The following is a 54,507-nucleotide window of genomic DNA, read 5'->3' on the forward strand; positions in this document are numbered from 1 at the left end:
CCCGAACAGGCCGTCGCGCGCTACCGGGACCTGTACGAGGCGAAGGTGCGGCAGTCCTTCCGGCCGCACCTGGAGGGGCGGGCGGGCTACAACACGCCGTTCCGCACCATCGAGGAAGCGATCGCGGACGGACCGCAGCTCATCGGGTCGCCGCAGCAGATCATCGACAAGATCCTCGGCTACCACGAGGTGTACCGGCACGACCTGCAGTCCGTCACCGTGGACGCCTTCGGGCAGTCGACGGCCGAGCAGACCGAGACCCTCCAGCGGTTCCAGGAGGAGATCGCTCCGGTGGTGCGGCGGGAGGCCCCGAGCAGCCTGTGGGAGGAGGACCAGGAGAACACGGCACCCCTCATACTGTCGTGAGACATCGGATGTCTGAGCGACCGGGGGCCCGCCATGACCGTCACCGACGAGGCGATCTGGAAGATCAAGGAGATGATCGTCTCCGGTGCCCTGCGCCCCGGTGACCGGCTTCCCAGGGAGAGCGAACTCGCCGCCGGACTCGGCTTGTCCCGCAACTCCCTGCGCGAGGCGGTGCGGGCGCTCTCGCTCATCCGGATCCTCGACGTGCGCCAGGGAGACGGGACCTACGTCACCAGCCTGGACCCCCAACTCCTGCTGGAGGCGCTGAGTTTCGTCGTCGACTTCCACCGCGACGACACCGTCCTGGAGTTCCTGGCGGTGCGCCGCATCCTGGAACCGGCGGCGACCGCGCTCGCCGCCCCGCGCGTCACCGACGAGGAGCTGGGCACCCTCGCCGCCGGGCTGGACGCGCTCGGCCCGGCCCCCTCGGTGGAGCAACTGGTCGCCGCCGACCTGGAGTTCCACCGCGCCATCGTGCGGAGCTCCGGCAACGCGGTCCTGTGCTCCCTGCTCGAAGGGCTCTCCGGACCCACCACCCGGGCCCGGATCTGGCGCGGACTGACCCAGGAGGACGCCGTCAGCCGCACGCTGCACGAGCACCGGGCGATCCTCGGTGCGCTGCGCGACCGGGACGCGGAGGCCGCCCGGTCGTGGGCCACGGTGCACATCGCGAGCGTCGAGCAGTGGCTGCGGTCGGCCCTGTGACCCCGCGGGCCCACCGCTGACGTCGGACTCGCCGGAGCGCTGCCGGGTGGGGCGGACACAGCTCGGATGACTGACGGGTGTTCCGGGGCGGTGTTCGGGGCAGTGATCCGTTCACTCCCCCGTGCAAGGGGGCTGCGGAGGCGCCCCGCGCACGCCGTAAGGTTGGGACGTACGCGAGGGCACGTCGGAAGGAGGCGCTGGGTGATCGAGCTCGAGGGGGTTCCCGAGCTGGTCGACCCGGTCATGGTGGCCGCGTTCGAGGGCTGGAACGACGCCGGCGACGCCGCCTCCGCCGCGGTCGCTCATCTCGACCGGGAGTGGAAGGGCGAGGTCTTCGCGGCGCTCGACGCCGAGGACTACTACGACTTCCAGGTCAACCGTCCCACCGTGTGGCTGGACGGCGGCGTCCGCAAGATCACCTGGCCGACGACACGGCTGTCCGTGGTCCGGGTCGGCGGCGAGAAGCCGCGCGACCTGGTGCTGGTCCGGGGCATCGAGCCGTCGATGCGCTGGCGCTCGTTCTGCAACGAGCTGCTGGGCTTCGCGCACGAGCTGGGTGTCGAGCTCGTGGTGATCCTGGGCGCGCTGCTCGGCGACACCCCGCACACGCGTCCGGTCCCGGTCAGCGGCGTCACCTCCGACGCGGACCTGGCCCGCACGATGGACCTGGAGGAGACCAAGTACGAGGGCCCCACGGGCATCGTCGGCATCCTCCAGGAGGCGTGCACGCACGCGGGCGTACCGGCCGTGTCGCTGTGGGCCGCGGTCCCGCACTACGTGTCGCAGCCGCCCAACCCCAAGGCGACGCTGGCCCTCCTGAACCGTCTGGAGGACCTCATCGACCTGCGCATCCCGCTGGGCGATCTGGCCGAGGACGCGCGGGCCTGGCAGCTGGGCGTGGACCAGCTGGCCGCCGAGGACAGCGAGGTCGCCGAGTACGTGCAGACGCTGGAGGAGGCCCGGGACACCGCCGAGCTGCCCGAGGCGTCGGGTGAGGCGATCGCCCGCGAGTTCGAGCGCTATCTGCGGCGCCGGGACGGCGGCGGTCCCGCGCCGGGGGTAGGCGGGCACGCGACGGAGAGCGGCGAGTCCGCGACGTACCTGCGCGACACCCCGGGCGGCCGGGGCCGGCCCAAGCCGCAGCGGCCCGACGCCGGACCCGAGACCGGGCCGGAGCCCGGCTCCGGAGGCGAGACGGCCGGTACGGAGAAGGGTGGCGCCGGCGGCGATGCCGGGAGCACGGGTCCCGCGGGTGCCCCGGGCGCACCGGACTTCTCCGACTCGCCCGGCTCCACGGACGCACCGGGCTCCTCCGGACCCTCCGGTCCGGCCCGGCCTTCCGGTTCCCCGGACTCCCCGGACTCCTCCGAGGACTGAGCCGGCGGGGGCGGTGCGCACGACGCGCACCGCCCCTCGGCCGTCGTCGGGGCCGTCAGACCTGGTCGACCGCCACCACGTCGTACTCCGTGTCCGGCGTCGGCTCGACGTCGAAGCGGGCGTTCGGCAGGTGCGGCCGCCCACCCCAGGCCGCTGCCGTGGTCGGGATGCGGAAGCGTGGGCCGGTGATGTGGGCGATCGCCGTGCCTCTGGTGCCGGCCGCGTCCAGCCGGAGGACGTCGATGCGGTCCCGCGCCCGGTGGCGAGGCTCGCCCGGTACACGTCGCCGTGGGCCAGCGAGCCGAAGTACGCGAAGACGGCGGCGCCGATCGTGATGCCCTCCGGCTGGAAGCCCGGGGGCAGCGGGAATCGGTCGGGCGGTCGCCGCCCGGCCGCGTGGGCGGTGCCGCCGGCCGTGCCGCCCAGAAGCGCCACGCCACCGGTCGCCGCGGCTGCCGTGAGAGGTCTTCGACGTGCGAAAGAACGGTCCGTGAAGCGTCCTTGCGCAAGGGGCCGGCGCGAGGCCGACCAGGTGGTCAACAGACCCCGCAACCCCAGCACATGACACCCGCCGCCGCAGCCTTTGGCCGGTTTGCGGCGTGACCTCTCTTTCCGGACGGATTGCCCAGGGTTCCCCATTCAACTTGTTTTCAAACCGAGTTGGCGAAAGAAGGGTGGACGACTCGCTCCGGCCGTGCCAGGTTGTGCCCCGAAGACGCGGCCGGGAGACGGGACTTGGCACCGCGTCGTTCCGCGACAGGCACCCGCAGGGACCGAAGGGAGCGGTACGCGATGACGGATCAGGTACAGCCGACGCAGGGCCCGGGAGCGTCCGGGCCGGGGCCCGACGGAGCGGGATTCACCTACGGGGGATCCGAGGAGGAACTGATCGTCGTCGCACGCCCCGAGGCCCGGCTGCGGGCCGGCACCGAGGGCGTCCGCTCGGCGGCCGGTGCCGACGTCTCGGCCCTCGACATGTTCCTCAGCGACGAACAGCTCACCCTGGAGCCGCTGTTCGGCAGCGAGGAGCGACTGCGGCAGTCCGCGGCCACGGGCGCCGGTGACACGCCCGGACTCGCGCTGTTCTACCGGGTCCGCGGCGTCGAGAGCCGGGCACAGGAGCTGCGATCCCGGATCGCCGCGCTGCCGGAGATCGACACGGCCTACGTGAAGCCCGGCGCCGTACCCGCCTCGGTGGGTTCGGTCGGGCAGAGCGCGGACGAGAGCCGGCGGGTGAAGGAGGGCGCTCCGGTGACGCCCGACTTCAGCAGCCGCCAGGGCTATCTGCGCCCGGCGCCCGAGGGCATCGACGCCCAGTGGGCCTGGCAGCGGCCCGGCGGCACGGGGCGGGGCGTGACGGTGATCGACGTGGAGGGCGCCTGGCAGCTCGGCCACGAGGACCTCGCGGCGAAGCTCGCCGGTGTCGTCGTCGGCACCCCGCTGACCGACCTCGCCTGGCGCAACCACGGCACCGCCGTGATCGGCGTGATCGGCGGCGACCGCAACGAGTACGGCATCACCGGGATCGCCCCGGACACGGTGACCGCGGCCGCCTCCTTCCAGGGCGTCGGCACCGCCGCCGCGATCCACGCGGCCGCCGAGCGGCTGGGCCCGGGTGACATCGTCCTGGTCGAACTCCACCGGCCGGGGCCCCGGTTCGACTACGAGCAGCGCGCCGACCAGCAGGGGTACATCCCGGTCGAGTGGTGGCCCGACGACTGCGCGGCGATCCGCCACGCGACCGCGAGGGGCGTCATCGTGGTGGAGGCCGCGGGCAACGGCGGCGAGTCGCTCGACGACGCGGTGTACGAGCGCCGGCCCGACGAGTTCCCTCAGGCGTGGCGCAACCCGTTCAACCCCTCCCACCCGTCCTCAGGAGCGGTGCTGGTCGGCGCGGGGACGCCGCCGCCCGGCACCCACGGCCGCGACCACGGTCCGGACCGCTCGCGCCTCGCGTTCTCCAACTACGGTGCCCGCGTGGACGCGCAGGGCTGGGGGCGCGAGGTCACGACCACCGGCGGCTCCTGGGACCGGCCGGGCGATCTCCAGGGCGGCGCCGAGGAGATCGGCTGGTACACGGACACGTTCTCCGGGACCTCCGCCGCCTCCCCGGTGGTGGTCGGCGCGCTGGCCTCGCTGCAGGGCATGCTCAAGGCGGCGGGGCACCGTCCGATGTCGCCCGAGCGCGCCCGCTCGGTGCTGCGGGCCACGGGTTCTCCGCAGCAGGACGCGCCGGGACGGCCCGCGTCCCAGCGGATCGGCAACCGGCCGGACATCAGGGCCGCGGTCACCCGGCTGCTGCCGGAGGCGGTCGGTTCGGGCCGGGCCGAGCGGTACTGGGACGAGTTGCTGCCGTATCCGCGTGAACTCCCGCCCAGACTCAGGCTGTTCGTGGCCGGCGGCTGGCGCAGCCTCGACAAGCCGTCCCCCGAGACGCGCCAGGCGGTGCACGCCGCCTTCGCGGGGGGACATCCGGACGTCCGCGTCTGGTTCTCGGACGACGAGATCGTCGGCCTGGTGATCACGGGCTGAGGACCCGGTCGTCGCGTACGACCGCCGGACGCCGTCATGGTCCGGCGGAATCCGACCATCGCCTTGTCAGTGAGGGAAGGTGGCACCCGCATGAGCACCACCCCGCAGATCGACCAGACCAACCAGATGGGCCAGATCGGCCAGATGGGCCAGCAGCAGCCCCAGCAGCAGTTCGGCGGGCAGCAGGGTCAGCCGCAGTACGGACGGCAGCCCCAGTTCGGGCAGCAGCAGGAGCAGTTCGGCCAACAGGGCGGCCAAGGGCAGTTCGGCGGGCAGGGCCAGATCGCCCATCAGGGACAGCAAGGCCAACCGGGACAGCAAGGCCAGATGAGCCAGATCGGCCAGCAGGGCCAGATCGGGCAGCAAGGTCAGCAGAGCGAGCAGCAGGGGCCGAGCACCGCTCCCCCGCAGCCCTTCGGTCCGCAGCAGAGCCCGCAGTCCGGGCAGACCGGCCAACCTTTCGGGCAGCAGTACGGCGGGCAGCAGCTTCCGCAGCAACTCCAGCAGCAGTTGCAGCAGCTCGCCCAGCAACAGCCCTACCAGCAGCTGCTCCAGCAGATCGGCCAGGCCGCGGGCCGCGCCATCCGCAACAACACCGCGACGCAGTACTGGGACGTCGTCCAGCCGCTGCCCGGCCAGCCGCCGATCCTGTACCTGCTGGTGGACGACGTCTGGCGCCGGCTGCTCGACCCGAGCCAGGCCGTCCACGACGAGGTGCAGCGCGCGTTCGCCTTCGGACACCGCGTCCTGGGCTTCTACGACGACCAGAACCCGGGGTTCCTGCAGGCGATCGTCGTCACCAAGTGAGTCCGGTCACCGCGTGACCCACGGGACCCGGACGTGCCCGGTGCCGGGCGGAGACCTCTCCGCCCGGCACCGGTTCGTGTGCGTACGCCGCCCCCGGGGCACCGCGTGCCGGGGCGTCGGCTACAGCGCGACGCCCAGCAGCGCGTCCACGGCGCGCGAGACGACACCGGGAGCGCCCTCGTCCGTACCGCCACGCTCCTGCTGGGCCACGGCCCAGCGGTCGACGGCGGCGAGCGCGGTGGGCGCGTCCAGGTCGTCGGTGAGGGCGGCGCGGATCTCCTCGACGAGGGCGTCGGCGGAGGGGCCGTCGGGCCGCGACACCGCCGCGCGCCAGCGGTCAAGCCGGGCGACCGCCTCTTCGAGCACGCCGTCCGTCCACTCCCAGTCGGCCCGGTAGTGGTGCGCGAGCAGGGCGAGCCTGATGGCCGCCGGGTCGACGCCGTCACGGCGCAGCTTCGAGACGAAGACCAGGTTCCCCTTGGACTTCGACATCTTCTCGCCGTTCAGCGCGACCATGCCGGCGTGGACGTACGCCTTGGCCATGGGGAACTGCCCGGTCAGCACCTGGGCGTGGGAGGCGCCCATCTCGTGGTGCGGGAAGGCGAGGTCGGAGCCGCCGCCCTGGACGTCGAAGCCCATCCCGAGGTGGTCGAGGGCGATGGCGACGCACTCGATGTGCCAGCCGGGTCGGCCCCGTCCCAGCGAGCCGCCGTCCCAGCTCGGCTCGCCCTCGCGGGCGGCCATCCAGAGCATCGGGTCGAGCGGATTCTTCTTGCCCGGCCGGTCGGGGTCGCCGCCCCGTTCCGCGGAGAGCAGCCGCATCGCGGCGGCGTCCAGGTTGGACACCTTCCCGAAGTGCGGGTCGGAGCCGACGGAGAAGTAGACGTCGCCCTCCAGCTCGTAGGCGGCACCGGCGTCGCGCAGCCGCTCGACGAGCGGGACGATGCCCGGTATCGCCTCGACGGCGCCGATGTAGTGCCGCGGCGGGAGCATCCGCAGGGCGGTCATGTCCTCGCGGAAGAGGGCGGTCTCCTTCTCGGCGAGGCCCACCCAGTCGACTCCGTCGCGCTGCGCCCGCTCCAGGAGCGGGTCGTCGACGTCGGTCACGTTCTGGACGTAGTGAACCTGCCGCTTGGTGTCGAGCCACACGCGCTGCACGAGGTCGAACGCGTTGTAGGTCGCCGCGTGTCCCATGTGGGTGGCGTCGTACGGCGTGATGCCGCAGACGTAGATTCGGGCGACGGGACCGGGGTCGAGGGTGACGAGCCCACCGGTCGCGGTGTCGTGGATCCGGAGGTCGCGGCCCTCACCGGGCAGGGCGGGGACCTCAGAAGCGGGCCAGGCATACATGCCTTGAGCCTAACCGGACGGATGTTCCGTATACGAACCGGACCGGGTCCCGGCGCCGGGCGGACGATCTCGCGGGACTCGGCCGCCCGCGTGCCGGGCGGGCCGCGGGACGTCGTACGCCGACCGCGGCCCACGGGAGGGGCCGCCGCCTCCAGGCCCGTCGGCCCGCCGTTCGCGGCCTGCTCAGACCGGCGGCCACGGGATCGCGGGCCATTCCCCGCTCGGCTCGGGGTGCTTTCCCGAGGCGAGGAGGGCGTCGACCCGTGCCCGGGTGGCGTCGGTCTCGGCGGGTGTGACGAGTTCCGCCAGCCGGGTGGCCAGCGGGGCGCCGGGCGCCAGGGAAGCGCGCAGCGAGGTGAGCGCCTCGACGGCCTCGGGGGTGAGGGGCTCCCCCGCCCAGCCCCAGAGCAGCGTCCGCAGTTTGTTCTCGGCGTTGAAGGTGACGCCGTGGTCGATGCCGTACAGCCGGTCCCCGCCCGCGGGCAGCAGGTGGCCGCCCTTGCGGTCGGCGTTGTTGATCACCGCGTCGAGCACGGCGAGCCGCCGCAGCCGCTCGTCGTCGGCGTGCACGAGCAGGGCCGTGCGCCCCTCGCCGACGTCGGCGAACCCGATGGCCTTCCAGCCCTCGTCGGGCTCCTCGCCCTCCACCAGGGCGAGCAGTTCGGAGTCCGGTTCGGCCTCGATCCACAGCTGGCACATGCCCTCGCCGTACGGGCCGTCCCGCAGCACGGTGGGCGGCACCAGCCCCCAGCCGGTCGCCTCGGAGACCTCGTACGCCGCCACCTCGCGCTGCGCCAGGGTCCCGTCGGGGAAGTCCCACAGCGGCCGCTCCCCGGCGACCGGTTTGTACACGCAGGACGCCTCCTGCCCGTCGAGGGAGACGGAGCAGTACAGCACCGCGTTGGAGGCCTCACGGATCTGTCCGCGCACCGTCAGCTCGCCCCGGGCGAGCAGTTCGGTCGTGGTCACGCTCCGCGGCGGTATCCGTTCTGGCGCGGACATACGTGTCCTTCCGGGTCGAGCGGGAGGCTGCACAGCGGGCAGGGCGGGCGGCCCGCGTTGACGACGTCGAGGGCGCGCTTGGCGAACGCCCGGGCCTGCGCGCCGGTGAGCCGGACGCGGAGCATCGGCGGGCCGTTCTCCTCGTCCTGCAGGAGCCGCTCCTCGGCCTCCGCGAGGTCCTCCTCGGAGTCGGCGTCCAGCTCCACCAGGGCCTGCGCCTCGACGATCATGCGCTGCTCGTCGCCGTCCCAGGCGAGCGCCATGGTGCCGACCCGGAACTCCTCCTCCACGGGGGTGTCCAGCGGGGCGGTGTCGGAGACCTCGGTGGGGGCGACGGCGGGTACGGGAGCGCTGCCCCCGGTCCGCCGTACGACCTCGTCGAGCAGCTCTTCCATGCGCTCGGCGAGTGCGGCCACCTGCGTCTTCTCCAGGGCCACGCTGGTCACCCGGGGGCCTGACGTGGCCTGCAGGAAGAAGGTACGGCGTCCGGGCAGCCCGACCGTGCCGGCCACGAAGCGGTCCGGTGGGTCGTAGAGGAACACCTGACGGGACACGTCCTGTCTCCATTGGAATCGGCGTCGGGACCGGCACCGGGCGACCGGATCAGCCGTCGGTCCGCGTCGGTCGCTGACAACTACTGCGCTGCTTCGAACGCTTCACCCTACTGCGGCCGACGATCACGGTGCGCCCGCACCGCCCCCGACCGTGGCGTCGCCGCCCGCGGCCTCCTCGCGCGGCGCCAGCGAGGTGAGGTCACCGGTGTCGCCGAGCCGGACGAGAAAGGGCCGCAACCGGGTGTAACGGATCGCGGTGATGGAACAAGGTTCGACAGAGATCCGCTGGAAGAGGTCGAGATGAAGTCCGAGTGCGTCCGCGACAAGGGATTTGATGATGTCTCCGTGCGAGCACATGACGTAGACGGCGTCGCCGCCGTGATCGCGCTCCACGCGCGCGTTCCACTCGCGTACCGCCTCGGCGGCACGCGTCTGCATCGCGCGCATGGACTCCCCGCCGGGGAACGCCGCCGCGGAGGGGTGCGCCTGCACGACCTCCATGAGCGGTTCGTCGTTGAGCTCGGCGAGCTTGCGGCCGGACCAGTCGCCGTAGTGGCACTCCCCGATCCGGTCGTCGCTGTGCAGCCGCAGTCCGGGGCGGGCGTCGAGCAGCGGGCGCACGGTCTCCTGGCAGCGCTGGAGCGGGCTGGCCACGACTTCGGAGATCGGCAGGCCCGCGAGCCGGCCGGGCAGCTCGGCGGCCTGTGCGGTGCCGCGCTCGTCGAGGGCGACGCCGGGCGTCCAGCCGGCGAGCAGTCCCGCTGTGTTGGCGGTGGAACGTCCGTGCCGGACGAGGATGAGGGTGGGCATGCCGCCCAGCCTAGGCGGTGTCCGCTAAGTCCCTCCGTCCGCTCGGAGGGCAAGGGCGGGGCGGGAAGGACGTCGCGGACACGGCCCGGGCCGGGGCCCGTGTGTCGCCGGATCCGCGGGGCGGGAGAATACGTCCTGTGATCGTCGACTGCGCCATCTACCGGGAGGGCCGCCGGACCCAGGGCCCCGACGACCTCTCCGACGCCCTGGACCAGGCACGTGCCCGGGACGACACGTTCCTGTGGATCGGTCTGCACGAGCCGACCGCGAAGGAGTTCGACCACGTCACCAGCGAGTTCGGGCTCCATCCGCTGGCGGTCGAGGACGCCCTCAAGGCACACCAGCGCCCGAAGCTGGAGGTGTACGACGACTCGGTCTTCATGGTGCTGAAGCCGGTGATCTACGAGACGGACAGCGACGCGGTCTCCTCGGGCGAGCTCATGATCTTCCTGGGCGACTCGTTCATCGTCACCGTGCGGCACGGCGAGGGCGCGCCCCTGAAGGAGGTGCGGCAGCGCCTGGAGCAGGACCCGGAGATGCTCCGGCACGGTCCCACGACGGTGCTCTACGCGATCGCGGACGCCACGGTGGACCACTACCTGGACGTGGCGACGGAGCTGCAGACCGACCTGGAGGAGCTGGAGACGGAGGTGTTCTCGCCGGCCGGCGGGGGCTCGCGCCACACGGCGTCCCGCATCTACACCTTCAAGCGGCAGATCCTGGAGTTCCGCCGGGCCACCGGTCCGCTGGCGGTCCCGATGACCCGCCTCGCGGGCACCGGCGCCTTCAGCACCGGGCTGCCGTTCGTCGCGACCGAGACGCAGCCCTTCTTCCGGGATGTCAGCGACCACCTGACCCGGGTGAACGAGTCGGTGGAGGGCCTGGACCGGCTGGTGTCGGACATCCTCTCCGCGCATCTCGCGCAGATGAGCGTCCGGCAGAACGACGACATGCGGAAGATCTCCGCCTGGGCCGCCATGGCGGCGATCCCGACGATGATCGCGGGGATCTACGGCATGAATTTCGACCACATGCCCGAGCTGCACTGGGTGTGGTCGTATCCCGCCGTGATCCTGCTGATGGCGGTCCTGGAGGTCGGGCTGTATCGGATGTTCAAGCGGCGGGGCTGGCTGTAGCGGCCCGTGTCCGTGCGGGCCGGGGTCGTGGCCGCGGCCCGCACGGACGTGCTCCGGCGGCTCAGGCGAACTCGGGTGCCGTGGTGGGGGGCCCGTTCAGCGCGCCCCGCCGCTCGGGCATCGTCAGGGACACCATCCGCCGCCAGCCCACCAGCCGCTCGTAGGCGTACAGGGCGTGGATGCCCGCCGCGAGGGCCGCCGACTTGGCCTTCGGCCAGTCCAGGATGCGTCCCATGTGGTTCATCACGGCGAGGCTGACGTCACGGTAGACGCGGATCTCGGCGAGCGCGCACTCGCGCAGCGTCCGCTGGATGGCGCGGCCGTGTCCGGCGTACGCGAAGCGCAGCAGCTCCTCGTGGCAGTACGCGAGGTGGTTGTCCTCGTCGGCCGAGATCATCCGCACGGCACGGCCGATGTCGGGGTCGTCGGCGAAGTGCCTGCGCAGCAGTTCCATCTGCTCGGAGGCGCGCTGCTCGGTGACCCTGCTGTGCGCGAGGTAGGTGACGATGTCCTGGACGGTCAGGGGCCTGTCGTCCTTGAGCCTGTCGTGCGCGAGCCCGATGCCGTGCCGCTCCAGCAGCATCGTGTAGTCGGTGTCGGGCGGGACCTCGACGGGCTCCAGGCCGCGCTTTTTCATGAGGGCGTTGAAGATGCGCCCGTGCTTGTCCTCGTCGGCGCCGTGCCGGGCGATCCTGGGGGCGAGCTCCCGCTCGCCCGGGGGCACGAGGGCGGCGATCCGGGCGTTCTCCCAGCCCCCCTGCGCCTCGCCGCCGGCAGCGATGGAGCAGAAGAGCCGGAACGACTCGTCGTGGTCGAGAATTTCCTGGAACAGACTCCTGGCCGAAAGCATCACTGCCCACCTCTCTGCGGGACTCCGCAAAGAACGAGTCAAGTGCCGTCGGCGGCGGGCGGCAACACGTGCGCCGGACGACTCGGCCGAACGTAGGACCATGCGGACGGTCCGGGGGCGTAACCGAAGGGGCGGGTGGCGCGTTGTCCCGGTGACGGCCGTGGCGGGGAAGACCCCCGAGCCCCCACCACGGCCGTAGAACTTCTCGCTCCGCCGGTGTCCCGCCGGATTCGCCGGTGTCACGCGAGTCCGGCGCGCTCCAGGGCGTCGCAGCCGGCCCGCAGCGAGGCGATCCGCTCGTCCAGCGTGAAGCCCGCGGGGGCCAGCGTCAGCGTGGTGACACCGGCGGCCGCGTATGCCCGCATCCGGTCCGCGATGCGGTCCACGGAACCGAGCAGGGTCGTCCGGTCGATCAGCTCGTGCGGTACGGCGGCGGCCGCGCCCTCCTTGTCGCCGGACAGGTACTTGTCCTGGATCTCGGCGGCCTCCTTCTCGTACCCCATGCGCTGGGCGAGCTGGTTGTAGAAGTTCTGCTTGCGGCTGCCCATGCCGCCGACGTACAGGGCGGTGTACGGGCGGAACATGTCCGCGAGAGCGGTCACGTCCTTGTCGTCGCCGAGCGCGAGGGGCAGCGTCGGGCAGACGTCGAAGCCCTCCATCGTCTTCCCGGCCTTCTCCCGTCCGGCGCGCAGATGCGCGATGGCGGTGTCCTCCAGGTTCTCGGCCGACGGGAAGATCAGCAGGGCGCCGTCGGCGATCTCGCCGGTCTGCTCCAGGTTCTTGGGGCCGATGGCGGCGATGTAGAGCGGGATGTGCTCGCGCTCCGGGTGCACCGTCAGCTTGATCGGCTTGCCCGGCCCACCGGGCAGTGGCAGCGTCCAGTGCTCACCCTCGTAGGAGAGGCGCTCGCGGGTCATCGCCCTGCGCACGATCTCGACGTACTCCCGGGTGCGCGCCAGCGGCTTGTCGAACTTGACGCCGTACCAGCCCTCGGAGACCTGCGGTCCGGAGACGCCGAGTCCGAGGCGGAAGCGGCCGCCGGACAGCGAGTCGAGGGTGGCCGCGGTCATCGCCGTCATCGCCGGCTGGCGGGCGGGGATCTGGAAGATGGCCGAGCCCACGTCGATGCGCTCGGTCTGGGCGGCGACCCAGCTGAGCACGGTGGCCGCGTCGGAGCCGTAGGCCTCGGCGGCCCAGCACACGGCGTATCCGAGTCGGTCGGCCTCCTGGGCGACGGCGAGATTGTCCGCGTCCATTCCGGCGCCCCAGTAGCCGAGGTTGATCCCGAGCTGCATGGCCGATTCCCCTTACCGATCAGTAACGTCCCTTGTCCGGGAGACACTAGCGCGCTGGTGGGCGCGGCGGCAGGGACGGGCGCGGGCCCGTCCGAGGCCGGTTGTCCACAGGGCCCCACACACCGAGTTCCGGCCAGTAATCTCGGCGTCCATGGAGCAGAGGCATCTCGGCCGTACCGGCCTTCGCGTGTCCCGGATCGGACTCGGCACCCTGACCTGGGGCCGGGACACCGACGAGCACGACGCCGCGGACCTGTTGAAGGTGTTCTGGGAAGCGGGCGGGAATCTCGTGGACACCGCCGACGTGTACGGGGACGGCGAGTCCGAGTACCTGCTCGGACGTCTCATAGAAGGCCTGGTGCCGCGCCGGGACCTGGTCATCTCGACCAAGGCGGGAAGCGTTCCGGATCCGGACCGGCGCTTCGACGGCTCGCGCGGGCACCTGCTCTCCGCGCTGGACGCCTCCCTCAAGCGGCTCGGCACCGAGTACGTCGACGTGTGGCACGTGCACGCCTACGACCCCGTGACCCCGCTGGACGAGACGCTCCAGGCCCTGGACCTCGCGGTCAGCAGCGGCCGCGCCCGGTACGCCGGGGTGTCGAACTTCTGCGGCTGGCAACTGGCCAAGGCGGCGACCTGGCAGCTCGCGGTGCCCGGCACCCGGACCCGGCTGGCCAGTACGCAGATGGAGTACTCGCTGCTCCAGCGCGGCGTCGAGCGCGAGGTGCTGCCCGCCGCTCTCGACCTCGGCGTCGGCCTGCTGCCCTCCTCGCCTCTCGGCCGGGGCGTGCTCACGGGCAAGTACCGCCACGGGACCCCGTCCGACTCCCGGGGCGGCACGGAGCATCTCGCCCCGTTCGTCGCGCCGTACCTCGACGACGCCGCCGGCCACATCGTCGACGCCGTGGCCACCGCCGCCGACGGGCTCGCGGTGACCCCGCTCCAGGTGGCGCTCGCCTGGGTCCGCGACCGGCCGGGCGTCACCGCCCCGATCGTCGGCGCGCGCAACGCGCAGCAGCTCACTGCCGCGTTGTCAGTGGAGACCCTTAGTCTTCCTGACGAGATCTGCCGGGCGCTCGACGACGTGTCGGCACCGGTGCACCACTATCCCGATCACGACTGGAGCACGCTGTGAGCACGGAGCCCGAGACCACGGAGGAAGCGGAGCCGGGGGCCCCGGGCACGGGCGCGGGCGCGGAGGAAGGCGCCGCGACGTCCTCGTCCGGCAGCGCGGACGGCCGTGAGGCCACGGAGCCGGCTGCCGAGGCCGACGATTCCGGTGCGGAGGCCGCTGCCGATGCCGACGCCCGGGAGGCCGGGGCGGGGAGCGGTGACGACGCCGAGCCGTCCGCCGCCGGCAGCGGTGACGGCGTGAGCCCGGCCGCCGCGGCGGACGACGACGGAGAGGACGGCCCCGCCCCGTCGGAGGACTCCGCGGGTGACGGCGCGGCGACGGATGCCGAGGGCGGGGAGAACGCGGAGGGCACCGAGGCCAAGACCGGCGAGGACGCCGCCGCCGCGTTGTCCGAGGCGGAGGCCGAGCTGGCGGCGCAGCGCGAGCTGCGGGAGCGGATCGAGCGGCGCAAGGCCGAGAAGCAAGGGCCGATCCCCGCAGGCACCAAGCTCAGCGGGACGGCGGCCGACCTCCTCGCGGCAATCCGCGCCGTGGAGAGCGGCGAGAAGCCGGTGGCCACCGCGTTCCGCGAGCCGGAGCCGACGCCCCGCAGGTCCGCGCCCGAGCCGGTGCGGCGCCCGCAGCCGGCCGCCCCCGTCGCCGGGGCGCCCGCCGCCGAGACGGTGGACGCCGTACGGGCCGTGCTGACCGAGGGCGGGGCTCCCGACGCGCTCGCGCCGCAGGTCGCCGCCGCCCTCGGGGAGGGCGCGGACGACCGGCTGCGCGAGGACCCCTGGCAGTTGCTGCGGGTCGCGGGTGTGCGGCCGGAGCAGGCCGACGGCTTCGCGCGGGCGCTGCTCGGCGCGGAGTGCGGCCCGGACGACGAGCGGCGCGGCCGGGCGGTGACGGTGTGGCTGCTGGAGCAGGCCGCCCTCGCCGGGCACACCGCCCTGGAGGCCGCCGCCCTGACCGCCGCGCTCGCACAGCGCGCGGTGCCCGATCCGGACGCCGCCGTGCAGAGCAGCATCGCGGAGGGCGAGGCCCTGGTCTTCCAGGACGCCCTGGAGACGACCGCTCCCGCCCCGGAGCCGGACGCGGGCGAGGAGGAGGCCGAGGAGCGCCCGGTCCGCGTCCTCATCGGCCTGGAGCGGTACGCGCTCGCCGAGGAGAGCCTGGCCGACGGTCTCGCGCGCGTGGTCAACGCCGTGCCCAAGGAGTCCGCGCAGGACTGGGAGCCGGCAGCCGCGGCCGCGTCCCGTTCCGCGGCGGAGCTGATCCGCGCCGTCGCCGGCCACGGGCTGGTGCTGCACACGGGCGGCGAGGCCTCCCGCGCGGAGGCGGCGGAGCTGGTCACCGCCGCCGTGGCGACGGGGCTGCGCGCCGTCGCGGCCGCGCACACGGCGGACGGCCGCGACCGCTTCGCGTCGTCGCTCGACGCCGGGCGCGGTGACATCGCGGCCGCCGCCGTCACCGTCGCCGGGCTGCTCTCCGGCGCGGAGGGTCCCGGCCGGGACGCGGAGGGCGCTCTCGCGCTCGACCTGCTGGTGCTGCTCGACGCCCCCCAGCTGGACGTCGAGGCCGCCGCCGTGCTCGTCGAGTCGCTGCCCGACGGTGCCCGCCTGGTACTGAGCGGCGACCCGGGCGTGCTGTGGTCGGCCGGACCCGGACGCGTCTTCGCGGATCTGCTGGCCGCCCGGGTCTGCCCCCAGGTCGCCTCGCGGACCCCCGACCCCGGCCCCCTCGGGGAGCTGGTCTCCGGGATCGGCATCGGTGAGCTGAACCAGGTCGAGGCGCCCGGCAAGGAGGTCGTGATCGTGCCGGTGCGGGACGCCGGGGAGGCGGTGCACCGGACCGTGCAGCTCGTCGCGGACTCGGTGCCCCGGGCCATCGGCGTCCCGGCCGAGCAGACGCAGGTGATCACCCCTGGCCACGGCGGCGCTGCCGGGACGCGCGCGTTGAACACCGTGCTCAAGGAGCGGCTCAACCCGGGTCCGGGCCGCTTCGGCGGCTTCGACCCCGGTGACCGGATCGTCCACTCCCCCGCCCCGGGGCGTACGGTGCCCGGGCACGTCGTGAAGGCCGACGCGGAGGGGCTGCACCTGGAGTGCGCCGGCGCCCCCGTCGTCGTACCGAAGGAGCGGGTGGAGCAGTCCGTACGGCACGCCTGGGCGCTGACCGCGCACCAGGCGGTGGGGCACCGCTGGCCGGCCGCGGTCGTGGTGCTGCCGGGTGACGCCGCGGGATCGCTGACCCGCCCGTGGGTCTACACGGCCTTCGGCCGGGCGGCCCGGCACCTGTCCGTCGTGCACGGCGTCGAGGGGGCCCTGCCGCGGGCGGTGGCCGAGGTCCCGCAGAAGCCGCGCACCACGCGCCTGCCGGCGCTGCTCAAGGCGCAGGTGCCGACCGCCGGCTGAGCCGGGGGCGGACACGCGAGGTGGCGGCCACCGGAGTCCGGTGACCGCCACCTCGTGCGTGGGCGAGGCCTGGAGGCCGGGAGGCCGCGGGGGCCGTCCCGCTCCGCTCAGCGGTCCGCGTCGAGCGGCTCCAGGTCCTCGTCGTCGTCCAGGACCACGCCCGCGACGGGACCCAGGTCGTCGTCGAGGTCGTCGTCCGTCTCGTCGTCGAAGACGGCGCTGACGTCGAAGCGGCAGACGATGCGCTGGGCGTCGGCCTGCTCGAACGGCGTGTCCAGCCATTCGCCCGCCTCGGCCGGCTCGTCCGCGGCGGTCACCCAGAGCGTGGAGTCGCCCTCCTCCAGCCCGAACTCCTTGTGCCGGGATGCGATCTCGTCCGGCTCGAACTCGCCGAACAGCAGGCCGAGGGCGCCGTGGACCGTGCCGGAGGCCGTGGTCTCCACGCCCGCGTCGTCCTCGACGGCCTCGATGCGCTGGGCCTGGGCCAGCAGGCGCTGCGGCTCCACTACCGAGTAGTCCCGGCGGATCAGCACGCTCAGTGCGTTGGGCTCCTCGGGGCCCGTGTACGGCGGCAGGGTGTCGTCCGTACCGGGGATCTCGAAGGGCGTGACCTCGTCGTACCGGTCGTACAGCAGTTCGTCGTATTCCTCGGCCGCAGCGGCCAGCTCGTTGAACGCCTCGTACACGGCCGGGTCGTCCTCACCCGTCCTGCGCTCGACCGCGGCCAGGTGGCGGTCGAGTGCGGTCTTGACCGCCTCGGCGGCGGCACGTACCTCGGCAGCGGTGGGCTGCGCAGCATCAGACATAGTGCAGACGCTATCCGTACCGGGCCTGTGCCCGCACAATAGATGCGATGCCGGAATACGAATTTGTCGACGTGTACGTACCGCGCGGGGTCTCCCGCAAGGAAGCCACACGTCTGCTGACGGACCATGCGGAGTACGGACACTGGGAGTTGGACCGCCTGAGCCTGCACCCCGACGGCAGCCGCAGAGTGCGGCTGCGCCGCCGGATCATCCGCCAGGTACGCGCCACGTGGTGAGCGAAGGCGGCTGAGACGGAGCGGGTCCGCCGTGCGGCCCCGCTCCGTTCTCCCCCTCTCCGGGGCATGTCGTCATGCCCTGACCCGGGTGGTCCGGGCCTTCACGCCGCCGAGCGCGCCCTGCGGTAGAGGAGCGCGCCCCCGAGCAGCGCGCCCGCACCCGCGGGGACCAGCAGGCCCATCGGCAGCTCACTGCCGGTGTGGGCGAGCTGTCCGCCCCCCTGCGGCTGCCCGGCGGCCCGCGCTCCGGCCCGGTCCACCTGCGAGGCACCGACGACGTCGCCGCGTCCGGACTGCGCGCCAGGGTGGCCGTTCTGTCCCGGCCTGCCGTGCTCTCCCGGCTGTCCGAGGTGCCCGGACCCGCCCGGCTTCCCCGGGATGTTCCGGTCGCCCGGGTGCCCGGGGTGGTGCGGGTGCCCGGGGTGGTGCGGGTGGCCCGAGGGCGGGGTGCCGTGGCCGCCCGGACCGCCGGTGGAGTGGCCGCCGTCGTTGCCGCAGGCGTTGCCCGCCGCCGGGTTGCCGACGCCGCCCACGTTCACGCTGTTGCCGCAGACGTTGACCGGCACGTCCACCGGCACCTGGACGTGGTTGCCCGAGCCGACGCCCGGCGAGTCTCCGGCGTGCCCTCCGGCGTGCGAGCCGCCGTGGTGCGAGCCGCCGCCCTGGTGCGAGCCGCCGTGTCCGCCGGTGGAGCGCCCGCCTTGATCGGCGCACTTGTTGCCCATCGCCGGGTTGAGCAGACCGACGACGTTGACGGTGTTGCCGCAGACGTTGACCGGCGCGTGCACCGGGGCCTGCACCGTGTTGCCCGACAGCACGCCGGGCGAGTTCGAACCGGAGCCGTGCGCCCCCGAGTCGGCCTGCGCGTAGCCGCCCGCGGCGGCGAGTACGCCGGTCGCGGCCGCCATCGTCATCAGGCCCTTGCGGGTGACCTGTCGCATTGCTGTTACCTGCCTTCGACCTTGCCTGGGACCTTGCGGAACGTGTCCGCGCGGTGGGCGCGCGGACACCGAAAGCCCGGTCGGCCCCGGAGCGCGTGGCACGCGCTGCGGGGCCGACGAGGGCTCAGAGCCTCATGGGACGAGGCGCAACGTCACTTGTTGATGCAGGTGTTGCCGAAGGCGGGGTTCAGCAGCCCGATCACGGAGACCGTGTTGCCGCAGACGTTCACCGGGATGTGAACGGGCACCTGGACAACGTTGCCGGACAGGACACCGGGGGAGTTCACGGCGGCACCCTGGGCACCGGAGTCCGCGGCGGCCATGCCCGCACCGGCGAGAACCAGACCACTGGTGGCAACGGCGGCGGCGACGATCTTCTTGATCATTATTCCTCCTCGTAGGCAAATGCGACCCCAGCTTCGGGTCACACCACCTGTAACGAGGAGGGAGTAATCGAGCTACGAGCTTATGGTCGCATTCACTCTTCTCAGTAGGCCCCGCACGCGCTGGCGATTATTGGAGTGTCGTTTTACCTGCGCAATCCCGGACGCGCCGTACGCGGGCCGTGGCGCGAGGCCCTTCAGGACGCGTCGATGAAGCGGTCCAGCACCCGTACGCCGAACCGCAGGGCGTCCACGGGCACCCGCTCGTCGACCCCGTGGAACATGCCGGCGAAGTCCAGCTCCGGCGGCAGCTTCAGGGGGGCGAAACCGAAGCAGCGGATGCCCAGGTCGGCGAAGGACTTGGCGTCGGTGCCCGCCGAGAGCATGTAGGGGACGGCGCGGGCGATCGGGTCCTCGGCGGACAGGGCGGTCTGCATGGCGTCGACCAGCGCGCCGTCGAAGGTCGTCTCCAGCGCCTTGTCCGCGTGCACGTCCTCGCGCTTCACCCGCGGGCCGAGGATGCGGTCCAGGTCGGCGAGGAACTCGTCCTCGTACCCCGGCAGGTAGCGCCCGTCGACGTGCGCGGTGGCCTGCCCCGGGATCACGTTCACCTTGTAACCGGCGCCCAGCTGGGTCGGGTTGGCGGTGTTCTGCAGGGAGGCGCCGATCAGCTTGGCGATGCCGCCGAGCTTGGCGAGCGTCGCGTCCATGTCCTCGGGGTCCAGCTCGGTGCCGAGCGCGTCGCCGAGTTCGTCCAGGAAGTGCCGCAGGGTCTTGGTCACCCGCACCGGGAACTTGTGCCGGCCCAGCCGCCCGACCGCCTCCGACAGCTCGGTGATCGCGTTGTCCCGGTGGATCATCGAACCGTGGCCGGCGGTGCCGTCCACGGTCAGCTTCATCCAGTGCATGCCCTTCTGGGCCGTCTCGACGAGGTAGAGGCGCAGGTTCTCGTTGACCGTGAAGGAGAAGCCGCCGACCTCGCCGATCGCCTCTGTGACGCCCTCGAAGAGGCCCGGGTGCTTGTCCACCAGGTGGCGCGCGCCCCAGGTGCCGCCGGCCTCCTCGTCCGCGAGGAAGGCAAGGACGATGTCGCGCGGGGGCTTGCGTCCGCTGCGCATCCGGTCGCGGACGACCGCGAGGGTCATCGCGTCCATGTCCTTCATGTCGACCGCGCCCCGGCCCCAGACGCAGCCGTCCGCGATCTCGCCGGAGAACGGGTGGTGGGTCCAGTCCGCGGCGTTGGCCGGGACGACGTCGGTGTGGCCGTGGATGAGCAGCGCGGGCCGCGAGGGGTCCTCGCCCTCGATGCGGGCCACGGTGGAGGCCCGGCCCTGGTGCGACTCGAAGATCTGCGGTTCGAGCCCCACCTCCGCGAGCTGCTCGGCGATGTACTCCGCGGCCTTGCGCTCGCCCGGCCCCGAGTGGTCTCCGTAGTTGCTGGTGTCCATCCGGATCAGCTCGCGACAGAGGTCGACGACCTCGTCCTCGCCAGAGACACCCCTGGCCGTGTTCGACTCGCTCACGCTGCTTCCTCCCACTGTCACTGCTGGTGGTCCCCCTCATCCTCTCTCCGGCACCCCGCGCACCCCAAGGGCGGGCCCGGCCCGTCACACGCAGTTCACGCGCGAACGGGGTGTGACCGGGCGCCCTCGGAAGCCTGGTAATGTTTCCTCTGTCGCCGCGAGGGAAACCACGCGCGACAGACACCTTGTCCGGGTGGCGGAATGGCAGACGCGCTAGCTTGAGGTGCTAGTGCCCTTTATCGGGCGTGGGGGTTCAAGTCCCCCCTCGGACACACGAAGAAGCGAGGCCGTGACCGCGAGGTCACGGCCTCGCTCGTTGTGCGCCGGGTGCGGCGTGGGGGACGCCCCGGGCGCGGGAGAATGGCCCGCATGATCACGCGTTCCTGCCCCTGCGGGCTCCCGAAGGACTACGCCGCGTGCTGCGGCCGCTTCCACCGCGGCGAGGCGGCCGCACCCACCGCCGAGGCGCTCATGCGCTCGCGGTACAGCGCCTTCGTGAAGCGTGACGAGGGCTACCTGCTGCGGACCTGGCATCCGGGGACGCGGCCGGCGCGGGTGGAGTTCGAGCCCGGGACGCGCTGGACCGGCCTGGAGATCCTGGGGACGACCGAGGGGTCCGCGTTCCACTCCGCGGGGACCGTGACGTTCCGGGCGAGCCACTCCGGGGGCGTACTGCACGAGCGCAGCCGGTTCACGCGCGTCGACGGGGCCTGGGTGTACGTGGACGGCGACTTCACGGAGTGACGCCGCTCGCCGGCCTCCGGCGGCAAGGAGACCGTTCAGGGGGCCAGGATGTCCAGTTCCTGGAGGGCGCCGACCGTGATCTCGCGGGTGAGCGCCTCGGCGCGGACGGCGTCGCCGCCGCGGACCGCCTCGGCGACCTGGACGTGCAGGGTGACGGCGGCCGGGTCGGGGTCCTCGAACATGACCTCGTGGTGGGTGCGCCCCGCGAGGACCTCGGCGACCACGTCGCCGAGCCGGGCGAACATCTCGTTGCCCGACGCGTCGAGGATCACGCGGTGGAAGGCGACGTCGTGGATGAGGTACTTCTCCAGCTGCCGGCCGCGTGAGGTGGCGACCATGCCGAGGGCGCACTCAGTGAGCTCGGCGCACTGGCCGGCCGTGGCGTGCCGTGCGGCCAGGCCCGCGGCCACGGGTTCGACGGCGGAGCGCAGCACGGTGAGCGAGCGGAGCTGGGCCGGGCGGTCGGCGCCGGCCAGCCGCCACCGGATGACCTGCGGGTCGTAGACGTTCCACTCGGCCCGGGGGCGGACCGTCACGCCGACGCGGCGGCGGGACTCGACGAGGTACATGGACTCCAGGACCCGGACCGCCTCGCGCATCACGGAGCGTGAGACCTCGAAGCGCTGTGCGAGCTCGTCCGTACGCAGCACGCTGCCCGGCGGGTACTCCCCCGCCGTGATGGCCGGCCCGAGGGTGTCCAGTACATGTCCGTGCAGCCCCCGGCCCCGTGTGCTCATGACGTCAGCGTACGAGGATCGAGGCCGCAAGAAAAAGTCAGACTTATATGTCACAGACTCTTGAATTAGTCGTACCTAATGGGTTTCAGTGGCGTCGACATCAGGTGTCGACGAAGACAGCGAGAGCATGATGCAGCAGACGCGTACCCCCCGCGTGTTCGTGGTGATGGGCGTGGCAGGGACCGGCAAGACCACGATCGGTCCTCTGCTCGCTGCCCGGCTCGGCGTTCCTTATGCCGAGGGCGACGACTTCCATCCCCCGGCCAACATCGCCAAGATGACGGCCGGGACGCCGCTGACCGACGACGACCGCCGGCCGTGGCTGGACTCGATCGGCGCCTGGGCGCAGGAGCGGGCCGGACTCGGCGGGGTCGTCAGCTGTTCGGCGCTCAAGCGGAGCTACCGCGACCGGCTGCGGGCTGCCGCGCCCGACGTGGTCTTCGTGCACCTCTCCGGCGATCGCGAGCTCATCGAGGGCCGGATGTCGCAGCGGCAGGGGCACTTCATGCCGACCGCGCTGCTGGACTCCCAGTTCGCCACCCTCCAGCCGCTCGCGGCGGACGAGGCGGGTGTCGAGGTGGACGTCTCCGGCAGCCCCGGCGACATCACCGAACGGGCCGTGGCCGCTCTGCGCGGCCTGTCCGAACCCCCGCAGTAAGTCCCCCGGGGGCTTCGCGGAGCCCCGGGGTCTCCCCGACAGACACGTACACGCAAGGGAAGCACCCGTGACCAGACTCAGCGTCGAGATGCTGGCAGCGGACGCCGTGGAGCCGATCACCTCGGCGGGTCATGCCCAGTTGGGCATAGCCGTCCTGGCCGGCATCGCCGTCATCGTCCTGCTCATCACGAAGTTCAAGCTGCACGCATTTCTCGCCCTGACGATCGGCTCGCTCGCGCTGGGCGCCTTCGCCGGGGCGCCGCTCGACAAGGCCATCCTCAGCTTCACCGGAGGACTCGGCTCGACCGTCGCCGGTGTGGGCGTCCTCATCGCGCTCGGTGCGATCCTCGGCAAGCTGCTGGCCGACTCCGGCGGCGCCGACCAGATCGTCGACACGATCCTCGCCAAGGCGGGCGGCCGTGCCATGCCGTGGGCGATGGTGCTGATCGCCTCGGTGATCGGCCTGCCGCTGTTCTTCGAGGTCGGCATCGTCCTGCTCATCCCCGTGGTGCTGATGGTCGCCAAGCGGGGCAACTACTCGCTGATGCGCATCGGCATCCCGGCCCTCGCCGGTCTGTCCGTGATGCACGGCCTGATCCCGCCGCACCCCGGCCCGCTGGTCGCGATCGACGCGGTGAAGGCCAACCTCGGTGTCACCCTGGCCCTCGGTGTCCTGGTCGCCATCCCCACGGTGATCATCGCGGGTCCCGTCTTCTCCAAGTACGCGGCCCGCTGGGTGGACGTCCAGGCGCCGGACCGCATGATCCCGGCCCGTGCCTCCGAGGACCTGGACAGGCGTCCCGGCTTCGGCGCCACGCTCTTCACCATGCTGCTGCCGGTCGTGCTGATGCTGGCCAAGGCGCTCGTGGACATCGTCGTGGACGACCCCGCGCACATGGTCCAGCGCGTCTTCGACGTCATCGGCTCGCCGCTGATCGCGCTGCTCGCGGCCGTCATCGTCGGCATGTTCACGCTCGGCCGGGCCGCCGGGTTCACCCGGGAACGGCTGTCGACGACCGTCGAGAAGTCCCTCGCCCCGATCGCCGGCATCCTGCTGATCGTCGGTGCGGGCGGCGGCTTCAAGCAGACGCTGATCGACTGCGGGGTGGGCCAGATGATCCTGGACATCTCGAAGGACTGGTCGATCCCGGCGCTGCTGCTGGCGTGGCTGATCGCGGTGGCGATCCGGCTCGCGACCGGTTCGGCGACCGTGGCCACCATCTCGGCGGCCGGTCTCGTCGCCCCCCTCGCCGCCGACATGTCGACCACGCACGCCTCGCTCCTGGTGCTGGCGATCGGCGCGGGCTCGCTGTTCTTCAGCCATGTCAACGACGCCGGGTTCTGGCTGGTCAAGGAGTACTTCGGCCTGAACGTCGGACAGACGATCAAGACCTGGTCGGTCATGGAGACGATCATCTCCGTGGTCGCCGGTGGACTGGTCCTGCTGCTGTCCCTCGTGATCTAGGGCCTGTCGACCCTGACGCCACCCGCACGTACGCCGCCGCGCCGCCCGGGATCCGGGCGGCGCGGCGGTGCGTCACGGCCGCCAGAGCGAGTGCTCGCGCTCGGCCCACTCCCGGCTCACCGAGCCTGTACGCAGCCCGCGGCGGGCCTCCGGGTCCGCGAGGGCCATCCCGATGTGGCCGGCGAGGACGACGCCGATCGTCAGGGCGAGCCAGTCGTGCACGAAGGTGGCCGAGGTGCGCCACATCAGGGGGGTGAGGTGGGTGAACCACATCAGCAGTCCCGTGCCGAGCATCACCAGGCTCGCGCCGGCGATCCAGGCGGCGTAGGTCTTCTGGCCGGCGTTGAACTTGCCGGCGGGGCGTTCGCCGTGGCGGGTCGCCCGGCGCAGCGCAGAGCGCAGCCACTCCCGGTCGTGCGGGCCCCAGCGGTTGAGCCGCCCCAGGTCCGCCCGGAAGGCGCGCGAGGCCAGGCCCGCCAGGACCGGGACGGGCAGCGCGAGCCCCGCCCACTCGTGGACCCGCACGACGAGTTCGCGGCGGCCGACGAGTTCGGCGAACGTCGGCAGGTACAGACAGGCGGCGGTCGCGACGCACACGCCCATGAGCGCGGCCGTCGTGCGGTGGATCCAGCGCTCGGCGGGAGTGAAGCGCCGTACACGGGTGGTGCGGGCCGGGGCCTCAGCCGGTGGGTTCATCGTCGCGTCCGTTCGAGCGGCCGACCCAGGCGTCGACGTCGTAGCCGCGCTTCTCCCAGTAGCCGGGGCGGACCTCGTCGGTCACGGTGATGCCGGAGAGCCACTTGGCCGACTTGTAGAAGTACATGGGGGCCACGTACAGGCGGACCGGGCCGCCGTGCGCGTGGCCGAGGTCCTTGTCCTGCATGCGCAGCGCCACCATGACGTCCCGGCGGCGTGCCTGGTCGAGGGTGAGGCTCTCGCTGTAGGCGCCGTCGAAGCAGGTGAAGCGGACCGCGCGGGCCGTCGGCCGCACCCCGGCGGCGTCCAGCAGCCGGGTCAGGCGCACCCCTTCGAAGGGGGTGCCGGGCACCCGCCAGCCGGTGACGCACTGGACGTCGTGGACGAGCCGGGTCTGCGGCAGGGCGCGCAGCTCGCCGAGCGTGTAGGCGCCGGGGCGGTCGACGAGGCCGTCGACCGTGAGCCGGTAGTCGCTCGCGTCCTTGTGCGGCACCGACGAGGTCACCGAGTAGTAGCGGAAGCCGCCGCCGTTGGGCAGGAGCCCGGTCAGGCCGGTGGGGTCCTTGTCGGCGGCGCCGCCGAGGAAGCCCTCCAGACCGCGCTGGAGCCCTGGGGCGGTCACGACGCCGAGCGCGCCGAGGCCGAGGGTGCCGAGCAGGACCCGCCGCCCGATGGGCGTGCCCCGTTCTTCGGGCCGTTCTGAGTTCACGTATCGATTCGAACACCCGCGACCCCCTCGGGGCCAGGGGCCACGGGTGCCCGTCAGAAATACGTAACCACTTCCCGGGGCGGGCTCAGGTGGCCGACTCCGCCGCCTTGTCCAGCTGGAACGCCTCGTTGCCGAGTCCGATCCTGGCGTGCGCCTCGGGCTTGCGGGAGCGCAGGACGAGGCCCTGGGCGAGCCCGATGACCAGGGCGAGGCCGATGACGCCGGGCAGCACCCAGTTCAGCGCGGAGTCCGGGCCGGTGCCGACGAGGACGTCGAAGTCCTTGACCGTGTAGCCCGCGATGACGAGCAGGGCGAGGCCGGCCAGCACGGAGGTGACCAGACGCCAGGCCTGGGCGCGGGCGGCGCCGCGGCGGGCGAAGAAGACGACCACGGAGAAGGACGCGGCGGCCATCAGCAGGATGACGCCGAGGGCGCCGACGTTGCCGCCCCAGGTGAACAGGTGCAGGACGGGCGCGGTCGGGTCGCCGTGCGGCTTGTCGTCGGCGACCGCGAAGGCGCCCACGATCAGCACGGACACGGCGGTCTGCAGGAGCGAGCCCGTGCCGGGGGCGCCGCTCGCGCCCGTGGTGCGTCCGAAGGCGGCCGGCAGCAGTCCCTCGCGGCCCATGGCGAAGGCGTAGCGCGCCACGACGTTGTGGAAGCTGAGCATCGCCGCGAACATGCCCGTCACGAAGAGGACGTGCATGACGTCCGTGAAGGTGCCGCCCAGGCGTGGTTCGGTGAGGAAGAACAGCAGCCCGGCGCTCTGCTTCTGGGCGGCCGGCACGATCGCGGAGGGGCCGGCCGCGACGGTGAGCGCCCAGGAGCTGATCGCGAAGAACACGGCGACGAAGGCGATCGCGAGGAACATCACCCGGGGTACGAGGATGTGCGGACGGCTGGTCTCCTCGGCGTACACCGGGGCCTGCTCGAAGCCGGTGAAGGCGGCGATGCAGAAGCACAGGGCGGTGCCGACGCCCGCTCCGGTGAGGGTGTCCGGGTTGAAGGCGTGCAGCGACAGGCCCTCCCGGGCCGGGTCGGCGACGGCCGCGATGTCGAAGACGACGACCAGGGCGACCTCGATCAGCAGCAGCACGCCGAGCACGCGGGCGTTCACGTCGATCTTCAGCCAGCCGAGCGCGCCGACGAGGAGCACGGAGAGCAGCGCCGGTATCCACCACGCGATGTCGAGGTCGAGGTAGGTGGCGCAGAGGCCGGAGACCTCGAAGCCGAAAATGCCGTAGATGCCGACCTGGAGCGCGCTGTAGGCGACCAGTGCGACGAGGGCGGCGCCCGCGCCGGCGGTGCCGCCGAGGCCGCGGGAGATGTACGCGTAGAAGGCGCCCGCGTTGTGGACGTGGCGGCTCATCTCGGCGTAGCCGAGGGAGAAGAGGGCGAGCACCACACCGAGGATGACGAAGAGCAGCGGCTGCCCGACGATCCCCATCACCCCGAATGTGGTGGGCATGACACCCGCGACGACCATGAGGGGCCCGGTCGCGGCCAGCACGGAGAGCAGGAGGCCCGCCGTGCCGAGGCGGTCGGCGCGCAGGGCGCGGTCCTGTCCCTTGAAGGTGCTGATGCCGGACCCGGCGGTGGGTCTGCTGCTCTTGCTCGTGCTCGAACTGCCCGTCGTCATGGCGGGTTGTCCTCTCGGGTGGTGGGATCAGGCCGTGCCCAGCGCGCTGTCGCGGGCGGCACGGAAGGCTTGGTGCGGGTCGCGGTCCGGGTACGACCAGGGCGCCGGGGTGGCGTGCGGTCCGATGCGGTGGAAGAGGGCGGCGGCCTCGGCGCCCCGGCCCTCGCAGAACTTCGCGTGGGCCAGGAAGTTGAGGTCGACGTGGCGGCGCGGATGGTCGTCGCGCTCCCACTCCAGCCACCAGTCGAAGGCGGCCTTCATCACCTGCCGGGCCCGGCGGCCCACCCAGTGGCCGGAGGCGACCGGGTCGGCCGGTTCGAGGCCGGCGGCGGCCAGTACGCGGAAGCGCTCGGCGTGCGCGACCACCGGAAGGATGGCCAGGGGCGAGTCGGCGGGCGCCTGTTCGGCGGCCCAGTTGGCGAAGTCGTAGACCTCGTGCAGCGGGTCCTGGCCGGCGTCGGCGCGGCGCTCGGCGAGGCGCGCGACCATCAGGTGGTGCGCGTGGTGGTGGTCGGGGTAGCGGTGGCGGACCTCGTCGAAGAGCCGCACGACGTCCTCCTCGCTGCCGATCGAGCGCTCCAGCATGAGCAGGCCGAGCCACGGGGTGGGATCGGCGGGCGCGAGGGCGGCCGCGTCGCGGCAGGCCTCCCGGGCGCGCTCCGGCCGCTCCTTGCCGTCGAGGGCGCGCTGCACGGTGGCGACCGCGAGGAGTACGGAGGCACAGCCCGACTCGGGTTCGGCGAGCAGCCAGTCGCGGGCCCAGGTGAGGGCGGTCGGCTCCAGGGCGAGGACGGTGACCCGGTGTCCGCGGCGGTCCCAGTCGTCCCCCGTCGCGGCGAGCAGGGAGCGGACCCCGGCCCAGCGGCCCTGGGCCAACGCGGCGCGTGCGGTGACCAGTTCGACGTCGTCGAGGGCGGCGTCGAAGGCCTGGGCCGCGCGCTTGCGGCCGCGGCCGAGAGGGGGCGGGGGTGGGGGCACCGCGGGCGGTCCTTACGCGGGTGGTCCGTACAGAGCGGGGCCCGTCCGGGCCTGATCACGCAAAGCAAACCCTCAGCCAATGGTTGGCGTCAAGGGCCGCCCGGACTGCTACACGTGTCAACTGTCGCCGCGGGCAGCGGGGTTGACCCCGCTGCCTGCGGATACGGGCCGAAAGGCGCCGGTCCGGACGGGGTTCGCCGCCCGGAGCGCGCTCCGCCGGGGGTGGTTCAGCCGACGGCCTTCGCCGCCGCCCGGCCCGCGGTGCGGCCGGAGAACAGGCAGCCACCGAGGAAGGTGCCCTCCAGCGAGCGGTAGCCGTGCACCCCGCCGCCGCCGAACCCGGCGGCCTCCCCCGCCGCGTACACCCCGGCCAGCGGGTCACCGCCCTCGGTCAGCACCCGGGAGGAGAGGTCCGTCTCCAGGCCGCCGAGGGTCTTGCGGGTGAGGATGTTCAGGCGCACGGCGATCAGCGGGCCGGCCGCGGGGTCGAGGATGCGGTGCGGTGTCGCCGTACGGATCAGCTTGTCCCCGAGGTACCTGCGGGCGCCGTGGATCGCGGTCACCTGGAGGTCCTTGGTGAACGGGTTGGCGATCTCCCGGTCCCGCGCGACGATCTCGCGGCGCAGCGCCGCCTCGTCGATGAGCGGCTCCTTGGTGAGGGCGTTCATGCCCCGCACCAGCGCGCTCAGGTCCTTCTCCACGACGAAGTCGGCGCCGTTGTCCATGAACGCCCTGACCGGGCCGGGCACGTCGGCGCGGGCCCGCTGGAAGACGCCCTTGACGGACTTGCCGGTGAGGTCGGGGTTCTGCTCCGAGCCCGAGAGCGCGAACTCCTTGCCGATGATCTTCTGGTCGAGGACGAACCAGGTGTAGTCGTACCCGGTCCGCATGATGTGTTCCAGCGTGCCGAGGGTGTCGAAGCCGGGGAAGAGCGGCACCGGCAGCCGGTTGCCGCGGGCGTCCAGCCAGAGCGAGGACGGGCCGGGCAGGATGCGGATGCCGTGGTTCTCCCACACCGGGTTCCAGTTCCGGATGCCCTCCGTGTAGTGCCACATGCGGTCGCGGTTGATGAGGTGCGCGCCCGCCTCCTCCGCGATCGCGAGCATCTTGCCGTCGACGTGCGCCGGCACCCCCGCGACCATCGTCTCGGGCGGGCTGCCCAGCCGCTCCGGCCAGTTGGCGCGCACCAGGTCGTGGTCGCCGCCGATGCCTCCGGAGGTGACGATCACCGCCTGGGCCCGCAGCTCGAAGGAGCCGGTGACCGCGCGGCTGCTGGCCTGCCCGCGCTCGGCGCCGGACGGCTCCAGGATCTCGCCGGTGACCGTGTCGACGGCGCCGGCGCTGCGGGAGAGGCCGGTGACGCGGTGGCGGAACCTCAGCTGCACGAGGCCGCGCTCGACGCCGGCGCGGACCCGGCGCTCGAAGGGGGCGACCAGACCCGGGCCGGTCCCCCAGGTGATGTGGAAGCGCGGTACGGAGTTGCCGTGGCCGCCCGCGTCGTAACCGCCGCGCTCGGCCCAGCCGACGACCGGGAAGAAGCGGACGCCCTGCCGGTGCAGCCAGGGCCGCTTCTCGCCGGCCGCGAAGTCCACGTACGCCTCGGCCCAGCGGCGCGGCCAGTGGTCCTCGGGGCGGTCGAAACCGGCGGTGCCCATCCAGTCCTGGAGCGCGAGGGCGTGACTGTCCTTGATCCGCATCCGCCGCTGCTCGGGCGAGTTCACGAAGAACAGCCCGCCGAAGGACCAGTGCGCCTGGCCGCCGATCGACTGCTCGGGCTCCTGGTCGAGGAGGATCACCCTGCGGCCGGCGTCGACGAGCTCCGCGGTCGCCGCGAGCCCCGCGAGGCCGGCTCCGATCACGATCACGTCTGCGTCGTGGGCCATGTACGCGTCCTCTCGGCATTCCGACCGGTCGGCTCGGCGCCGGCGAAAACGGCGGCTCGTCGCCGGTTGGTGAGACAGTGGTAACAGTCGACCAGGAGCCCCGGGGCATCGTTACTGGTCGGTCAGATCCTTCGGCAGATGGCTGACCGAGTCAACTGCCCGTTCCGGGTTCTCTCATGGGCGGGTCACAGCCCGGGGCGCTACAGTCGGCCAGATACGCACCCCGTGGCCCGCCCGAGTTATCGAGGTACACAGCGTGTCGGTTCTGGTTCTGGTCCTCGCCGTGAGTGCGGCCTGCTGTCTGGGCTTCGGCTTCGTCCTCCAGCAGAAGGCCGCCTCGCACGCTCCGCTGAGCGACTTCCTCTCCCCCCGCCTGCTGATCGACCTCATCCGCGTACCCACCTGGCTGGGCGGCATCGGGCTCATGGTCGTCGGCCAGGTGCTCGGCGCGATCGCGCTGAGCCGCGGCGAGCTGTCCCTGGTGGAACCGCTGCTCGCGACGAACCTGCTGTTCGCGATGGCGCTCTCCCGCCACCAGACGAAGCAGCCGCTGGGACGGCAGGGCTGGGCCGGCCTCGCGCTGCTCGCCGGCGGCGTCACCGCGTTCATCGTGGCCGGTCAGCCGAAGGGCGGCGACGCGGTCACCGACCCGCTGCGGCACTGGCTGATCATCGGCGTCATGATCGGCCTCGCGCTGCTGCTCACCGCGTACGCGAAGCGGACCCGGCTGAGCGCGGCGCCGCTGCTGCTGGCTGTCGCGGCGGGGCTGCTGTACGGCGTGCAGGACGCGCTGACCCGGGTCACCGGGCAGCGGTTCGCCTCGGGCGGCTGGTCCGAGGTGGTCACCAGCTGGCAGCCGTACGGCGTCCTGGTGCTCGGCGTCACCGGGCTCGTGCTGGTGCAGAGCGCCTTCGAGACGGCGCCGCTGCGGATGTCGCTGCCGGCGCTGACCGCCACCCAGCCGCTCGCCGGAATCGTCTGCGGCGTGGGTTTCCTCGGCGACCGGCTGCGCACGGACACCGGCGCCCTCGCCTGGCAGGCGGCCGGACTCGCCGCAGTCGTGGCCGGGATCGTCCTGCTGGGCCTGCATCCGGCGATGCCGCGCGGGTCCGAGTACGCCCGGCGGGCCAAGGACCTCCAGCGGCACTGAGCCGACGGCCGTCACCGCACCGGCGGACCGGGCCGCGCGGGGAACTGCTTGGATGGGGCCATGAGCGCCGCCGACGAGATCCTCGACATCGTGGACGAGAACGACCGGGTCATCGGGCAGTCGCCGCGCGGGGAGGCCTACGCGCGCGGTCTGCGCCACCGCTGCGTGTTCATCCAGGCGCGGGACGCCGAAGGCCGGATCTTCGTCCACCGCCGCACCCCGACCAAGCTGGTCTTCCCCTCGCTGTACGACATGTTCGTGGGCGGGGTCGTCGGTGCCGGGGAGTCCTACGACGACGCGGCCCTGCGGGAGGCCGAGGAGGAGCTGGGCGTGCGGGGGCTGCCGCGGCCGCGCCCGCTCTTCACGTTCCTGTACGACGACGGGGCCCAGCGCAGCTGGTGGTCCGCCGTGTACGAGGTGCGCTGCGACCTGCCCGTACGTCCCCAGGCCGAGGAGGTCGCCTGGCACGACTTCCTTCCCGAGGACGAGGTGGAGCGGCGCCTGACGGACTGGACGTGGGTCCCGGACGGCCTGGCGGCGTACGAGCGCCTCAAGGCCTACCGGTCGATGGGCTGACCCCTGCCGCGGACCGCGGGGAGAGGGGCCCCGCGGCCTGACCCACGGTGCCCGGGCGGCACCCCGGTAGGGTCCCTCGCGTGATCGAATTCGTACGGAACGTCCGCCTGTGGTTCGCGCCCGAGGAGATCCGCCAGGAGGGCGGGACTCCCGACTACCGGTTCTCGCTGGCGAACGAGCGGACCTTCCTCGCCTGGCTGCGGACCGCGCTGGCGCTGATCGGCGGCGGCTTCGCCGTGGACCAGTTCCTGCCGGACCTGCGGTGGGGCTGGCGCGTCGGGCTCGCCCTCGCGCTGCTCGCCGCGGGCGTGCTGTGCTCCCTGCGCGCGGTCAATCACTGGGTGCGCTGCGAGCGCGCCATGCGGCGGGGCGAGGACCTGCCGGTGTCCCGCTTCCCCGCGCTGCTCGGCATCGCCGTCGCGATCGTCGCCGTCGCGATGGTGCTCGTCGTGCTCGTCGGCTGGGAAGGGTGAGCGCGCCCGCCCGGGACCGTGACCCGGGTCTGCAGCCGGAGCGGACGCGGCTGGCCTGGCGGCGTACGACGCTGTCGAGCACCGTGGCCGCCGTGCTCGCCGTGAAGACGGCCCTGCACGGCGGGGCCTCGCCCCTCGGGCTCGTGGCCTGCGCCCTGTGCTGCGCGCTCTGGCTGGGCTTCCTGGCGGTGGCCCACCGCCGCATCACCGCCCTGGCCTCCGCCGCCGGCCGCACGACGGCCCTCACGCCCAGGGACGCGACGGCGGCCACCCTGTGCACGGTGGCGCTCGCGGTGTGCGCGGTGGCGCTGGCGTTCTGAGGGCGGGCCCTGCCGGGCACCGGCCTGTTCCGGTGAACCCGTACGGCACGCGGACCGAACGGGGCGTGGGCCGCGTACAGGCGATTAGGGCGTTTTGTACCGATAGCCTGAACCGTCATTCCACGCCACTTCGAAGGTGAGCACCATGACCACCCTTCACCAGGAGCACCCCGCTCACGAGCACGTCCACGGTCCCGCCTGCGGGCACGCGGAGGTGCCGCACGGCGACCATGTCGACTACCTGCACGACGGGCATCTGCACCGCGAGCACGGCGGGCACTGGGACGAGTGTGAGCCGGGCGGACACACGGCGCACGAGGGCCACGAGCACCGGCACGGCGAGGACTGCGGGCACCAGCGGGTCCAGCACGGCGACCACGTCGACTACCTGCACGACGGGCACCGGCACGCCGAGCACGACGGACACTGGGACGACCACTAGGGGGGGTCCGGTCGGCGTCTTCGCGGCTCCTTCGGGAGCGGGAGACGCCGATCACGTTTTGCGCGGGCACTGGACGACATACCGACCGGTCGGCATCATGTGTGACGTCCTGTTTTCCGTGTGCGTAGGAGCAATGATGAGCCCAGACCACCCCCCGGGTCTCGATCTCGACCGGTTGCGTGACCTGCTCGACGGCGAGCGGCCCGGACTGGTGAACGGCCCGCTGTCCGGCCGGCTCATCGAGGGGGGACGGTCGAACCTCACGTACGCGGTCACGGACGGCGCCACGAAATGGGTCGTCCGCAGGCCCCCGCTGGGCCACGTCCTGGCCACCGCGCACGACATGAAGCGCGAGCACCGGGTGATCAGCGCCCTGCATCCGACCGCCGTGCCGGTGCCGCGGCCCGTGCTGCTGTGCGAGGACGACTCCGTGCTCGGCGCGCCCTTCTACGTCATGGAGTTCGTGGAGGGCACCCCGTACCGCACCGCCGGGCAGCTGGCCCCGCTCGGCGCGGAGCGCACCCGGGGCGCGGTCCTCGGCCTGGTCGACACCCTGGTCGAGCTGCACGCCGTGGACCCCGCCGAGGTCGGCCTCGCGGACTTCGGCCGGCCCGAGGGCTTCCTCGACCGGCAGCTGCGCCGCTGGGGCAAGCAGCTGGACGCGTCCAGGAACCGCGACCTGGCGGGGATCGACGAACTGCACGCCGCTCTGGGCCGCGAGCTGCCCGTCTCCCCCGCCCCGGCCGTCGTGCACGGCGACTACCGGCTGGACAACGTGCTGATCGGCACGGACGACCGGATCAAGGCGATCCTGGACTGGGAGATGTCCACGCTCGGTGACCCGCTCACCGACCTGGGGCTGCTGGTGATGTACAGCGCGCCGCTGGACCTGCCCGACTCCCCCATCAGCACGACGGCCTCGGCCCCCGGGCACCCGGACGCGGCCGAGATCGTCGAGCGGTACGCCGCGCGCTCGGGGCGCGACGTGTCCGCCGTCTCCTGGTACACGGCGTTCGCGTGGTTCAAGCTCGCCGTGATCCTGGAGGGCATCCACTACCGCTACACCCTCGGCCAGACGGTCGGCGCGGGCTTCGACCGCATCGGCGAGCTGGTCCCCTTCTTCATCGAGCACGGCCTGACCACCCTTCAGGAAGGCTGATCCGCCATGGACTTCGCATTCGACGCCCGCACCGAGGAGCTCCGCCACAAGCTGCTCGCCTTCATGGACGAGTACGTCTATCCGGCGGAGGCCGTCGCCGAGGAGCAGCGCGCGCGACTGGACTCGCCGTGGGACACCCCGGCGGTCGTCGGGGAGCTGAAGGCCGAGGCGCGCCGCCAGGGGCTGTGGAACCTCTTCCTGCCGGACTCCGAGTACGGTGCCGGGCTCACCAACCTCCAGTACGCGCCGCTCGCCGAGATCACCGGCCGCAGCCCGCACCTGGCGCCCACCGCGCTGAACTGCGCGGCGCCGGACACCGGCAACATGGAGGTGCTGACGCAGTTCGGCGACGAGCAGCAGAAGAAGCAGTGGCTGGAGCCGCTGCTCGCGGGCGAGATCCGCTCGGCGTTCGCGATGACCGAGCCCGAGGTGGCCTCCTCCGACGCCACGAACATCACCACGCTGATCGAGCGGGACGCCGACGACTACGTCGTCACCGGGCGCAAGTGGTACATCTCCGGGGCGATGAACCCGGACTGCAAGATCTTCATCGTGATGGGCAAGACCGACCCGGACGGTGCCGACATCCGGCGCCAGCAGTCCATGGTGCTCGTCCCCCGCGACACCCCGGGCGTCGAGATCCGGCGCGCCATGCAGGTCTACGGCTACGAGGACCACTCGCACGGCGGGCACGCGGAGGTCGTCTTCGACCACGCGCGCGTGCCGGTGTCGAACCTGGTGGGCGAGGAGGGCGGCGGCTTCGCCATCGCCCAGGCGCGGCTCGGCCCGGGGCGGATCCACCACTGCATGCGGCTGATCGGCATGGCCGAGCGGGCGATCGAGCTGATGTGCCGCCGCGCGGTGAGCCGCGACGCCTTCGGCAAGCCGCTCGCGCAGCAGGGCGTGGTGCAGAACTGGATCGCCGACGCCCGCGTGGCCGTCGAGCAGCTGCGGCTGCTGGTCCTGAAGACGGCCTGGATGATGGACACCGTGGGCAACAAGGGGGCGCACACGGAGATCCAGGCCATCAAGATCGCCACTCCGCGTACGGTCGTGGACATCCTCGACAAGGCGGTGCAGCTGCACGGCGCCGGCGGTGTGAGCCAGGACTTCCCCCTGGCGGAGCTGTGGGCGAGCGCCCGGACGCTGAAGCTCGCGGACGGGCCGGACGAGGTGCACCAGCGGTCGCTGGCGCGCCGGGAGATCAAGAAGTACGTGTGACGGGCCGGGGGCCCCGGCGGCGGTCCGCCCGCCGCCGGGGCCCCCGCGCGTCCTCAGGGGCGCAGGGCGCGCAGCAGCAGGTCGGCGAGCTGGTCGGCGAGCTGCTGGGGGGTGAGGGGGCCGTCGGGGCGGTACCACGTCGACAGGTGGTGGATCGACCCGAAGTGGTAGTCGACGACCAGGTCGGCGGGGGTGGCCGTGGAGAAGACTCCCTGCTTCTGGCCCTCCTCGATGAGCGCGCGGAAGCGTTCGTGGTAGCGGCGGCGCTCGGCGCGCACCTGCTTGTTCTTCTCGGGGCTCAGGTGGTGCATCGAGCGGAAGAAGATCGACGCGTCGTCCAGGTTGTCGATCGTGGTCACCACGACGTCGGCCGCGGCTCCGCGCAGCCGCTCCTCGACGGGGGCGTCGGCGCCCGCGAAGGCGTCCAGGCGCTCCTGCTGGACGCGCAGCACACGCGCGTAGACCTCGTGCAGCAGGTCGTCCTTGGAGCCGAAGTAGTGGTAGAGGGCGCCTTTGGTGACGCCCGCCGCCTCGACGATCTCCTGCACCGAGGTCCGGTCGTAGCCCTGCTCCGCGAAGAGCCGGGTGGCGGCGGCGAGCAGCCGCTGTGGAACAGGAGGCCCGTCTCCGTCCGTCGTCCTGGGCACTGAGGCCACCTGCCTTCCGAGTCGCTGTACCGTCGTCACGCGTTGCGCGCTTGTGGCGCGTCGTCCCTGCGGGAACGCAGTTCCCGCCGGAGGATCTTCCCACTCGCCGTCTTCGGCAGCTCCGGCAGGATCTCCACCTGGCGCGGATATTTGTACGCGGCCAGCCTCTCCTTGCAGTACGCGGCGAGCCCGTCGGGGTCCGCCTCGCTGCCGGGGCGCAGGCTGATGTAGGCCTTGACGGTCTCCCCGCGGTAGCCGTCGGGGATGCCGACGACGGCCGCCTCGCGCACCGCGGGGTGCGTGTAGAGGACGTCCTCCACCTCGCGCGGCCACACCTTGAAGCCGGACGCGTTGATCATGTCCTTCTTGCGGTCGACCACGTAGAGCCAGCCGTCGATGTCCATGAAGCCGATGTCGCCGGTGCGCAGCTCGCCGTCGGGGAAGGTCTCGGCGGTGGCCTCGGGGCGGCGCCAGTAGCCGGGGACGACCTGGGGGCCGCGGACGAGGATCTCGCCCTGCTCGCCGAACGGCACCTCCCGGCCGAGGTCGTCCACGATGCGTACGACCGTGTCGGGGCCGGGCACGCCCACGGCGAGGGTCCCGGACACCGGGTCGACCGGGGCCTCCTTGCCGGGCGGCACGGAGGCGCAGGGCGCGCTGCACTCGGTGAGCCCGTAGCCGTTGTGGATGTAGGGCCCGAAGCCGGCGCGGAACTTCTCCACCAGGGCGGGCGGCAGCGGGGCCCCGCCCGAGGAGATCATCCGGAACGAGGAGAAGTGGTCGCGGGTGACGGCGGGGTGCGCGGCCAGCGCCATGAACGCGGTCGAGGGTCCCACCGTGTAGACGGGGCGGTGCTCCAGGAACGCGTCGAGGACCACGCCCGCCTCGAAGCGGTACGCGAGGACGAGCGTCCCCGCGCTGTTCAGGCAGCCGGCGAGCTGCGCCACCATGCCGGTGATGTGGAACAGGGGCGCCATCGCGAAGTACACGGGCGTCCCGGGCAGGTCGAGCCCGGTGCGCTGGCGCTCGGCGTTGTGCATCAGGTTGCCGTGGGTGTTGGTGGCGCCCTTGGGCGCGCCGCTGGTGCCCGAGGTGTAGCTGATCAGCGCGATGTCGGACGGGGCCGCGTCGCGGTCCCCGGGCGCCCGGTGGCCCGCGCGGGCCACGGCCAGGAGGTCGTCGGCGTCCGGGGCGACGGGCAGGCGCTCGAAGTTCAGCACGCGCGCGTCGTCGCGGGTCTGCAGGTCCAGCTCGCAGGCGGTGAGCACGACGCGCACGGGGGAGTCGGCCGCGGTCTCGCGCAGGTAGGACTCCCAGGCCCGGTCGGCGCAGACGAGCGCGCTCACCTCGGCGTCCTGGAGCACGTGGCGGACTTCGCCGGACTTGTACATCGGGTTGACCGGCACGACGATCGCGCCCGCCTTCCACGCGCCGAGCAGCGCGAGCACGAAGTGCGGGGAGTTCTGCAGCAGGATCGCCACCCGGTCGCCGCGCCCGATGCCGCGGGCGGCGAGGTGCCCGGCGACGGAGTCGCTCAGCTCGTCGACCTCGCGGTAGCCGAGGCGCCCGTCGAAGTAGGCGAGGGCGGTCCGGTCCGGGGTGCGCGCCACGACCTCGCGCAGGGCGTGCACGAGGGAGTCGAGGGGGTGGACCGGGGCGCGCTGGGCGTCGTTGAGCTGGGACAGCCAGGGCCTGGCCGCGTAGCGGGAGGCGGTCACTCGGCGGCCTCCCACCTCTGCTGGATGTGGTTCATGCCGGCCAGCCAGCGGTCGGGAGTGGCGGCCCGCGCCTGGTAGTACTCGGCGACCTCGGGGTGCGGGAGGATCAGGAAGCGGTCCTCCTTCATCCCCGCGAAGAGGGCGGAGGCGACGTCCTCCGGCTCGATGGCGGTCGGCTTGAGCACCAGGTCGCCCGCGCTGCCGGTGGCCGCGAGCATGTCGGTGCGCACGCCCTGGGGACAGATCGCGTGGACCTTCACGCCGCGGTGGCGGTAGGTCAGCGAGAGCCACTCGGCGAAGGCGTACGCCCCGTGCTTGGTGACGCTGTACGGCGCGGCGCCCACCATGGTGAGCAGTCCGGCGGCGGAGACGGTGGAGACGAAACGGCCGCCGCCGCGCTCCAGCCAGCCCGGGATCAGCTCCTGGGCCGCGCGGACGTGGGCCATCACGTTGACGTCCCAGGCGAGCGCCCAGACCTTCTCGTCGGCCGCCTCGGAGCCGCCGGAGCCGACGCCCGCGTTGGCGCAGTAGACGTCGATGGTGCCGCCGAGGGCGTCCCGCGCCTCGGCGACGATCGTGGACGCGTCGCCCGGGACGGCGGTCCCGCCGATCTCGTCGGCCACGGCCTTCGCCTTGCCGGCGTCGAGGTCGTTGACCACGACCCGGGCGCCCTCGGCGGCGAAGCGGCGGGCCAGCGCGGCTCCGATGCCGCCCCCCGCTCCGGTGACGACCACTCCCGCATCCTGCACGGCTTCCACCATCGGTCTCCTTCGACGCGACGCGAATCGGCTCCTGCTCGCGTCAGACTAACCAGTCGGTATGTAGTGACGGAAGGGGTGGCCCCGACGAGGCCGGTCCGCTTCGTTCCGTGGCGCCCCGGTGACCGCTAGCGTGCGTGACCATGACAGTTCCGTCGATCACGGAGGTCACCGCATGAAGCTGTCCAGACGAGGTCTGCTCGCCGCCACCACGGCCACGGTCGCGGCGTCCGCCGCGCCGGCCGGCGCCGCCACCGGGGGCCGACGGCTCCGCACCGGCTTCGAGCGCCTGGCCGCGGACGGTTACGCGCCGCTCGACGGCCGGCGGGTCGGTGTCGTCACCAACCCGACGGGCATCACCCGGGACGTGCGGCATATCGTGGACGTGATGCACGCCGACGGCCGTGTGGACCTGACCGCCGTCTTCGGCCCCGAACACGGCTTCCGCGGCACCGCCCAGGCGGGCGGCTCCGAGGGCCGCTACGACGATCCGGCGACCGGACTGCCCGTCTACGACACGTACTTGAAGAGCGGCCGGGCGCTGGCCGACGTCTTCACCGCCTCCGGTGTCGACACCGTCGTCTTCGACATCCAGGACGTGGGCGCGCGTTTCTACACGTACATCTGGACGCTCTACGACTGCATGGAGGCCGCGCAGCTCGCGGGCAAGCGCTTCGTGGTGCTCGACCGGCCGAACCCGCTGACCGGACGCGCGGCCCAAGGACCCGTCCTGCACAAGGAGTTCGCGACCTTCGTGGGACGGCAGCCCATCGCGCAGGCGCACGGGATGACGGTGGCCGAGCTGGCGCGGCTGTTCAACGGCGAGTTCCTGGCGGCGCCGGTGCCGCTGGAGACCGTGCCCATGACGGGGTGGAAGCGGTCGGAGTTCTACGACGCCTCGGGGCTGCCCTGGGTGCCGCCGAGCCCGAACATGCCCACTCCCGACACCGCGCTGGTCTACCCCGGCACCTGCCTCTTCGAGGGGACGAACCTGTCCGAGGGGCGGGGCACCACCCGGCCGTTCGAACTGCTCGGGGCGGAGGGCGTGGACGGCCGGTGGGCCGCCGCCGTCGAGCAACTCGGCCTGCCCGGCGTGCACTTCAGGGAGGCGTACTTCGCGCCGACCTTCTCCAAGTTCCAGGGGAAGACCATCGGCGGGGTACAGGTCCACGTGCACGACCGGGCCGCCTTCGACCCCGTACGCACCGGTGTCGCCCTCCTGGTGACCGCGAAGAAGGTCTGGAGCGGCTTCGCCTGGCGCCCGGACAACTGGATCGACAAGCTGACGGGTTCCACTCAGGTGCGCACGATGATCGACGCGGGCGCGACCGCCGACGAGGTCGTCGCCGCCTGGCAGGACGAACTGGCGGCGTTCCGGCGGGTACGCGCGGAGTACCTCCTCTACCGGTAGCCGACGGGACCGGCGCGACACCGCCGTGCCGGAGAGCCGGGTAGGGCACCGCCCCGGCCGGGGTCCACCGGCCCGGGGCACCGGGCCCGTACGTGGCGTACGGCCAACTCCCGCGGCCCGCAGGACGATGCGCGCATCGCACCGTCCACGGGGGACGAAGGGGCTCGTCATGACGGACCGGGACATGAGCGTGACTCCGTACTGGGACTGCGGTTCGACGCTCAGGGTGATCCCGACGGCGCGGCCGGGGACCGGCTCACGGCGGAGGTGGTGCGGCGCGGGGTCCGCGACGTGGTCGTCTTCTCGCACGGCTGGAACAGCGACCGCTCCGGCGCGACCCGGCTCTGCAGCCGCTTCTTCGCGCCGTTCCCTCGGCCACGACGGGGTGCGGGCGGTCGAGGGCGCCCCGGCGCTCGCCCTCGCCGACGCGCTCCGCACCGGGCTGCAGGCCTCGGGGTACGTCAACGTGGACGCCTCCACGGTGGTGCGGCGCGGCGGGCCGCCGGCCGGCGCCCACAACGACATCCGCCACCGGGAACTGGCCCGGCTGGTGCCGGCGGCGGGCCGGGTCCCGTGACCCGCCGCCGCCACCGGGAACTGGCCCGGCTGGTGCCGGCGGCGGGCCGGGTCCCGTGACCCGCCGCCGGCACCCGCGTCACCGGGTCACCGGTGCGACGTGAACTCCACCACCTGCTGGTACGTCGGCCGGTTCTGCCAGGTGACGGGACCGTGCTTGATGCCGCCGAGCGTGCGGTGGACGATCGAGTCGGCGCACCACTGGTCGCCCGCCGAGCACTGGTCGTCCCCGGGGTAGACCTGGGACGCCGTCCTTCCCGCCGCCTCCTTCAGCGTGCTGATGAGGATGTCCCGGCAGGCGCCGAGGCTGCCGCCGCCGCAGTACTTCTTCGGCAGTGCGCCGCGCACGGGCTCGCCGAGCACCGCGCGGATGTCCTTGTGGACGTAGCTCCACCAGCCGTACTGGAAGGAGCTGCCGGCGTGGGCCCCGGTCGGCCCGTGCGCCGCGGACGGTGACTCGTCGACGGGCAGGTTGCCGGTGAAGGCGGTGTACAGGTCGCTGCCGAGCCCCGGTTCGAACTCGGCCTTGACGAGAAGCGGCCACCAGGCGTCCATGATGCGGATCGCCTCGGCGTTCGCGTACGTCTTCGAGCCGGCCGAGGTCTCGGTGCGCCGCGCGCCCGCGGCCGCCCAGGCGGACAGCTTCCCGGCGGCGGCGGAGGCCGTGGCGTCCGTCACCGGCGAGCTCTCGACCACCTTCAGCAGGTCGGGCAGCACGTCCTCGGCCCGCAGGTCGGCCAGGGCCGCGTCGGCCATCGCCTTCACCAGCGCGGACCGGGTGACCCCGCCGGCGGACACCAGCTTCTTCACCCGGTCCTCCAGGAGGTTGCCCCGGTGCACGGAGCCGTCGCCCCAGGACGCCGTGGAGTAGTCCTTGGCCTGTTTGTTGTTCCAGGAGACGTAGTAGTCCTGGTCGACGGAGTTGGGGTGGGCGGACGCCGGGGTGTAGTCGGCGGTGTTGGGGCCCGGGTTCCAGTTCCGCCACTCGTACGCCGCCTCGGCCCGCACGGGGTAGTCGGGGTCGACTCCGGCGGCGCGCACCGGGTTGTCGCCGCTGTTGTAGTAGGCGGTGTGCCCGGAGTCGGCGTAGAACCAGTTGAAGGTGTAGTTGATGTGCTGGACCGCGCTCTGGAAGCTGCCGGCGTCCTTCACGAAGTCCGGGTCGTTGAGCATCTGGAAGCCGATGATCGAGTCGGCCTCGTGCAGGTACGAGGAACGCAGCGTGGTGTAGGCGACCTTCTTGCCGTCCACCGTCGCGCGGTACTCCACCGGCCCGTACTTGGTGCGGTAGACCTGCATGCGGTACGAGCCGGCCCGGGTCGAGTCGGCGACGGTCGGCTTCCAGGCGTTGGTCCGCTCGACCTTCTCCATGGCGGTGCAGGTGCCGTGGTACAGGTAGTGGTAGTCGTCCTGGCACAGCTCGACCGCGTACGTGTCGATGATGTCCTGGCCCGAGGTCGTGGCGCTCCAGGCGTAGTCCTGGCCGCGCCCCAGCTCGACGTACATGCTCAGGCCCGCGAAGGAAGCGCCGCGGGCGCTCAGGCCGGGCCCCTGGATCTCCTGGAGCATGAGCAGCTGGGGGGCGAAGTAGCCGGTCTGGGGGCCGAAGACGGCGACCGGATGGCCGCTCGCGGTGTGCTCGCCGCTCACCACGAGGGCGTTGGACATGCCGCGCCGGGCCGCGGAGAGCGCGGTGGCGGTGGTCCTGGCCGTGGCGGCGGTGGCGGCTGAGGCGGTGGCGCCGCCGGTGCGGTCGTAGACGAGGGGTTCCCGGGTCACCGAGCCGGCGTCGGGCAGGGCCCGGCCCTTCGGGTCGTCGGGTTTGGTGGCGTAGGGGAAGCTCTGTCCGTCGTGGACGGTGAGCACGGCCTCCGGGTCGTTGCGCTCGCGGAAGGACTCCCAGACCTCGGTGCCCTCGGCCACGCCGTAGCGGGACTGGGCGGCGAGCAGGGAGAGGGCGTTGCCGACCTCGCCGCCGCCTCCCGAGCCGAAGAGCGCGCCGATGACGGAGGCCAGCGCGACCAGGTCGGTGAGCTTGAAGTGCTCGATGGTGCCGGCGTTGGTGATCGAGTCCTTGTGGCCGGTGAGGACGTACTCGCCGGGGAAGTAGCGGCCCTTGTCGGAGGCGTCGATGTAGGCGTTGACGCCCTCGAGGTAGGCCTTGGCGTCGGCTAGGGCCTGCTGTCCGCGGGCGCCGTTGCCCGCGGTGGCGTCGTCGATCTGGGCCTGGAGGTCGGCCTCGGTGTACGGGGCGTTGCGCCAGAACTCCTGTTCCAGGCCCTGGTTGGACGGGGCGCCGCCCGCGAAGGAGGTCAGCTGGCCGCGTCCGACGTGCCGGAAGACGTCCATCAGCCACAGCCGGTCCTGGGCGGCGGCGTACCCGGCGCCGAACTCGGTGCCGTAGCGGGTGGTGCCCGTGATGTGCGGTACGCCAGTCCTCTTGTCCCGGACGATCGTCACGTCGCTGCGGCCGGCGGGCCTCGTGGTCGAGGCGACCTGGTCCGAGGGGACGCCGAACGACGCGTTGTTGAAGAAGTCGTTGATCTTCGCGTCGGTGAGCGCGGAGTACCCCGAGGGCAGTTTGCCGTAGGGCGCGAGCTGGTCCTCGGCGTGGCTCGGCTGGGTGCCGAACGCCTGGTTGAGCAGGATCTCCGCGAGGGTGGCGTTGCCGTTCTCACCGGGCGGAAGGATGTCCGAACACCGGCCTCCGCAGTGGTCCTCGGCTGCGGTGACGGCTGCCGGCGCGGCGGCCGCTTGGGTAATGGGGGACAAAAGACCGGCAATGAGGACGCATACGGATGCGCTCTTGAGGAACTTGGGGAATCTGCGAGGAGTTCTCAGTCTGTCGAGGATGGTGCGTGGGGTACGCCGTGGCATGGCAGCTCCTCCCGACGGGGGTGTGCCGGAGGTTACCGCCGGTATCCCCGCGGTGGAAGGTGAACATGCGTCACTTTTCCGGGAGGTGCGTCGCGCGGGCGGTGTCCGGCCAAGTGACCTTGTCCGCACCGGACTTCGGCAGGCGACTGACAGCGGCGGGAGACGGGCCGTGAAGGGATCGGTGGACGGCTTATGGCAGTCATCGGAAATCGGATGGAGCCGAATCGCTTGTCGATACGTCTACTCGGCGACGTCCGCAGGACGACGACGCCGAAGTGACCGAAGTACAGGTGCAGATGTGACGGAGGTGCAGGGCGATGGCCGGTTTCCGGAGTCTGGCGAGACAGGTGCGCGATCCGCGGTGCGATCTGGCACTGCGGCGCTACTCACTGCGCAAGTGCCTGGAGAGGTTCGCCCCGTACGGGCACCGGGCGACCTGGGACCATCTGTGCTCCAGGGCCGGTTTCGGCCCCGAGGACCGGTCCCCCGACCCGGCGCGGCTCGTGGCCGCGCTGGACGAACTCGAAGAGGCCCGCAAGGTCTGGCTCGCCTACGAGGTCGCGTTCGCGCAGCGCCGCAAGAAGGAGAAGCACGACGGGCTGCGCCGGCCGGGCACCGTGGACGACTGGCACCGGCTGACCTGGGGCGGTTTCGGCGTCGCGTGGTGCGACGACCCGGGTGTCCACCCTCATGAGCCGCTCGCCGAGGTGCTGCGGCGCCTGATCGCCGCCCTGGAGCGCGAACCGGGCACGGTCTGCCCGGTGTGCACCGGGGAGAGCCTCGTCTGGAGGTACGACCTGGCCCACGAACCGTCCTCCGGTCCGGTGTGCACGCACTGCGGCATCGTCGTGCCGCGGCCGGTCCTGACTCCCGAGGCCCTGGCGGAGACCAGGCGCGGACGGCTGCTGCTCATGTCGGCCTGAGGCGGCGGGGGTGCGGCGCTCGGGGACGCACCCCCGTGCTGATGCCTACGGCGTCAGCACGTCCGTGTGGATGGCGAGCTTGAACTCGGCGAGCGTGATCCGGGTGGCGATTCTCGCGTCGCCCGCTCCGCGCGCCGAGATCTTCAGGCCGACCGGCGTCCCGGGCGTGACGAACATCTGCCACAGGTAGGTGCGGAACTGCCCGCCCCGGGTGAGCATCGTGTCGTTCGTGGCGGTCGAGTCGTACCCCGTGGCGGCGTTCAGCGGGTCGCGGACGAAGCGTGCCCGGTACTCCAGCGCGCGGGTGTCCGCCTCCCAGAAGACCATCGCCGAGAGCATGCCCCAGCCGTCGTGGCTCGGCCAGATCAGCCCGGAGCGCGCGTCGGGGTACACGGACTCGGCGGGGCCGCCGTTCGCCGGGTCGTGCATCTTCCACGGGTCGTAGGACTCCTCGGTCGTCTCGTACGGGAAGCGGACGAGGTGGTAGCCGTCCTGGTCGTACGTGATCCGCTGGGTCCCCGAGCGCGCGGCGTCCCATTTCAGCGAGCTGATGACGACACTCATCCGTGTTCCTCCTCGCGGCGCCGGATTCCGCGCGGGGACCGGCGGTTGTCGGTGGCGTCCGGCACCATCGGGGGCATGGTGCAGGTGTGTGTGAACGGGACCCGCGGGGCGGCCGACGGCGCGGTCGTGCCCATGTCACCGGGGGCACTGGCCGACTCCGCCGCCGGGGCCGTCGCGGCCGGGGCGTCGGACGTCCATGTTCACCCCAAATCCCCGTGTGGTCAGGACACATTGTCGGCGAAGGCGGTCGCGGCCGTGCTCGAAGCGATACGTTCCCGGGTCGGCGTCCCGGTCGGCGTGACCACCGGGGCGTGGTCCGAGCCGGATCCGGCGGCCCGGGTGGCCCGGATCCGCGCGTGGACGGTGCTGCCGGACCACGCCTCGGTCAACTGGCACGAGCCGGGCGCAGAGGAGGTCGCCGCCGCGCTGCTCGACCGGGGCGTGGGTGTGGAGGCGGGCATCTGGTCCGGCACGGAGGGGGCCGCGCGGTGCGCCGCGTCGCCCCTGGCCGGGCGGGTGCTGCGCGTCCTGGCCGAGGTGACCGACCCCTCCCCCGCGACGGCTCCGGAGACGGCCCGGTCCCTGCTCCGCGACCTGGGCGACGCCCACGGCCGGCCCGTGCTGCTGCACGGCGAGGAGGGCGGCGCCTGGCCGGTCCTGCGCCTCGCCGGGCGGCTGGGTCTCGCGACGCGGATCGGCCTGGAGGACACGCTCACCCTGCCGGACGGACAACGGGCCGTGTCGAACGCCCAGTTGGTGGCGTGGGCACTGCGGCTCCACGGGCAGGACCGGCGGACGGCGCCGGGCACGGCGTGCGGGGGGACGGACCGACGACGCTAGCAGCCGCGAAATGGCTCGCTCCACCCTTTATGCGCAAGGACAGTTGGGGGCGATGAGACACGGCTGAGAGACCGGGGAGCCCACGATGTCGACGCTGCGCGTCACCGCCGAGGTCCTGACCGTCCACGAGCACCCGAACGCGGACGCGCTCGAACTGGCCCAGGTGGGCCTGTACCGGGCCGTCGTCGCCAAGGGCGCCTTCCGCACCGGTGAGACCGCCGTCTACATCCCGGAGCAGTCCGTACTCCCGGCCGGGCTGATCGACGAGCTGGGGCTGACGGGGCGGCTGGCGGGCAGCGGCGCGGACCGGGTCAAGGCGGTCCGGCTGCGCGGCGAGCTGTCCCAGGGCATCGTGTGCCGCCCGAAGGCGCTCGACGGCGTCGACCTGGCGCGGGCCGCCGCGGAGGGCACCGACTTCGCCGGGCTGCTCGGCATCGTGAAGTGGGTGCCGCCGATCCCGCCCACGATGAGCGGTGACGTCGAGTCGGCGCCCGGCCTGCTGCCCTGGGTCGACATCGAGAACATCCAGCGCCACCCGGACATCTTCGCGCCGGGCGAGCCGGTCGTCCTGACCGAGAAGCTGCACGGCTCGGCGTGCCTGCTGACGTACACCGCCGCCGACGGGCGGGTCCAGGTGTCCTCCAAGGGCTTCGGCGCCAAGTCGCTGGCGCTGACCGAGGATCCGCGCAACCTGTACTGGCGCGCGGTCCGCGGCCACGGGGTCGCCGAGGCGGCGGCGCGGCTCGCCGGGCGGCTGGGTGCGGCCCGCGTCGGGATCTTCGGGGAGGTGTACGGCGCGGGCGTGCAGGACCTGACGTACGGCGCCGACGGCCGCCGCGAGTCGCTGGGTTACGCCGCCTTCGACGTCTGCGCGGAGATCGACGGCCAGGTCCGCTGGCTGGACGCGGGGGCGCTGCTGGAGGGCGAACTGCCGCTGGTACCGCGGCTATACGCGGGGCCGTACGACATCGAGCGCGTCCTGGAGTACGCCTCGGGCCGGGAGACCGTGTCCGGCCGCGCCCTGCACCTGCGCGAGGGCGTCGTGATCCGCCCGGCCACCGAGCGCTACAGCCCCGTGACGGGCGGCCGTGCCATAGCGAAGGCGGTCAGCCCGGCGTACCTGACCCGCAAGGGCGGCACGGAATACGAGTGACCACCGGGCCGGCCCCGGGTGCGCGACCCCTGTGTCCAGGGGTTGCGCATCAGGGTCGCCGCCTCGATGGTGCAGCCCTGGTCGGTCAGGTCTTGGCGGCCGGGGCGTCGGAGTCGCAGGAGAGGCGGGCCGCTGCCAGGGCCGGCTCCCCCTCCTTCACGTTTTTGATCGGTGTGGAGCACTCCAGAAGGCCCGAGCCGTCGTTGACCCAGCCGGTTGCCCGGCCGGTCAATGGCTTGCCGTCCCCGCAGGTGTACCGGAAGTCGGCAGTGACCTGCTTCGTCCAGGCGTACTGCACGAAGGTTCCGGTGCCGTCGATGGTGGCGCTGCCATTGTTGAGGTCCGGTGCAGACCTGTGGACGTTGGTGAACTCGGTGCTCACACCGTCGTCATCGGCGTTCGTTTCTCCGGTGAAAACCGCCAGCGAGCGAAGGGCGGCCTTCGCGTCGCCCGCCCGCGATCCTTTCTCGAAGGTGACAGCGGTGCGCGGTGTGTGAAGCGGCGTCAGCTTGTGCGTGAGCCTGGCGCCTTTCCTGTCGATCCTCTCCTTCTCGGCGACACCGGTCAGGACGTCCTGCTTGTCCACGTTGAACCATGAGTAGGTGCCGTCCTTGCAGACGGTGTCGGCCGTGGCCTTGGCGGTCGGCTTGTCGCCGTCCGAGGTACAGGCAGCCGCGCTCGCCAGCACCGCGGCAACAGCGCACGCTGACAGAAACGTCTCTTTGATCTTCATGTTCTTGTCCCCCGCAACCACTGGTCAGATGGTGCGGTCGATCCTGCCCGGCGAGCCACCAACCGAGCAAGCGACTTGAGCTCTCTCTGAGTTCGGGCTCGGGCTCGGGCTCGGGGCAGGCAACGCCGGTGTCACCCCAGAATCTGTTGAATGACAGGGGCCGCGCGGGTTCACCCGGTTACCACCCAACGTCCACTGTCGGGCACGCGGGGGCCGGGGAGACACCAGTGCGGCGCTACGCGCTCAGCAGCAGTCCTCGGGGTCCTCCCCGCGCGGCTTCCGGGGCTCCGGTGTGCGGGGGCGTTCCACCATGAGGCGGGAGCCGGCCCGGCGTTCGCCGAAGACGTCGTCGGGGTTGGAGAGCACGCAGTTCTCCAGCGACAGGCAGCCGCACCCGATGCAGTCCGTCAGATGGTCGCGGAGCCGGCTCAGCTGCGTGATGCGGTCGTCCAGTTCCGACCGCCAGGCCTCGGAGAGCCGGGCCCAGTCCTCCCGCGTCGGCGTACGCTCCTCGGGCAGCTCGGCCAGCGCCTCGCGGATCGTGGCGAGCGGGATGCCGACGCGCTGGGCGGCCCGCACGAAGGCGACGCGGCGCAGGGCGTCGCGGTGGTACCGGCGTTGGTTGCCCGAGGTGCGGCGACTGCTGATCAGGCCCTTGGACTCGTAGAAGTGCAGGGCCGAGACGGCGGCGCCGCTACGGGCCGACAGCTGGCCGACCGTGAGTTCGTGGATCTTCTCGGAAATCTGGGGCACCCCTCGAACCCTACCGACCCGCTCACCCGGCCGGTCCGTTGACATGAGGCCCGAGCCCGACCATGCTAAGCAGTCGCTTAGACATTGACGCGCGGGAGGCCAGGGACATGGCAGAGCCGAGGATCTTCACATCCGCCGACGAGCTGAAGGCGGCCGTGGGCGAGCAGTTGGGACACAGCGACTGGCTGGAGATCGACCAGAAGCGGATCGATCTGTTCGCGGACGCCACGGGCGACCACCAGTGGATCCACGTGGACCCCGAGAAGGCGGCCGCGGGCCCCTTCGGCACCACCATCGCGCACGGCTATCTGACACTGTCCCTGCTGCCCGCCCTGGTACCCCAGGTGATGCGCGTCGAGGGCATGAAGATGGGCGTCAACTACGGCGCGAACAAGGTGCGTTTCCCCGCGCCGGTGCCGGTCGGGTCGCGACTGCGCGCCACCGCGGTCCTCAAGGAGGTCACCGAGGCGGGCGGCGGCGTCCAGGTCACGGCCGTGGTGACCGTCGAGCGCGAGGACGGCGACAAGCCGGTGTGCGTCGCGGAGTCGGTCTCCCGCTACTACTTCTGACCCGGAGCGGGCCGGGACCACTCCCGACCGGAAGCGGACCGGCCCCACCTTCGGCCCGGGAACGGACAGGCCCTGATTCCGACCCGGGAGCGGACCGCCGGGAATTGCAGAACGACCCAGGAGCGGGCCGACCCTGTTCCCAGCCCAGGAGGGGACCGGCCCTGATTCCGACCCGGGAGCGGACCGGCCCGGAAGCAGAACGACTCCGGAGCGGACCGGCCCTACTTCCGACTCGGGAGCGGGCCGGGCGCCCAGCGGGCGTCAGTCACTTCTTCGCGCCGACCATCCGCAGCACGAGGTCGGCGTAGAGCGCGCCGACCTCGTCGGGCGTCCTCGGGCCGTTCACATTGAACCAGCGGGCCACGTCGATGCAGAGGGACAGCACCGCCAGCGACGTGCCGGGCACGTCCGGCACGTCGAAGGTGCCCGCCGCCACCCCGTCCTGGATGATCCCGCGGACCTGGGCGTCGACCTGACGGCGCAGGGCGACGATCTCGGCGCGGGCGTCGGGACCGAGGGCGTCGAGCTCGTACTGCACGACCCGCGCGGTGGTGTGCTGGGCGGCGTGCCAGCGGACGAAGGAGGAGACGGCCACCTCCAGGCGCTCGGCCGCGCCGCCCTCGCCGTCGGCGGCGGCCCGCAGGATGGCGAGCGCCTTCTCGTGCCCGATCCGGCTGATCCGGTGGAGCAGCTCTTCCTTGGTCTTGTAGTGGATGTAGAGCGCGGCGGGACTCATGCCCGCGCGGCCGGCGATGTCCCGGGTGGTCGTCGCGTGGTAGCCGCGCTCGGCGAAGGCCTCCACGGCGGCCACGAGCAGCCGCCGGGCCGCGTCCGGGGTGACCTCGCCCCACGGCTGCATCTCGCCGCCGGCCGTCTCCTCCGCCGTACTCATCGCTCGCGCCCCTTCCAGTGGCAGGACGAACACCATACCCCCGAAGCTGAGCGGGCGCTTAGAGTGCCCGCTCAGCGGTGCGCGAAAGTGGTCAGCGCTGCTCGAAGGGGTCGTGGTCGGCGAGGAGCTTCTCCAGCCGGGCCTGGTCGACGCGGCTGACGATCTGCCCGGCCTCCTGGCGGTCGCGGATCACCTTGGCCAGGGTGAAGGACGAGGTCACGAGGTACAGGACGGCGATCCCGAGGAAGCCGCGCACCCAGGCGTTGGCGTCCAGCCGGTAGATCCCGAGGGCGGTCGCCGCGATGGCGACCGCGAAAGAGGCCACGGCCTGGCCGTAGAAGGCCGCGGTGGACTGCTGCTTGACCGGTGTCTCACTCATGGGAACAGCTTCGGCGGATGCGGCCCGGGCCACATCCGCCGAGATACTCACGGGATCCGCGAGGGCGTACTCAGAAGGCGGAGACGCCGGTGAGCGCGCGGCCGATGAGCAGCTTCTGGATCTGGCTGGTGCCCTCGTAGAGGGTCATCACGCGGGCGTCGCGCAGCAGTTTGCCCGCCGGGTACTCGTCGATGTAGCCGTAGCCGCCGAAGACCTGGAGGGCGTTGTTGGCGGCCCGCACCGCCGCCTCCGAGGCGAAGAGCTTGGCCTTGGACGCCTCGGGTGCGAAGGGCTGCCCCCGGTCGACGAGGTCGGCGACCCGCCAGGTCAGCAGGCGCGCGGCGTCCACGTCCACGGCGATGTCGCTGATCAGCTCCTGGACGAGCTGGTGCCGGGCGATCGGCTTCCCGAACTGCTCGCGCTCGGTGGCGTACTTCACCGCCACGTCGAGAGCGGCCTGGGCGATGCCGACGCAGCCCGCGGCGACCGACATGCGGCCCTTGGCGAGCGCGGACATGGCGACCGAGAAGCCCTTGCCCTCCGGCGCGAGCATGGCGGTGGCGGGGACGCGTACGTCCTCCAGGACCAGCTCCGCGGTGGCCTGGCCGCGCAGGCCGAGCTTGCCGTGGATGGCGCGCCGGGTCAGGCCGGGGGTGTCGGCGGGCACGAGGAAGGCGGAGACGCCCTTGTGGCCGGGGGCGTCGGTGGAACGGGCGAAGAGCAGCACCACGTCGGCCCAGGTGCCGTTCGTGATGAACATCTTGGAGCCGTTGATCACGTAGCCGTCGCCGTCGCGTACGGCCCTCGTCGTCAGGTTGCCCGCGTCGGAGCCGGTGCCCGGCTCGGTGAGGCCGAAGCAGCCGACGAGGTCGCCGGAGGTGAGGCCCGGCAGCCACTGCCGCTTCTGCTCCTCGCTCCCCCAGTGCGCGATGGTCTTGGCGACCAGACCGAGGGAGACCGAGACGATGCCGCGCACCGAGGAGTCGCCCCGGCCCAGCTCCTCCGTCACCAGGCAGTACGCGAGGTGGTCGCCGCCGGAGCCGCCGTACTCCTCGTCGACGGTGAGCCCGAGGAAGCCGACCTCGCCGAGCTTCTTCACGAGAGACCGGTCGACGTCCTCGGCGCGGTCCCAGGCGACGACGTTCGGGGCGATCTCGCGGTCCACGAAGTCCTTGGCGAGCCGCCGGACCGCGGTCTGCTCCTCACTGAGCTCCAGGTTCATGACGCGTCACCCCACATGGAAGGCCGTACTCGGAGTCCGAGCTTGAATACCGGACATTTAAATTAGCACTGCTAGTTTCCGTCCGCAGCCCTACTATGTGCGCCATGGCCCGACCGCGCAAGCCCTTGCTGAGCACCGACCGCATCGTCGAGACGGCGCGGGCGCTCGTCGACGCGGAGGGCCTCGCGGCCGTCTCGACCCGCCGCCTCGCCGCCGAACTCGGGGTGAGCGGTCCCTCGCTCTACAACCACTTCCGCACCAAGGACCAGATCCTGGAGGCGGTCGCGGACTCGGTGAGCGCCCAGGTCGACCTGTCGATGTTCGAGGACGGGCGGGACTGGCGGACCGCCCTGCACGACTGGGCCTTCTCCTACCGCGCCGCCCTGCGCGACCACCCCAACATCGTCCCGGTCCTGGCCCGCGGGCCCGGCCGCCGACCCGCCGGGCTGCGCCTCGCGGACGCCGTCTTCGGCGCCATGGTCGACGCGGGCTGGCCGCCCGCCCAGGCCACCTCGATCGGCGCGCTGATGCGGTACTTCATCATGGGTTCCGCGCTCGGCTCGTTCGCCGGCGGCTTCGTGGACGACGAGACCGCCTACGACCCCGCCGACTATCCGCACCTCGGGCAGGCCCACCTCCTCGCCGAGCAGCAGGAGAAGATCGACGAGCGGGCCTTCGAGACGGGACTCACCGCGCTGCTGGACGGACTGTCGCAGCAGTACGAGCAGGTGGGCAGGGGCGCGTAGGGCACGGTTCGGTGCCCGCCGAACCGTCCTTGCAGCATCCTGGAGCGCATGACGACGACAGGCCGACGCGCGTCCCGGGACGCCCAGGCACCGGGACTGGCCCGGCTCGCCGCGCTGATCGCCGACGAGTCCCGGGCCGCCTGCCTGCTGGCGCTGCTCGACGGACGGGCGTGGACCGCGGGCGAGCTGGCCCGGCACGCCGGGGTCGCCGCCTCCACGGTGAGCGAGCACCTCGGCAAGCTCGTCGCGGGCGGCCTGCTCACCGAGGAACGCCAGGGGCGGCACCGCTACGTGCGGCTCGCCGACGCGCGCGTGGCGCAACTCGTCGAGGACCTCGCCGCCCAGGTGGCCCCCGGCACCGCCGAGCCGCCGCGCACCCTCGCCAAGGCCGGCGCCGGGGCCGCGATGGCACGGGGCCGCACCTGCTACGACCACCTCGCCGGACGGCTCGGCATCGCCGTCACGGACGCGCTGACGGAGCGCCGGCTGCTGCGCCAGGACACCGGGTTCGCGCTCACGGACGCAGGACTGGACTGGTTCGCGGCGGCGGGCATCGGCCTCGCCCGCACCGGGCGCCGGCCGCTGGCGCGGGCCTGCCTCGACTGGACCGAGCGGCGCCCCCACCTCGCGGGCGTCGCGGGCGCCGCGCTGTGCCGCCACGCCCTGGACGCGGGCTGGTGCGTGCGCATCGGTTCGGAACGGGCGGTGAAGGTCACGGACCTGGGCGAGCGGATGCTGTCGCAGCTGCTGGGCATCGCCCCGACGGCACTGCGCTGACGAATGCGCCCTGCGGCGCCGCCGGCCCCCGGACGCCCGCCTCCCTCCCTCGGACGCCCGCCTCTCCTCCTCCCCTGCCGCAGCCGCCCGAGAACCCTCCGCCACCCGCCGCCCCCTCGTGACCACGAGGGCCGTAATCCGCGAGCCCTTCCTCGTCGTCGTCTCTAGCCTCAGGAGCATGATGAACACTTCCCCGTCCGCCCCCGGTCGCCGCGCGGAGCTGCTCGCCGCCGGTGCGGCCGCGGTCACCGTCGTGCTCTGGGCCTCGGCCTTCGTCTCCATCCGCAGCGCGGGTGCCGCGTACGCGCCGGGAGGACTGGCCCTCGGGCGACTGCTGGCCGGTGCCCTCACGTTGGGGGTGCTGTGCCTCGTCCGCGGGGAGGGGCTGCCGCCGCGGGCGGCCTGGCGCGGGATCGCGATATCCGGGCTGCTGTGGTTCGGCTTCTACATGGTGGCGCTCAACTGGGGCGAGCAGCAGGTGGACGCGGGCACGGCGGCCCTCGTGGTGAACATCGGGCCGATCCTGATCGCCCTGCTCGGCTCGCGGCTGCTCGGTGACGCCATGCCGCCGCGGCTGCTCGCCGGCATGGCCGTGTCCTTCGCGGGTGCCGTCACGGTCGGGCTGTCCATGTCGGGCGGCGGCGGTTCGTCCGTGCTGGGCGTCGTGCTGTGCCTGCTGGCCGCGGGTGCGTACGCGGCCGGCGTGGTCGCCCAGAAGCCGGCGCTGGGCAGCGGCAGTCCCCTCCAGGTGACGACCTTCGGATGCCTGGTCGGTGCGGTCGTGTGTCTGCCGTTCGCCGGGCAGCTGGTCCGGGACGCCGCCGACGCGCCCGCCTCGGCCACCCTCAACATGCTGTACCTGGGCGTCTTCCCGACCGCGCTGGCGTTCACGACCTGGGCCTACGCGCTGGCCCGTACGACGGCGAGCAGGATGGGCGCGACGACCTACGCCGTGCCCGCCCTGGTCGTGCTGATGTCCTGGCTGTTCCTCGACGAGGTGCCGGGCCTGTTCACCCTCGGCGGCGGGCTGCTGTGCCTGGCGGGCGTGGCGGTCTCCCGGTCCCGGCCGCGTTCACGGGCGACGGCGGCGGCCGGTACGGCGCCGTCCCCCGAGCCTGCCGCGACGGCGCGGCCGGCCGGGGCGACGGAGGCCGGGGACGAGCGGTCCTGAGTGCTCTGGGACGGAGCCCACGGAGACCGGGCCTGGCCCGGACCGGGGCGGCCGTCACCGGGGCGGGCCCGGTTCCGGCCGGGGTTCCGTCTCCCCTAGAAGATCACCAGCGCTCGGCCGCCCTTGCCGGCGATCATGTTGTCGAAGGCGGCCGGGATGCCGTCGAGGGCGATCCGCTCGGTGACGAGCATCCCGAGGTCGAGGCGCCCCGCGCGGACGTGCTCGGCCAGCACCGGCACGTCCCTCGCCGGGTCCGAGTTGCCGTACACGCACCCGGACAACGTCCTGCCCCAGTGGAAGATCTCCAGGGCGTTGAAGGTGACCTGCTGGTCCTTGCCGCCGATGCCGACGACCGTGGTGCGCCCGCCGCGGCGGGTGGAGTCCCAGGCGGTGCGGATGGTGACGGCGCGGCCCACGCACTCCACGGCCACGTCGACGCCCTGCTTGCCGGTGAGGCCGCGGATCTCGCGGGCGGTGGTGTCGGAGGCGACGACGTAGTCGGTGGCCCCGGCCTGGCGGGCCAGTGCCTCCTTCTCGGGGGACACGTCCACCGCGATGATCTTCGAGGCACCCGCGAGGCGGGCGGCCTGCAGCGTGGACAGGCCGACGCCGCCCACGCCGAAGACGGCCACCGTCTCGCCCTGCCGGACCTTCGCGGAGTGGTGGACGGCGCCGTAGCCGGTGAGCACGGCGCAGCCGAGCAGGGCCGCGTCGGTGAGCGGCACCCCCTCGGGCAGCGGCAGGACG

56 protein-coding genes and 1 tRNA gene (2 of these 57 cut by a window edge) are annotated in these 54,507 nt (G+C 72.6%); 29 read left to right on the forward strand and 28 right to left on the reverse strand.

Translation table 11 applies throughout. The annotated features are described in order from the left end of the window. From ACZ4VA_RS15920 to ACZ4VA_RS15935, 4 genes are all read left to right on the forward strand, one after another. A protein-coding gene (locus tag ACZ4VA_RS15920; protein ID WP_356172512.1) for an LLM class flavin-dependent oxidoreductase crosses the window boundary here: on the forward strand, window positions 1-366 show its 3' end. It extends 729 nt beyond the left edge of the window; the window shows 366 of its 1,095 coding nt (coding positions 730-1,095); its start codon lies beyond the left edge, outside the window; its stop codon occupies window positions 364-366. Between the two features lie 33 nt (window positions 367-399). Beyond that, complete coding sequence (locus ACZ4VA_RS15925; protein ID WP_468081709.1) at window positions 400-1,071, forward strand: FadR/GntR family transcriptional regulator; 672 nt, start codon at window positions 400-402, stop codon at window positions 1,069-1,071. 201 nt (window positions 1,072-1,272) lie between these two features. Continuing rightward, a complete protein-coding gene (locus ACZ4VA_RS15930; RefSeq protein ID WP_356172506.1) occupies window positions 1,273-2,448 on the forward strand; it encodes a PAC2 family protein in 1,176 nt (391 codons plus the stop codon). Between the two features lie 792 nt (window positions 2,449-3,240). Beyond that, entirely contained in the window at window positions 3,241-4,980 is a 1,740-nt protein-coding gene (locus ACZ4VA_RS15935) for a S8 family peptidase (protein WP_356172503.1), read from the forward strand. Between the two features lie 66 nt (window positions 4,981-5,046). Here the strand turns inward: ACZ4VA_RS15935 and ACZ4VA_RS15940 are convergent, their stop codons facing one another. Next, a complete protein-coding gene (locus ACZ4VA_RS15940) occupies window positions 5,047-5,289 on the reverse strand; it encodes a hypothetical protein (RefSeq protein ID WP_356172500.1) in 243 nt (80 codons plus the stop codon). Window positions 5,290-5,307: 18 nt separating this feature from the next. Between ACZ4VA_RS15940 and ACZ4VA_RS15945 the strand changes: the two genes are divergently transcribed. Then, a complete protein-coding gene (locus ACZ4VA_RS15945; protein WP_389390961.1) occupies window positions 5,308-5,787 on the forward strand; it encodes a hypothetical protein in 480 nt (159 codons plus the stop codon). 120 nt (window positions 5,788-5,907) lie between these two features. Here the strand turns inward: ACZ4VA_RS15945 and mshC are convergent, their stop codons facing one another. The 4 genes from mshC to ACZ4VA_RS15965 all read right to left on the reverse strand — a co-directional run bounded on the left by mshC (window position 5,908) and on the right by ACZ4VA_RS15965 (window position 9,503). Next, window positions 5,908-7,137: a cysteine--1-D-myo-inosityl 2-amino-2-deoxy-alpha-D-glucopyranoside ligase gene (mshC, locus tag ACZ4VA_RS15950; protein ID WP_356172495.1), complete on the reverse strand. Its 1,230-nt coding sequence runs from the start codon at window positions 7,135-7,137 to the stop codon at window positions 5,908-5,910. 183 nt (window positions 7,138-7,320) lie between these two features. After that, entirely contained in the window at window positions 7,321-8,139 is an 819-nt protein-coding gene (locus tag ACZ4VA_RS15955; protein WP_389390960.1) for an SCO1664 family protein, read from the reverse strand. Beyond that, entirely contained in the window at window positions 8,103-8,693 is a 591-nt protein-coding gene (locus ACZ4VA_RS15960; protein ID WP_355793007.1) for a DUF3090 domain-containing protein, read from the reverse strand. Before ACZ4VA_RS15960 ends, ACZ4VA_RS15955 begins: the two co-directional genes overlap by 37 nt. A 123-nt stretch (window positions 8,694-8,816) precedes the next feature. Continuing rightward, on the reverse strand, window positions 8,817-9,503 hold the full coding sequence (locus ACZ4VA_RS15965; RefSeq protein WP_356243310.1) for a histidine phosphatase family protein: 687 nt from the start codon (window positions 9,501-9,503) through the stop codon (window positions 8,817-8,819). 137 nt (window positions 9,504-9,640) lie between these two features. On the opposite strand from ACZ4VA_RS15965, the gene corA reads away from it, so the two are divergent. Then, entirely contained in the window at window positions 9,641-10,639 is a 999-nt protein-coding gene (corA, locus tag ACZ4VA_RS15970; protein ID WP_356243313.1) for a magnesium/cobalt transporter CorA, read from the forward strand. A gap of 61 nt (window positions 10,640-10,700) precedes the next feature. On the opposite strand, the gene ACZ4VA_RS15975 is transcribed toward corA, so the two are convergent. Together ACZ4VA_RS15975 and ACZ4VA_RS15980 are read right to left on the reverse strand one after the other, a co-directional pair. After that, complete coding sequence (locus tag ACZ4VA_RS15975; RefSeq protein ID WP_355789730.1) at window positions 10,701-11,489, reverse strand: ferritin-like domain-containing protein; 789 nt, start codon at window positions 11,487-11,489, stop codon at window positions 10,701-10,703. Window positions 11,490-11,728: 239 nt separating this feature from the next. After that, window positions 11,729-12,784: an LLM class F420-dependent oxidoreductase gene (locus ACZ4VA_RS15980; RefSeq protein WP_355789732.1), complete on the reverse strand. Its 1,056-nt coding sequence runs from the start codon at window positions 12,782-12,784 to the stop codon at window positions 11,729-11,731. Window positions 12,785-12,935: 151 nt separating this feature from the next. Between ACZ4VA_RS15980 and ACZ4VA_RS15985 the strand changes: the two genes are divergently transcribed. Continuing rightward, the gene (locus tag ACZ4VA_RS15985; protein WP_356172489.1) at window positions 12,936-13,919 is read left to right on the forward strand and encodes an aldo/keto reductase; all 984 of its coding nucleotides are present in this window, start codon (window positions 12,936-12,938) and stop codon (window positions 13,917-13,919) included. Continuing rightward, entirely contained in the window at window positions 13,916-16,312 is a 2,397-nt protein-coding gene (locus tag ACZ4VA_RS15990; protein ID WP_356172486.1) for a helix-hairpin-helix domain-containing protein, read from the forward strand. The genes ACZ4VA_RS15985 and ACZ4VA_RS15990 overlap by 4 nt, the downstream gene beginning before the upstream one ends. Before the next feature lie 107 nt (window positions 16,313-16,419). Here the strand turns inward: ACZ4VA_RS15990 and ACZ4VA_RS15995 are convergent, their stop codons facing one another. Then, a complete protein-coding gene (locus tag ACZ4VA_RS15995) occupies window positions 16,420-17,118 on the reverse strand; it encodes a hypothetical protein (protein WP_356172483.1) in 699 nt (232 codons plus the stop codon). Between the two features lie 47 nt (window positions 17,119-17,165). Here ACZ4VA_RS15995 and ACZ4VA_RS16000 point away from each other — a divergent pair, with 47 nt between their 5' ends. Then, window positions 17,166-17,354: a DUF5703 family protein gene (locus ACZ4VA_RS16000; RefSeq protein WP_165340867.1), complete on the forward strand. Its 189-nt coding sequence runs from the start codon at window positions 17,166-17,168 to the stop codon at window positions 17,352-17,354. A gap of 101 nt (window positions 17,355-17,455) precedes the next feature. Here ACZ4VA_RS16000 and ACZ4VA_RS16005 read toward each other — a convergent pair whose 3' ends face one another. From ACZ4VA_RS16005 to ACZ4VA_RS16015, 3 genes are all read right to left on the reverse strand, one after another. After that, window positions 17,456-18,295, reverse strand: a complete 840-nt coding sequence (locus ACZ4VA_RS16005; RefSeq protein ID WP_452924802.1) for a chaplin — start codon at window positions 18,293-18,295, stop codon at window positions 17,456-17,458. 152 nt (window positions 18,296-18,447) lie between these two features. Beyond that, complete coding sequence (gene chpH, locus ACZ4VA_RS16010; RefSeq protein WP_355791431.1) at window positions 18,448-18,681, reverse strand: chaplin ChpH; 234 nt, start codon at window positions 18,679-18,681, stop codon at window positions 18,448-18,450. A gap of 194 nt (window positions 18,682-18,875) precedes the next feature. Beyond that, on the reverse strand, window positions 18,876-20,201 hold the full coding sequence (locus tag ACZ4VA_RS16015; protein WP_355791428.1) for a M20/M25/M40 family metallo-hydrolase: 1,326 nt from the start codon (window positions 20,199-20,201) through the stop codon (window positions 18,876-18,878). Between the two features lie 187 nt (window positions 20,202-20,388). Here ACZ4VA_RS16015 and ACZ4VA_RS16020 point away from each other — a divergent pair. Continuing rightward, window positions 20,389-20,473 (forward strand) — tRNA-Leu (locus tag ACZ4VA_RS16020). Window positions 20,474-20,570: 97 nt separating this feature from the next. Continuing rightward, complete coding sequence (locus ACZ4VA_RS16025; protein WP_389390954.1) at window positions 20,571-20,945, forward strand: YchJ family protein; 375 nt, start codon at window positions 20,571-20,573, stop codon at window positions 20,943-20,945. 35 nt (window positions 20,946-20,980) lie between these two features. Here ACZ4VA_RS16025 and ACZ4VA_RS16030 read toward each other — a convergent pair whose 3' ends face one another. Then, window positions 20,981-21,682, reverse strand: coding sequence for a FadR/GntR family transcriptional regulator (locus ACZ4VA_RS16030; protein ID WP_356176111.1), 702 nt, complete (start codon window positions 21,680-21,682; stop codon window positions 20,981-20,983). Between the two features lie 130 nt (window positions 21,683-21,812). On the opposite strand from ACZ4VA_RS16030, the gene ACZ4VA_RS16035 reads away from it, so the two are divergent. Further along, window positions 21,813-22,340 carry a gluconokinase gene (locus tag ACZ4VA_RS16035; protein ID WP_356176136.1) on the forward strand — a complete coding sequence of 176 codons (528 nt, stop codon included), beginning with the start codon at window positions 21,813-21,815 and terminating at the stop codon, window positions 22,338-22,340. Window positions 22,341-22,407: 67 nt separating this feature from the next. After that, a complete protein-coding gene (locus ACZ4VA_RS16040; RefSeq protein ID WP_355787356.1) occupies window positions 22,408-23,805 on the forward strand; it encodes a GntT/GntP/DsdX family permease in 1,398 nt (465 codons plus the stop codon). A 72-nt stretch (window positions 23,806-23,877) separates the two neighbouring features. Here ACZ4VA_RS16040 and ACZ4VA_RS16045 read toward each other — a convergent pair whose 3' ends face one another. The 5 genes from ACZ4VA_RS16045 to ACZ4VA_RS16065 form a co-directional block, all read right to left on the reverse strand. Then, complete coding sequence (locus ACZ4VA_RS16045) at window positions 23,878-24,501, reverse strand: cytochrome b/b6 domain-containing protein (protein ID WP_356176114.1); 624 nt, start codon at window positions 24,499-24,501, stop codon at window positions 23,878-23,880. Continuing rightward, entirely contained in the window at window positions 24,485-25,210 is a 726-nt protein-coding gene (locus ACZ4VA_RS16050) for a molybdopterin-dependent oxidoreductase (RefSeq protein WP_356176116.1), read from the reverse strand. Before ACZ4VA_RS16050 ends, ACZ4VA_RS16045 begins: the two co-directional genes overlap by 17 nt. Window positions 25,211-25,295: 85 nt before the next feature. Continuing rightward, entirely contained in the window at window positions 25,296-26,849 is a 1,554-nt protein-coding gene (locus tag ACZ4VA_RS16055; protein ID WP_356176119.1) for an APC family permease, read from the reverse strand. 27 nt (window positions 26,850-26,876) lie between these two features. Continuing rightward, window positions 26,877-27,827, reverse strand: a complete 951-nt coding sequence (locus ACZ4VA_RS16060; RefSeq protein ID WP_356176122.1) for a hypothetical protein — start codon at window positions 27,825-27,827, stop codon at window positions 26,877-26,879. Between the two features lie 227 nt (window positions 27,828-28,054). After that, window positions 28,055-29,710, reverse strand: coding sequence for an FAD-binding dehydrogenase (locus ACZ4VA_RS16065; protein ID WP_356176125.1), 1,656 nt, complete (start codon window positions 29,708-29,710; stop codon window positions 28,055-28,057). Window positions 29,711-29,966: 256 nt separating this feature from the next. On the opposite strand from ACZ4VA_RS16065, the gene ACZ4VA_RS16070 reads away from it, so the two are divergent. The 7 genes from ACZ4VA_RS16070 (at window position 29,967) to ACZ4VA_RS16100 (ending at window position 35,051) form a co-directional block, all read left to right on the forward strand. Then, window positions 29,967-30,860: a DMT family transporter gene (locus tag ACZ4VA_RS16070; RefSeq protein ID WP_355782456.1), complete on the forward strand. Its 894-nt coding sequence runs from the start codon at window positions 29,967-29,969 to the stop codon at window positions 30,858-30,860. Between the two features lie 60 nt (window positions 30,861-30,920). Next, complete coding sequence (locus ACZ4VA_RS16075; RefSeq protein WP_355782454.1) at window positions 30,921-31,436, forward strand: NUDIX hydrolase; 516 nt, start codon at window positions 30,921-30,923, stop codon at window positions 31,434-31,436. A gap of 80 nt (window positions 31,437-31,516) precedes the next feature. Further along, window positions 31,517-31,909 carry a YidH family protein gene (locus tag ACZ4VA_RS16080; protein WP_356176129.1) on the forward strand — a complete coding sequence of 131 codons (393 nt, stop codon included), beginning with the start codon at window positions 31,517-31,519 and terminating at the stop codon, window positions 31,907-31,909. Next, complete coding sequence (locus tag ACZ4VA_RS16085) at window positions 31,906-32,229, forward strand: DUF202 domain-containing protein (protein ID WP_356176132.1); 324 nt, start codon at window positions 31,906-31,908, stop codon at window positions 32,227-32,229. Before ACZ4VA_RS16080 ends, ACZ4VA_RS16085 begins: the two co-directional genes overlap by 4 nt. A 145-nt stretch (window positions 32,230-32,374) precedes the next feature. Further along, entirely contained in the window at window positions 32,375-32,671 is a 297-nt protein-coding gene (locus ACZ4VA_RS16090) for a hypothetical protein (RefSeq protein ID WP_355789746.1), read from the forward strand. A 136-nt stretch (window positions 32,672-32,807) separates the two neighbouring features. Further along, complete coding sequence (locus ACZ4VA_RS16095) at window positions 32,808-33,830, forward strand: phosphotransferase family protein (protein ID WP_355789748.1); 1,023 nt, start codon at window positions 32,808-32,810, stop codon at window positions 33,828-33,830. 6 nt (window positions 33,831-33,836) lie between these two features. Further along, on the forward strand, window positions 33,837-35,051 hold the full coding sequence (locus tag ACZ4VA_RS16100; RefSeq protein ID WP_468081724.1) for an acyl-CoA dehydrogenase family protein: 1,215 nt from the start codon (window positions 33,837-33,839) through the stop codon (window positions 35,049-35,051). Between the two features lie 53 nt (window positions 35,052-35,104). Here the strand turns inward: ACZ4VA_RS16100 and ACZ4VA_RS16105 are convergent, their stop codons facing one another. The 3 genes from ACZ4VA_RS16105 to ACZ4VA_RS16115 are packed head-to-tail and all read right to left on the reverse strand — an operon-like array spanning window position 35,105 to window position 38,177. Continuing rightward, the gene (locus ACZ4VA_RS16105; RefSeq protein ID WP_355793084.1) at window positions 35,105-35,698 is read right to left on the reverse strand and encodes a TetR/AcrR family transcriptional regulator; all 594 of its coding nucleotides are present in this window, start codon (window positions 35,696-35,698) and stop codon (window positions 35,105-35,107) included. 35 nt (window positions 35,699-35,733) lie between these two features. Beyond that, the gene (locus ACZ4VA_RS16110) at window positions 35,734-37,416 is read right to left on the reverse strand and encodes a class I adenylate-forming enzyme family protein (protein WP_468081726.1); all 1,683 of its coding nucleotides are present in this window, start codon (window positions 37,414-37,416) and stop codon (window positions 35,734-35,736) included. Next, window positions 37,413-38,177: an SDR family oxidoreductase gene (locus ACZ4VA_RS16115; protein WP_355793088.1), complete on the reverse strand. Its 765-nt coding sequence runs from the start codon at window positions 38,175-38,177 to the stop codon at window positions 37,413-37,415. The genes ACZ4VA_RS16110 and ACZ4VA_RS16115 overlap by 4 nt, the downstream gene beginning before the upstream one ends. Before the next feature lie 172 nt (window positions 38,178-38,349). Between ACZ4VA_RS16115 and ACZ4VA_RS16120 the strand changes: the two genes are divergently transcribed. After that, a complete protein-coding gene (locus ACZ4VA_RS16120) occupies window positions 38,350-39,585 on the forward strand; it encodes an exo-beta-N-acetylmuramidase NamZ family protein (protein ID WP_356174437.1) in 1,236 nt (411 codons plus the stop codon). Window positions 39,586-39,970: 385 nt separating this feature from the next. After that, a complete protein-coding gene (locus ACZ4VA_RS16125) occupies window positions 39,971-40,162 on the forward strand; it encodes a hypothetical protein (RefSeq protein ID WP_388906361.1) in 192 nt (63 codons plus the stop codon). 86 nt (window positions 40,163-40,248) lie between these two features. On the opposite strand, the gene ACZ4VA_RS16130 is transcribed toward ACZ4VA_RS16125, so the two are convergent. After that, entirely contained in the window at window positions 40,249-43,038 is a 2,790-nt protein-coding gene (locus ACZ4VA_RS16130; RefSeq protein ID WP_356243345.1) for a penicillin acylase family protein, read from the reverse strand. A gap of 317 nt (window positions 43,039-43,355) precedes the next feature. Between ACZ4VA_RS16130 and ACZ4VA_RS16135 the strand changes: the two genes are divergently transcribed. Beyond that, on the forward strand, window positions 43,356-43,961 hold the full coding sequence (locus ACZ4VA_RS16135) for a hypothetical protein (RefSeq protein ID WP_355782676.1): 606 nt from the start codon (window positions 43,356-43,358) through the stop codon (window positions 43,959-43,961). Between the two features lie 45 nt (window positions 43,962-44,006). Here ACZ4VA_RS16135 and ACZ4VA_RS16140 read toward each other — a convergent pair whose 3' ends face one another. Continuing rightward, a complete protein-coding gene (locus tag ACZ4VA_RS16140; RefSeq protein ID WP_355782679.1) occupies window positions 44,007-44,525 on the reverse strand; it encodes a hypothetical protein in 519 nt (172 codons plus the stop codon). A 75-nt stretch (window positions 44,526-44,600) separates the two neighbouring features. On the opposite strand from ACZ4VA_RS16140, the gene ACZ4VA_RS16145 reads away from it, so the two are divergent. Both ACZ4VA_RS16145 and ACZ4VA_RS16150 read left to right on the forward strand, forming a co-directional pair. Beyond that, window positions 44,601-45,365 carry a 3-keto-5-aminohexanoate cleavage protein gene (locus ACZ4VA_RS16145; protein ID WP_468081731.1) on the forward strand — a complete coding sequence of 255 codons (765 nt, stop codon included), beginning with the start codon at window positions 44,601-44,603 and terminating at the stop codon, window positions 45,363-45,365. An 85-nt stretch (window positions 45,366-45,450) separates the two neighbouring features. Continuing rightward, window positions 45,451-46,518, forward strand: a complete 1,068-nt coding sequence (locus ACZ4VA_RS16150) for an RNA ligase (ATP) (RefSeq protein ID WP_355782686.1) — start codon at window positions 45,451-45,453, stop codon at window positions 46,516-46,518. 85 nt (window positions 46,519-46,603) lie between these two features. Here the strand turns inward: ACZ4VA_RS16150 and ACZ4VA_RS16155 are convergent, their stop codons facing one another. Both ACZ4VA_RS16155 and soxR read right to left on the reverse strand, forming a co-directional pair. Then, window positions 46,604-47,251 (reverse strand): hypothetical protein, encoded by a 648-nt coding sequence (locus ACZ4VA_RS16155; protein WP_389390944.1) that lies wholly within the window; start codon window positions 47,249-47,251, stop codon window positions 46,604-46,606. A 243-nt stretch (window positions 47,252-47,494) separates the two neighbouring features. Then, window positions 47,495-48,004, reverse strand: a complete 510-nt coding sequence (gene soxR, locus ACZ4VA_RS16160; RefSeq protein ID WP_389390943.1) for a redox-sensitive transcriptional activator SoxR — start codon at window positions 48,002-48,004, stop codon at window positions 47,495-47,497. A 107-nt stretch (window positions 48,005-48,111) separates the two neighbouring features. On the opposite strand from soxR, the gene ACZ4VA_RS16165 reads away from it, so the two are divergent. Beyond that, a complete protein-coding gene (locus ACZ4VA_RS16165; RefSeq protein WP_389390942.1) occupies window positions 48,112-48,573 on the forward strand; it encodes a MaoC family dehydratase in 462 nt (153 codons plus the stop codon). 265 nt (window positions 48,574-48,838) lie between these two features. On the opposite strand, the gene ACZ4VA_RS16170 is transcribed toward ACZ4VA_RS16165, so the two are convergent. The 3 genes from ACZ4VA_RS16170 to ACZ4VA_RS16180 form a co-directional block, all read right to left on the reverse strand. Beyond that, window positions 48,839-49,465: a TetR/AcrR family transcriptional regulator gene (locus ACZ4VA_RS16170; RefSeq protein ID WP_356174426.1), complete on the reverse strand. Its 627-nt coding sequence runs from the start codon at window positions 49,463-49,465 to the stop codon at window positions 48,839-48,841. A gap of 91 nt (window positions 49,466-49,556) precedes the next feature. Beyond that, a complete protein-coding gene (locus ACZ4VA_RS16175; protein WP_355782695.1) occupies window positions 49,557-49,844 on the reverse strand; it encodes a YiaA/YiaB family inner membrane protein in 288 nt (95 codons plus the stop codon). 70 nt (window positions 49,845-49,914) lie between these two features. Continuing rightward, window positions 49,915-51,066 (reverse strand): acyl-CoA dehydrogenase family protein, encoded by a 1,152-nt coding sequence (locus ACZ4VA_RS16180; protein WP_356174423.1) that lies wholly within the window; start codon window positions 51,064-51,066, stop codon window positions 49,915-49,917. 104 nt (window positions 51,067-51,170) lie between these two features. On the opposite strand from ACZ4VA_RS16180, the gene ACZ4VA_RS16185 reads away from it, so the two are divergent. The 3 genes from ACZ4VA_RS16185 to ACZ4VA_RS16195 all read left to right on the forward strand — a co-directional run bounded on the left by ACZ4VA_RS16185 (window position 51,171) and on the right by ACZ4VA_RS16195 (window position 53,760). Further along, the gene (locus tag ACZ4VA_RS16185) at window positions 51,171-51,812 is read left to right on the forward strand and encodes a TetR/AcrR family transcriptional regulator (RefSeq protein ID WP_356174420.1); all 642 of its coding nucleotides are present in this window, start codon (window positions 51,171-51,173) and stop codon (window positions 51,810-51,812) included. Window positions 51,813-51,860: 48 nt separating this feature from the next. Continuing rightward, window positions 51,861-52,589, forward strand: a complete 729-nt coding sequence (locus ACZ4VA_RS16190; protein WP_388906375.1) for an ArsR/SmtB family transcription factor — start codon at window positions 51,861-51,863, stop codon at window positions 52,587-52,589. 178 nt (window positions 52,590-52,767) lie between these two features. Further along, the gene (locus tag ACZ4VA_RS16195; protein ID WP_356174414.1) at window positions 52,768-53,760 is read left to right on the forward strand and encodes a DMT family transporter; all 993 of its coding nucleotides are present in this window, start codon (window positions 52,768-52,770) and stop codon (window positions 53,758-53,760) included. Window positions 53,761-53,855: 95 nt separating this feature from the next. Here ACZ4VA_RS16195 and ACZ4VA_RS16200 read toward each other — a convergent pair whose 3' ends face one another. Then, window positions 53,856-54,507, reverse strand: partial view of a Zn-dependent alcohol dehydrogenase gene (locus tag ACZ4VA_RS16200; RefSeq protein WP_356174412.1) — the 3' portion only. 428 nt of this gene lie beyond the right edge of the window; only the last 652 of its 1,080 coding nucleotides appear in the window; the start codon falls outside the window, past its right edge; the stop codon is at window positions 53,856-53,858.

The organism is Streptomyces sp. NPDC028308 (genome assembly GCF_055565855.1).

Coding starts and splice junctions, on each gene's coding strand:
- ACZ4VA_RS15925 (WP_468081709.1), top strand. CDS start 400: ATGACCGTCACCGACGAGGCGATCTGGAAGATCAAGGAGATGATCGTC.
- ACZ4VA_RS15935 (WP_356172503.1), top strand. CDS start 3,241: ATGACGGATCAGGTACAGCCGACGCAGGGCCCGGGAGCGTCCGGGCCG.
- ACZ4VA_RS15945 (WP_389390961.1), top strand. CDS start 5,308: ATGAGCCAGATCGGCCAGCAGGGCCAGATCGGGCAGCAAGGTCAGCAG.
- mshC (WP_356172495.1), bottom strand. CDS start 7,137: ATGTATGCCTGGCCCGCTTCTGAGGTCCCCGCCCTGCCCGGTGAGGGC.
- ACZ4VA_RS15955 (WP_389390960.1), bottom strand. CDS start 8,139: ATGTCCGCGCCAGAACGGATACCGCCGCGGAGCGTGACCACGACCGAA.
- ACZ4VA_RS15965 (WP_356243310.1), bottom strand. CDS start 9,503: ATGCCCACCCTCATCCTCGTCCGGCACGGACGTTCCACCGCCAACACA.
- ACZ4VA_RS15975 (WP_355789730.1), bottom strand. CDS start 11,489: ATGCTTTCGGCCAGGAGTCTGTTCCAGGAAATTCTCGACCACGACGAG.
- ACZ4VA_RS15980 (WP_355789732.1), bottom strand. CDS start 12,784: ATGCAGCTCGGGATCAACCTCGGCTACTGGGGCGCCGGAATGGACGCG.
- ACZ4VA_RS15985 (WP_356172489.1), top strand. CDS start 12,936: ATGGAGCAGAGGCATCTCGGCCGTACCGGCCTTCGCGTGTCCCGGATC.
- ACZ4VA_RS15995 (WP_356172483.1), bottom strand. CDS start 17,118: ATGTCTGATGCTGCGCAGCCCACCGCTGCCGAGGTACGTGCCGCCGCC.
- ACZ4VA_RS16000 (WP_165340867.1), top strand. CDS start 17,166: ATGCCGGAATACGAATTTGTCGACGTGTACGTACCGCGCGGGGTCTCC.
- ACZ4VA_RS16005 (WP_452924802.1), bottom strand. CDS start 18,295: ATGCGACAGGTCACCCGCAAGGGCCTGATGACGATGGCGGCCGCGACC.
- chpH (WP_355791431.1), bottom strand. CDS start 18,681: ATGATCAAGAAGATCGTCGCCGCCGCCGTTGCCACCAGTGGTCTGGTT.
- ACZ4VA_RS16025 (WP_389390954.1), top strand. CDS start 20,571: ATGATCACGCGTTCCTGCCCCTGCGGGCTCCCGAAGGACTACGCCGCG.
- ACZ4VA_RS16030 (WP_356176111.1), bottom strand. CDS start 21,682: ATGAGCACACGGGGCCGGGGGCTGCACGGACATGTACTGGACACCCTC.
- ACZ4VA_RS16035 (WP_356176136.1), top strand. CDS start 21,813: ATGCAGCAGACGCGTACCCCCCGCGTGTTCGTGGTGATGGGCGTGGCA.
- ACZ4VA_RS16045 (WP_356176114.1), bottom strand. CDS start 24,501: ATGAACCCACCGGCTGAGGCCCCGGCCCGCACCACCCGTGTACGGCGC.
- ACZ4VA_RS16055 (WP_356176119.1), bottom strand. CDS start 26,849: ATGACGACGGGCAGTTCGAGCACGAGCAAGAGCAGCAGACCCACCGCC.
- ACZ4VA_RS16065 (WP_356176125.1), bottom strand. CDS start 29,710: ATGGCCCACGACGCAGACGTGATCGTGATCGGAGCCGGCCTCGCGGGG.
- ACZ4VA_RS16075 (WP_355782454.1), top strand. CDS start 30,921: ATGAGCGCCGCCGACGAGATCCTCGACATCGTGGACGAGAACGACCGG.
- ACZ4VA_RS16090 (WP_355789746.1), top strand. CDS start 32,375: ATGACCACCCTTCACCAGGAGCACCCCGCTCACGAGCACGTCCACGGT.
- ACZ4VA_RS16095 (WP_355789748.1), top strand. CDS start 32,808: ATGAGCCCAGACCACCCCCCGGGTCTCGATCTCGACCGGTTGCGTGAC.
- ACZ4VA_RS16100 (WP_468081724.1), top strand. CDS start 33,837: ATGGACTTCGCATTCGACGCCCGCACCGAGGAGCTCCGCCACAAGCTG.
- ACZ4VA_RS16115 (WP_355793088.1), bottom strand. CDS start 38,177: ATGGTGGAAGCCGTGCAGGATGCGGGAGTGGTCGTCACCGGAGCGGGG.
- ACZ4VA_RS16120 (WP_356174437.1), top strand. CDS start 38,350: ATGAAGCTGTCCAGACGAGGTCTGCTCGCCGCCACCACGGCCACGGTC.
- ACZ4VA_RS16130 (WP_356243345.1), bottom strand. CDS start 43,038: ATGCCACGGCGTACCCCACGCACCATCCTCGACAGACTGAGAACTCCT.
- ACZ4VA_RS16135 (WP_355782676.1), top strand. CDS start 43,356: ATGGCCGGTTTCCGGAGTCTGGCGAGACAGGTGCGCGATCCGCGGTGC.
- ACZ4VA_RS16140 (WP_355782679.1), bottom strand. CDS start 44,525: ATGAGTGTCGTCATCAGCTCGCTGAAATGGGACGCCGCGCGCTCGGGG.
- ACZ4VA_RS16145 (WP_468081731.1), top strand. CDS start 44,601: ATGGTGCAGGTGTGTGTGAACGGGACCCGCGGGGCGGCCGACGGCGCG.
- ACZ4VA_RS16150 (WP_355782686.1), top strand. CDS start 45,451: ATGTCGACGCTGCGCGTCACCGCCGAGGTCCTGACCGTCCACGAGCAC.
- ACZ4VA_RS16155 (WP_389390944.1), bottom strand. CDS start 47,251: ATGAAGATCAAAGAGACGTTTCTGTCAGCGTGCGCTGTTGCCGCGGTG.
- ACZ4VA_RS16165 (WP_389390942.1), top strand. CDS start 48,112: ATGGCAGAGCCGAGGATCTTCACATCCGCCGACGAGCTGAAGGCGGCC.
- ACZ4VA_RS16170 (WP_356174426.1), bottom strand. CDS start 49,465: ATGAGTACGGCGGAGGAGACGGCCGGCGGCGAGATGCAGCCGTGGGGC.
- ACZ4VA_RS16175 (WP_355782695.1), bottom strand. CDS start 49,844: ATGAGTGAGACACCGGTCAAGCAGCAGTCCACCGCGGCCTTCTACGGC.
- ACZ4VA_RS16180 (WP_356174423.1), bottom strand. CDS start 51,066: ATGAACCTGGAGCTCAGTGAGGAGCAGACCGCGGTCCGGCGGCTCGCC.
- ACZ4VA_RS16185 (WP_356174420.1), top strand. CDS start 51,171: ATGGCCCGACCGCGCAAGCCCTTGCTGAGCACCGACCGCATCGTCGAG.
- ACZ4VA_RS16190 (WP_388906375.1), top strand. CDS start 51,861: ATGACGACGACAGGCCGACGCGCGTCCCGGGACGCCCAGGCACCGGGA.
- ACZ4VA_RS16195 (WP_356174414.1), top strand. CDS start 52,768: ATGATGAACACTTCCCCGTCCGCCCCCGGTCGCCGCGCGGAGCTGCTC.